The organism is Intrasporangium oryzae NRRL B-24470 (genome assembly GCF_000576595.1).
Taxonomy (GTDB): Bacteria; Actinomycetota; Actinomycetes; order Actinomycetales; family Dermatophilaceae; genus Intrasporangium_C; species Intrasporangium_C oryzae.
In genome coordinates, this window is sequence record NZ_AWSA01000023.1 from 1 (window position 1) to 55,764 (window position 55,764).

Annotated in this window: 58 protein-coding genes and 1 pseudogene (1 of these 59 only partly in view); 22 read left to right on the top strand and 37 right to left on the bottom strand. The window is 71.5% G+C overall.

What is annotated here, in order from left to right; all coding sequences use genetic code 11:
• From N865_RS11785 to xylA, 6 genes and pseudogenes are all read right to left on the bottom strand, one after another.
• Positions 1–434, bottom strand: a pseudogene (locus N865_RS11785) (hypothetical protein); the annotation flags it as partial.
• 7 nt (positions 435–441) lie between these two features.
• Positions 442–1,347: an AAA family ATPase gene (locus N865_RS11790; protein WP_034805975.1), complete on the bottom strand. Its 906-nt coding sequence runs from the start codon at positions 1,345–1,347 to the stop codon at positions 442–444.
• A gap of 96 nt (positions 1,348–1,443) precedes the next feature.
• On the bottom strand, positions 1,444–2,709 hold the full coding sequence (locus tag N865_RS11795) for an ATP-binding protein (protein WP_034805978.1): 1,266 nt from the start codon (positions 2,707–2,709) through the stop codon (positions 1,444–1,446).
• Positions 2,710–2,754: 45 nt separating this feature from the next.
• Positions 2,755–3,537, bottom strand: coding sequence for a nucleotidyltransferase family protein (locus N865_RS11800; protein WP_245603737.1), 783 nt, complete (start codon positions 3,535–3,537; stop codon positions 2,755–2,757).
• Positions 3,538–3,547: 10 nt separating this feature from the next.
• Positions 3,548–5,002 carry a xylulokinase gene (locus tag N865_RS11805; RefSeq protein ID WP_034805981.1) on the bottom strand — a complete coding sequence of 485 codons (1,455 nt, stop codon included), beginning with the start codon at positions 5,000–5,002 and terminating at the stop codon, positions 3,548–3,550.
• A 6-nt stretch (positions 5,003–5,008) separates the two neighbouring features.
• Positions 5,009–6,187 carry a xylose isomerase gene (gene xylA, locus N865_RS11810; protein ID WP_034805985.1) on the bottom strand — a complete coding sequence of 393 codons (1,179 nt, stop codon included), beginning with the start codon at positions 6,185–6,187 and terminating at the stop codon, positions 5,009–5,011.
• Between the two features lie 65 nt (positions 6,188–6,252).
• Between xylA and N865_RS11815 the strand changes: the two genes are divergently transcribed.
• Both N865_RS11815 and N865_RS11820 read left to right on the top strand, forming a co-directional pair.
• Positions 6,253–7,581, top strand: a complete 1,329-nt coding sequence (locus N865_RS11815) for an ROK family protein (RefSeq protein WP_245603738.1) — start codon at positions 6,253–6,255, stop codon at positions 7,579–7,581.
• A gap of 143 nt (positions 7,582–7,724) precedes the next feature.
• Positions 7,725–8,015, top strand: coding sequence for a DUF4287 domain-containing protein (locus tag N865_RS11820; RefSeq protein ID WP_034805991.1), 291 nt, complete (start codon positions 7,725–7,727; stop codon positions 8,013–8,015).
• 45 nt (positions 8,016–8,060) lie between these two features.
• Here the strand turns inward: N865_RS11820 and N865_RS11825 are convergent, their stop codons facing one another.
• The 7 genes from N865_RS11825 to N865_RS11855 all read right to left on the bottom strand — a co-directional run bounded on the left by N865_RS11825 (position 8,061) and on the right by N865_RS11855 (position 15,416).
• Complete coding sequence (locus N865_RS11825; protein WP_034805995.1) at positions 8,061–9,869, bottom strand: ABC transporter substrate-binding protein; 1,809 nt, start codon at positions 9,867–9,869, stop codon at positions 8,061–8,063.
• A gap of 100 nt (positions 9,870–9,969) precedes the next feature.
• The gene (locus N865_RS11830) at positions 9,970–10,374 is read right to left on the bottom strand and encodes a hypothetical protein (protein ID WP_034805999.1); all 405 of its coding nucleotides are present in this window, start codon (positions 10,372–10,374) and stop codon (positions 9,970–9,972) included.
• A 192-nt stretch (positions 10,375–10,566) separates the two neighbouring features.
• Positions 10,567–11,319 (bottom strand): glutamine amidotransferase, encoded by a 753-nt coding sequence (locus N865_RS11835; RefSeq protein WP_034806002.1) that lies wholly within the window; start codon positions 11,317–11,319, stop codon positions 10,567–10,569.
• Positions 11,316–12,041: an esterase family protein gene (locus tag N865_RS11840; protein ID WP_034806004.1), complete on the bottom strand. Its 726-nt coding sequence runs from the start codon at positions 12,039–12,041 to the stop codon at positions 11,316–11,318. The genes N865_RS11835 and N865_RS11840 overlap by 4 nt, the downstream gene beginning before the upstream one ends.
• 49 nt (positions 12,042–12,090) lie before the next feature.
• Entirely contained in the window at positions 12,091–13,239 is a 1,149-nt protein-coding gene (locus N865_RS11845) for an alpha/beta hydrolase (RefSeq protein ID WP_034806009.1), read from the bottom strand.
• Positions 13,236–14,159, bottom strand: a complete 924-nt coding sequence (locus tag N865_RS11850) for a Type 1 glutamine amidotransferase-like domain-containing protein (protein WP_034806011.1) — start codon at positions 14,157–14,159, stop codon at positions 13,236–13,238. The genes N865_RS11845 and N865_RS11850 overlap by 4 nt, the downstream gene beginning before the upstream one ends.
• A gap of 33 nt (positions 14,160–14,192) precedes the next feature.
• The gene (locus N865_RS11855; protein WP_034806013.1) at positions 14,193–15,416 is read right to left on the bottom strand and encodes an ATP-grasp domain-containing protein; all 1,224 of its coding nucleotides are present in this window, start codon (positions 15,414–15,416) and stop codon (positions 14,193–14,195) included.
• Between the two features lie 347 nt (positions 15,417–15,763).
• Here N865_RS11855 and N865_RS11860 point away from each other — a divergent pair, with 347 nt between their 5' ends.
• The 7 genes from N865_RS11860 (at position 15,764) to N865_RS11890 (ending at position 24,812) form a co-directional block, all read left to right on the top strand.
• A complete protein-coding gene (locus N865_RS11860; RefSeq protein ID WP_211244896.1) occupies positions 15,764–16,072 on the top strand; it encodes a GNAT family N-acetyltransferase in 309 nt (102 codons plus the stop codon).
• An 85-nt stretch (positions 16,073–16,157) separates the two neighbouring features.
• Positions 16,158–16,760, top strand: a complete 603-nt coding sequence (locus tag N865_RS11865) for a class I SAM-dependent methyltransferase (RefSeq protein ID WP_051510497.1) — start codon at positions 16,158–16,160, stop codon at positions 16,758–16,760.
• A 244-nt stretch (positions 16,761–17,004) separates the two neighbouring features.
• Positions 17,005–17,544 (top strand): DUF1062 domain-containing protein, encoded by a 540-nt coding sequence (locus N865_RS11870; RefSeq protein ID WP_245603739.1) that lies wholly within the window; start codon positions 17,005–17,007, stop codon positions 17,542–17,544.
• 283 nt (positions 17,545–17,827) lie between these two features.
• Complete coding sequence (locus N865_RS11875) at positions 17,828–18,292, top strand: hypothetical protein (RefSeq protein WP_034806020.1); 465 nt, start codon at positions 17,828–17,830, stop codon at positions 18,290–18,292.
• A gap of 254 nt (positions 18,293–18,546) precedes the next feature.
• Entirely contained in the window at positions 18,547–20,190 is a 1,644-nt protein-coding gene (locus tag N865_RS11880; protein WP_084328169.1) for an NAD(P)-binding protein, read from the top strand.
• A 6-nt stretch (positions 20,191–20,196) separates the two neighbouring features.
• Positions 20,197–23,775: a pyruvate:ferredoxin (flavodoxin) oxidoreductase gene (gene nifJ, locus N865_RS11885; RefSeq protein ID WP_034806024.1), complete on the top strand. Its 3,579-nt coding sequence runs from the start codon at positions 20,197–20,199 to the stop codon at positions 23,773–23,775.
• A 5-nt stretch (positions 23,776–23,780) separates the two neighbouring features.
• Complete coding sequence (locus tag N865_RS11890; protein WP_034806099.1) at positions 23,781–24,812, top strand: dihydroorotate dehydrogenase-like protein; 1,032 nt, start codon at positions 23,781–23,783, stop codon at positions 24,810–24,812.
• Between the two features lie 12 nt (positions 24,813–24,824).
• Here N865_RS11890 and N865_RS11895 read toward each other — a convergent pair whose 3' ends face one another.
• Positions 24,825–25,250 carry a YciI family protein gene (locus tag N865_RS11895; RefSeq protein ID WP_051510498.1) on the bottom strand — a complete coding sequence of 142 codons (426 nt, stop codon included), beginning with the start codon at positions 25,248–25,250 and terminating at the stop codon, positions 24,825–24,827.
• A gap of 281 nt (positions 25,251–25,531) precedes the next feature.
• Here N865_RS11895 and N865_RS11900 point away from each other — a divergent pair, with 281 nt between their 5' ends.
• Both N865_RS11900 and N865_RS11905 read left to right on the top strand, forming a co-directional pair.
• The gene (locus N865_RS11900) at positions 25,532–25,990 is read left to right on the top strand and encodes a hypothetical protein (RefSeq protein WP_157557670.1); all 459 of its coding nucleotides are present in this window, start codon (positions 25,532–25,534) and stop codon (positions 25,988–25,990) included.
• A 65-nt stretch (positions 25,991–26,055) separates the two neighbouring features.
• Positions 26,056–26,505, top strand: coding sequence for an SRPBCC family protein (locus N865_RS11905; RefSeq protein WP_034806030.1), 450 nt, complete (start codon positions 26,056–26,058; stop codon positions 26,503–26,505).
• Between the two features lie 32 nt (positions 26,506–26,537).
• On the opposite strand, the gene N865_RS11910 is transcribed toward N865_RS11905, so the two are convergent.
• A complete protein-coding gene (locus N865_RS11910) occupies positions 26,538–26,897 on the bottom strand; it encodes a DUF488 domain-containing protein (RefSeq protein WP_084328170.1) in 360 nt (119 codons plus the stop codon).
• Positions 26,898–26,968: 71 nt separating this feature from the next.
• On the opposite strand from N865_RS11910, the gene N865_RS11915 reads away from it, so the two are divergent.
• The 4 genes from N865_RS11915 (at position 26,969) to N865_RS11930 (ending at position 30,698) form a co-directional block, all read left to right on the top strand.
• On the top strand, positions 26,969–28,504 hold the full coding sequence (locus N865_RS11915) for a molybdopterin-dependent oxidoreductase (protein ID WP_034806032.1): 1,536 nt from the start codon (positions 26,969–26,971) through the stop codon (positions 28,502–28,504).
• Between the two features lie 106 nt (positions 28,505–28,610).
• Complete coding sequence (locus tag N865_RS11920) at positions 28,611–29,231, top strand: fasciclin domain-containing protein (protein ID WP_034806034.1); 621 nt, start codon at positions 28,611–28,613, stop codon at positions 29,229–29,231.
• Between the two features lie 43 nt (positions 29,232–29,274).
• Complete coding sequence (gene sigK / locus N865_RS11925) at positions 29,275–29,877, top strand: ECF RNA polymerase sigma factor SigK (RefSeq protein WP_034806037.1); 603 nt, start codon at positions 29,275–29,277, stop codon at positions 29,875–29,877.
• Entirely contained in the window at positions 29,874–30,698 is an 825-nt protein-coding gene (locus tag N865_RS11930) for an anti-sigma factor (protein ID WP_034806038.1), read from the top strand. The genes sigK and N865_RS11930 overlap by 4 nt, the downstream gene beginning before the upstream one ends.
• Positions 30,699–30,789: 91 nt before the next feature.
• Here N865_RS11930 and N865_RS11935 read toward each other — a convergent pair whose 3' ends face one another.
• From N865_RS11935 to N865_RS11955, 5 genes are all read right to left on the bottom strand, one after another.
• Positions 30,790–31,041, bottom strand: a complete 252-nt coding sequence (locus N865_RS11935) for a hypothetical protein (protein WP_034806040.1) — start codon at positions 31,039–31,041, stop codon at positions 30,790–30,792.
• A 59-nt stretch (positions 31,042–31,100) separates the two neighbouring features.
• A complete protein-coding gene (locus N865_RS11940) occupies positions 31,101–31,892 on the bottom strand; it encodes a methyltransferase family protein (protein WP_034806042.1) in 792 nt (263 codons plus the stop codon).
• A gap of 48 nt (positions 31,893–31,940) precedes the next feature.
• On the bottom strand, positions 31,941–32,972 hold the full coding sequence (locus N865_RS11945; RefSeq protein WP_245603740.1) for an alpha/beta fold hydrolase: 1,032 nt from the start codon (positions 32,970–32,972) through the stop codon (positions 31,941–31,943).
• A gap of 90 nt (positions 32,973–33,062) precedes the next feature.
• Positions 33,063–33,764 carry a hypothetical protein gene (locus tag N865_RS11950; protein ID WP_034806044.1) on the bottom strand — a complete coding sequence of 234 codons (702 nt, stop codon included), beginning with the start codon at positions 33,762–33,764 and terminating at the stop codon, positions 33,063–33,065.
• Positions 33,761–35,176, bottom strand: coding sequence for a chloride channel protein (locus N865_RS11955; RefSeq protein WP_084328172.1), 1,416 nt, complete (start codon positions 35,174–35,176; stop codon positions 33,761–33,763). Before N865_RS11955 ends, N865_RS11950 begins: the two co-directional genes overlap by 4 nt.
• A gap of 142 nt (positions 35,177–35,318) precedes the next feature.
• Here N865_RS11955 and N865_RS11960 point away from each other — a divergent pair, with 142 nt between their 5' ends.
• A complete protein-coding gene (locus N865_RS11960; protein WP_051510499.1) occupies positions 35,319–35,600 on the top strand; it encodes an ASCH domain-containing protein in 282 nt (93 codons plus the stop codon).
• A gap of 42 nt (positions 35,601–35,642) precedes the next feature.
• Here the strand turns inward: N865_RS11960 and N865_RS11965 are convergent, their stop codons facing one another.
• Positions 35,643–37,145 carry a hypothetical protein gene (locus N865_RS11965; RefSeq protein WP_034806046.1) on the bottom strand — a complete coding sequence of 501 codons (1,503 nt, stop codon included), beginning with the start codon at positions 37,143–37,145 and terminating at the stop codon, positions 35,643–35,645.
• A 266-nt stretch (positions 37,146–37,411) separates the two neighbouring features.
• Between N865_RS11965 and N865_RS11970 the strand changes: the two genes are divergently transcribed.
• Entirely contained in the window at positions 37,412–37,792 is a 381-nt protein-coding gene (locus N865_RS11970; protein ID WP_034806050.1) for a YybH family protein, read from the top strand.
• 276 nt (positions 37,793–38,068) lie between these two features.
• On the opposite strand, the gene N865_RS11975 is transcribed toward N865_RS11970, so the two are convergent.
• Complete coding sequence (locus N865_RS11975) at positions 38,069–38,752, bottom strand: hypothetical protein (protein WP_034806052.1); 684 nt, start codon at positions 38,750–38,752, stop codon at positions 38,069–38,071.
• Between the two features lie 91 nt (positions 38,753–38,843).
• Here N865_RS11975 and N865_RS11980 point away from each other — a divergent pair, with 91 nt between their 5' ends.
• Positions 38,844–39,587 (top strand): hypothetical protein, encoded by a 744-nt coding sequence (locus N865_RS11980; RefSeq protein ID WP_034806055.1) that lies wholly within the window; start codon positions 38,844–38,846, stop codon positions 39,585–39,587.
• A gap of 92 nt (positions 39,588–39,679) precedes the next feature.
• On the opposite strand, the gene N865_RS11985 is transcribed toward N865_RS11980, so the two are convergent.
• Complete coding sequence (locus N865_RS11985; RefSeq protein WP_034806058.1) at positions 39,680–39,961, bottom strand: hypothetical protein; 282 nt, start codon at positions 39,959–39,961, stop codon at positions 39,680–39,682.
• A gap of 172 nt (positions 39,962–40,133) precedes the next feature.
• On the opposite strand from N865_RS11985, the gene N865_RS11990 reads away from it, so the two are divergent.
• Positions 40,134–40,556, top strand: coding sequence for a hypothetical protein (locus tag N865_RS11990; protein WP_034806059.1), 423 nt, complete (start codon positions 40,134–40,136; stop codon positions 40,554–40,556).
• 70 nt (positions 40,557–40,626) lie between these two features.
• Complete coding sequence (locus N865_RS11995; RefSeq protein WP_034806061.1) at positions 40,627–41,280, top strand: vWA domain-containing protein; 654 nt, start codon at positions 40,627–40,629, stop codon at positions 41,278–41,280.
• On the opposite strand, the gene N865_RS12000 is transcribed toward N865_RS11995, so the two are convergent.
• From N865_RS12000 to N865_RS12035, 8 genes are all read right to left on the bottom strand, one after another.
• A complete protein-coding gene (locus N865_RS12000) occupies positions 41,187–41,849 on the bottom strand; it encodes a gluconokinase (protein WP_084328174.1) in 663 nt (220 codons plus the stop codon). The two genes, N865_RS11995 and N865_RS12000, sit on opposite strands and share 94 nt — an antisense overlap.
• A complete protein-coding gene (gene manD / locus N865_RS12005; protein ID WP_034806063.1) occupies positions 41,839–43,065 on the bottom strand; it encodes a D-mannonate dehydratase ManD in 1,227 nt (408 codons plus the stop codon). Before manD ends, N865_RS12000 begins: the two co-directional genes overlap by 11 nt.
• 102 nt (positions 43,066–43,167) lie before the next feature.
• On the bottom strand, positions 43,168–44,121 hold the full coding sequence (locus N865_RS12010) for a sugar kinase (RefSeq protein ID WP_034806065.1): 954 nt from the start codon (positions 44,119–44,121) through the stop codon (positions 43,168–43,170).
• Complete coding sequence (locus tag N865_RS12015; protein ID WP_051510507.1) at positions 44,118–44,792, bottom strand: bifunctional 4-hydroxy-2-oxoglutarate aldolase/2-dehydro-3-deoxy-phosphogluconate aldolase; 675 nt, start codon at positions 44,790–44,792, stop codon at positions 44,118–44,120. The genes N865_RS12010 and N865_RS12015 overlap by 4 nt, the downstream gene beginning before the upstream one ends.
• Before the next feature lie 8 nt (positions 44,793–44,800).
• Positions 44,801–45,949: a galactonate dehydratase gene (gene dgoD, locus N865_RS12020; RefSeq protein WP_034806066.1), complete on the bottom strand. Its 1,149-nt coding sequence runs from the start codon at positions 45,947–45,949 to the stop codon at positions 44,801–44,803.
• A 3-nt stretch (positions 45,950–45,952) separates the two neighbouring features.
• Positions 45,953–46,768 carry a carbohydrate ABC transporter permease gene (locus N865_RS12025; protein ID WP_034806068.1) on the bottom strand — a complete coding sequence of 272 codons (816 nt, stop codon included), beginning with the start codon at positions 46,766–46,768 and terminating at the stop codon, positions 45,953–45,955.
• Complete coding sequence (locus N865_RS12030; protein WP_051510500.1) at positions 46,768–47,709, bottom strand: carbohydrate ABC transporter permease; 942 nt, start codon at positions 47,707–47,709, stop codon at positions 46,768–46,770. Before N865_RS12030 ends, N865_RS12025 begins: the two co-directional genes overlap by 1 nt.
• Before the next feature lie 153 nt (positions 47,710–47,862).
• Entirely contained in the window at positions 47,863–49,113 is a 1,251-nt protein-coding gene (locus tag N865_RS12035) for an ABC transporter substrate-binding protein (RefSeq protein WP_084328177.1), read from the bottom strand.
• A gap of 249 nt (positions 49,114–49,362) precedes the next feature.
• Here N865_RS12035 and N865_RS12040 point away from each other — a divergent pair, with 249 nt between their 5' ends.
• Both N865_RS12040 and N865_RS12045 read left to right on the top strand, forming a co-directional pair.
• Positions 49,363–49,974 (top strand): hypothetical protein, encoded by a 612-nt coding sequence (locus N865_RS12040; RefSeq protein WP_157557672.1) that lies wholly within the window; start codon positions 49,363–49,365, stop codon positions 49,972–49,974.
• 29 nt (positions 49,975–50,003) lie between these two features.
• Entirely contained in the window at positions 50,004–50,927 is a 924-nt protein-coding gene (locus tag N865_RS12045) for a phosphotransferase enzyme family protein (protein WP_245603741.1), read from the top strand.
• A 60-nt stretch (positions 50,928–50,987) separates the two neighbouring features.
• Here the strand turns inward: N865_RS12045 and N865_RS12050 are convergent, their stop codons facing one another.
• The 6 genes from N865_RS12050 to N865_RS12075 all read right to left on the bottom strand — a co-directional run.
• Positions 50,988–51,404: a type II toxin-antitoxin system VapC family toxin gene (locus N865_RS12050; protein WP_034806076.1), complete on the bottom strand. Its 417-nt coding sequence runs from the start codon at positions 51,402–51,404 to the stop codon at positions 50,988–50,990.
• Positions 51,401–51,637, bottom strand: coding sequence for a type II toxin-antitoxin system Phd/YefM family antitoxin (locus N865_RS12055; protein WP_034806078.1), 237 nt, complete (start codon positions 51,635–51,637; stop codon positions 51,401–51,403). Before N865_RS12055 ends, N865_RS12050 begins: the two co-directional genes overlap by 4 nt.
• A 67-nt stretch (positions 51,638–51,704) precedes the next feature.
• Positions 51,705–52,919 (bottom strand): uroporphyrinogen-III C-methyltransferase, encoded by a 1,215-nt coding sequence (gene cobA / locus N865_RS12060; RefSeq protein WP_034806080.1) that lies wholly within the window; start codon positions 52,917–52,919, stop codon positions 51,705–51,707.
• Entirely contained in the window at positions 52,907–54,289 is a 1,383-nt protein-coding gene (locus N865_RS12065) for a sulfate adenylyltransferase subunit 1 (RefSeq protein ID WP_084328175.1), read from the bottom strand. Before N865_RS12065 ends, cobA begins: the two co-directional genes overlap by 13 nt.
• On the bottom strand, positions 54,289–55,233 hold the full coding sequence (gene cysD, locus N865_RS12070; protein ID WP_034806129.1) for a sulfate adenylyltransferase subunit CysD: 945 nt from the start codon (positions 55,231–55,233) through the stop codon (positions 54,289–54,291). Before cysD ends, N865_RS12065 begins: the two co-directional genes overlap by 1 nt.
• An 80-nt stretch (positions 55,234–55,313) precedes the next feature.
• A protein-coding gene (locus N865_RS12075; protein WP_051510502.1) for a phosphoadenylyl-sulfate reductase crosses the window boundary here: on the bottom strand, positions 55,314–55,764 show its 3' portion. The gene runs 299 nt beyond the window's last position; the window shows 451 of its 750 coding nt (coding positions 300–750); its start codon lies off the right edge, out of view; the stop codon is at positions 55,314–55,316.

Sequence of the window (55,764 nt, forward strand, 5' to 3'; positions counted from 1 at the left end):
TGGCGCAGCACCTCGTGGGCGCTCGCGCGCGCCGCGACGGCCTCCTCGTCGCCGGGCTCGGCGCCGGCGCCGGACCCCTCCTCGAGGGCGGCGCGCCGGACCGGCTGGCTGACCCGCTCCGCCGGTCGTCCCGACCGGTGCGCCTCGCCGGAGAACCAGCTCGTGAAGACCTGGTCGTAGCGCTCGATGTCCGCCGGCGACGAGGTCAGGGTCGCGCGCCCAGACCAGTAGACCGCCTTGCGCTCGCCGAGGCCCGCGACCGCGACGGCCTCGAGGAACGTGCGCTCGCGGTCTGCGGTCACGTGCAGGCCGGCGGCTCGGAGCGCCCGGGCGAAGCCGAGCAGCACGGTGTCGGCGGGGATGCCAGGGGGTGGTGGAGGCTCGGTGCCCCCAGAGGGGCCAGGAACCTCCACGACCGGTCGTTCCTCGGTCATGCGCTGCTCACGCGGTGAGGAGGGTGTCGAGCATCGAGCGCACCCGCTCGGCGTCCTCGCGGTACTTCACGGCGGTGCCGAGGGTCGCTGCGGCGACCTCCGCGTCGAGCCGGCTCGCGCCGATCGCCTCGAGGGCGCGCGCCCAGTCGAGCGTCTCGGCGACACCCGGGGGCTTGATGAGGTCGCCCGACGAGCGCAGGCGCTGGACGAGGGTCACGACCTGCTCGGCCAGGCCGGCACTGACCTCGGGGAGGCGGGTCCGGACGATCTCGAGCTCGCGGGCCAGACCCGGGTGGTCGATCCAGTGATAGAGACAGCGTCGCTTGAGCGCGTCGTGGAGCTCGCGCGTCCGGTTGGAGGTGAGCACGACGAGCGGCGGGGTCGCGGCCACGATCGGCCCGAGCTCCGGGACGGTCACCTGCCACGTCGACAGCACCTCGAGCAGGAACGCCTCGAACTCGTCGTCGGCCCGGTCGATCTCGTCGATGAGCAGGACGCACGGCGCGGACCGGAGGGCATCGAGCACCGGTCTGGCGAGGAGAAAACGCTCGTCGAAGAGCTCCGACTCGAGCGCCCTGACCTCCTGGGGCTCGGCCGACTCGCCGCCCTCGGCACGGGCGAGCGCCTCGACGGTGCGCAGGTGCAGGATCTGGCGGGGGAAGTCCCAGTCGTAGAGCGCCTGCGTCGCGTCGATGCCCTCGTAGCACTGGAGGCGGATGAGCCGGAGGTCGAGCGCTTCGGCGAGAGCCTCGGCGAGCGCCGTCTTGCCGGTGCCGGGCTCACCCTCGAGCAGGATCGGCCGGTCGAGCCGGGTCGCGAGGAAAGTCACCGTCGCGAGGGCGTCGTCGGCGAGGTATCCCGTGCGGGCGAGGGCGGCCGTGACGTCGTCGGCACTGGTGAAGACGTGCTGCATGCCCCGAGCATTGCCGACAACCCACCCGCACGGAAGGGCAACCGCGCCCCGAGCGAGGCGGATCACCCCGACCACCCGACGCTACGACGCCGTCGCTCAGTCGGATCCGGCCGGTGAACCCGGCGGGAGAGCGTTCCCCGGGCCGCGGGGCAGCTCCTGGACCGAGCCGGGGCCGAGCCAGGGCACGTCGGCCTGGGCGCGGACGAACTCGGCGAACCCGGGCATCGTGAACCGGAGCCGCCCGTGCCCCGCGGACTCGACCAGGCCCTTGTCGAGCAGCGAGTGACGGGCCGTGCTCAGCTGTGCCGTGGTCCGGCCGGTCAGGGCCACGAGGTGCCGGGTCTGGGCCACGCCGTCCATGTCGACCACCTGCGCCACCGCGACCATGAGCGCCCGCTCGGCCGGCGTCGCCTTGGCCCACCGGCCGCGGAACATGCCGTTGACGAGGCTCTCGCGGACGTCGGCGACGGCCCGCTCGGCGGTCTCGCGCGCCAGGATCGACCCGGCCTCGGGCGCCGCGAGCGTCCACGTCTCGTCGCCGAACCGCTGGATGAGATAGGGCGACCCTCCAGCCGCAGCGACGACCTCGTGCACGGCGCTCACGTCCCAGTGGACGCCGAGGGCGATGGCCGGCTCGACGAGGGCCCGCTCCGCGGCGTCGGGCTCGAGGCTCTCGAGGGTCCGGAAGTCGAAGCGCTCGGTGAACGAGGCCGCCGCGATGACCCGCTCGGGGGTGTGCGGCAGGCCGGCAGCGAAGACCGCGAGCGGCGCGTCGGCCACCATGAGGGCGTCCTGGATGGCGTTGGCGATGACGACGAGGTCGGAGTGCGGCGCCTCCTGCATCTCGTCGACGAAGATCGCGAGCCCGGTCCGCTCGTGCTCGACAGCGAGCCGGGCGCCTTCGACCATGAGGGACGCGAGCGCCTCGCGCTCGGTCGCGCTGTGGGTCTCGGCGCGCGCCGCCGGCACCTCGGACGTGACGCTGACGATGCCGGCGCTGACCTCGATCGAGAGCGCGGCCAGACGCTCCTTGACGCGGTCCCATGCCGACCGGGCCCCCGGGTGCTCGAACTCCTTGAGCGCCTCGGCGATCCGGGTGGCGAGCAGCTGCGCGTTGTCGGAGACGCTGTCGAGGGCCACCCCGGCCGTGACGAGCCCGCGCTCGTGGGCGCTGTCGCCGATGACGCCGAGGGTCACCGTCTTGCCGAGGCCTCGCGCGCCGGTCAGGACGAGCGCGGAGGGCGCCGGCGCGCCGCTGTTGGCGACCCGGGTGAGCAGCGCCTCGGCCCTCGCCAGCTGGCGCTCTCGACCGACGAGAACGGCGGGTCGAGCACCCGGCCCGGGCTTGTACGGACTGTCCATGGCCCCCCTATAGGTCTCCATAGATCGTGCCATCTATAGGGAGATCTAGGGGCCTTGCGGGGTGAGGTCCTCCGGCCGGTCTGCGTCGCGACCCGACGCGAGGTCACCGCACTCGACGAGCCCGTGCGCGTGCGCCCGGAAGTGGCTGCGCGCCCCCCGGTCGCCGACCGCTGAGGCGATCACCTCGTCCCAGTGGTCGCGGCCGATGACGACGGGGTGCCCGGGCACTCCGGCGTATGCCGCTCGGCTCAGTGTTGCTCGCCAGCGCGCCGCCTCGTCGGCCTCCTCGCCGACCGCCTGCTCCTCGGACGTCGTCTCGTGGGCCTTCCCGGGCCCGTCCGGGCGCGTTGCGAGGGCGGGCGGCCCACCGTGGACCGGACTCGGACGGGGACCCGAGGCGAGGAGCCGGGCCACGACCTCGGCTCCGACGTCGGGCAGGTCGACGAGAGTGATGAGCGCGGCGGAGACGGGGGCAGCGTGCTCGTGCGTCGCCGACGTGAGCGAGGCGAGCCCGGTCCGCAGGGTCGCGCCCATGCCCTCGTCCCACTCCGCGCACTCGACGACATCGACGTCTCGCCCGAGGTGCCGGATGACGTCCGTGACCTCGGCGGCCGCCGCACCGACGACCACGGTGACGCCCTCGCAGCCACCGTCGAGCAGGGCGGTGATGGCCTCCTCGACGAGGGTCGGGGCCCCGGCCGTCTTGCGCACGAGCGCCTTGGGTCCACCCATGCGCCGACCCGCGCCCGCCGCGAGGACGAGCCCGCGCACGTGCGGGACCCGGCCCAGCTGCATACGACGAGGGGTGGTGGGCTCTGGGGTTGTCACGGTGCGGACGTTACCCCCGGAGTCGCGCCGCGACCTCGTCCGCGGCGGCGGAGTAGCGGGCGACGACGTCGGGAGTGGGGTCGGCGTCGAAGGTCGCGACCTCGCCGATCGCCCAGTCCGGCGGGGTCGCCCCGCCCGAGAGGACCCACGCGGCCTGGCGGGCAGCACCGTCGGCGACGTACTCGCCGGGCTCGGGGACGTCGACGGTGACACCGAGGAGGGACGGCGCGATCTGACGCACCGCGTCGGAGCGCGCCGCGCCGCCGACCAGCGTCACCCGGCGCACGTCGACGCCCTGGGCAGCCAGCGCCGTGACGCACCCGGCCATGAGGCCGAGCAGCCCCTCGACGGCGGCCCGGGCGAGGTTGGGCCGCGTCATCGAGGCGAGCGTCAGGTGGTGAAGCGAACCGGTCGCCGTGGGGAGGTTCGGCGTCCGCTCGCCCTCGAGGTAGGGGACGAGGACGAGGCCATCGGCGCCCGGGGTGGCTGCGAGCGCGAGCTCGCTCAGTCCCGCGTGGTCGACCCCGAGCAGGCCGGCGGTCGCGTCGAGGACCCGGCTCGCGTTGAGGGTGCACGCGAGGGGGAGGAAGTGGCCCGTCGCGTCCGCGAACCCCGAGACCAACCCGCTGGCGTCGTGGGTCGGCGTGCTCGAGACGGACGCGACGACGCCCGACGTCCCGAGCGAGAGGCTCGTCTGGCCCGGAACGAGACCGAGGCCGAGCGCGGCGCCGGCATTGTCGCCGCAGCCCGGTCCGAGGGTGACGTGTCCCAGCCCGAGGGCGGCGTCGCCACGGCCGGCGGGCTCGTTCGGAGCCAGGACGCGCGGCAGCACGATGTCGGCGACCTCGGCGACGTGCCGGCGCAGGGCGAGCGCGAGCAGGTCATGGCGGTAGGCGCCCGTCACGGCGTCGAAGTACCCCGTGCCCGACGCGTCGGAGCGGTCGGTGACGAGGGTGTCGAGCGACGCGGCCCCCGAGAGGCGCCACGTCAACCAGTCGTGCGGCAGGGCGATGGCCGCAAGGCGCTCCGCGTGCTGCGGCTCGTGGTCGGCGAGCCACCGCAGCTTGCTCACCGTCAGGGAGGCGACGGGGACGGTGCCGACCGCGTCGGCCCAGCGCGAGGAGCCGACCGCGAGATCCCCGTCGCCGAGCTCGCGGACGAGGTCGACGGCCGCGTCGGCCGACCGGGTGTCGTTCCACAGGAGCGCAGGGCGGATCACGCGCCCCTCCGGGTCGAGACAGACGAGGCCGTGCTGCTGGCCGGCGACCGCCAGGGCTGCGACGTCGGCCAGGCCACCGGCCGCCTCGACCGCGGACCCGAGCGCCGTCCACCACGCCTCCGGGTCGACCTCCGTCCCGGGAGGGTGCGCGGCCGAGCCGCTGCGCACGAGCCTGCCGGTGTCGGCCTCCCGGATGACGACCTTGCACGACTGGGTGGACGAGTCGATGCCCGCGACGAGAGCCATGGCGCGTCAGCCGATGAGGTGCTCGACGGCGAGCTGCTGGAGCCGCACGAAGCCGTAGTCCCGCTCGGCCGCCTTCTCGACGTCGAAGCCGTCGTCGCTCGCGAGGAGGTCCTCGACCGTCTCGCCCTCGGAGAGGGTCGGCTCGGCGAGATCGAGCACACCGGCATACGCGAGCGCCTCGGTGACCCGGGCGTCGGAGCGGAAAGCGGCAGCCCTCTCGGCGAGCATGAGGTAGGTCGCCATGCACGCCTCGGCCGAGGCCCACACACCGTCCATGTACTCGGTCCGGGACGGCTTGTAGTCGAAGTGGCGCGGCCCGGTGTAGCGGGGGCCGTCGGGGTAGCCGGGGAAGCCGTTCTCGAGGAGGTCGACCGTGAAGAACGCGGAGATGAGGTCACCGTGGCCGAAGACGAGGTCTTGGTCGTACTTGAGGCCGCGCTGACCGTTGAGGTCGATGTGGAAGAGCTTGTCGCTCCACAGGGCCTGGGCGATGGCGTGGGTGTAGTTGAGGCCCGCCATCTGCTCGTGGCCCGTCTCCGGGTTGAGGCCGACGATGTCGCCGTGCTCGAGCTCGGCAATGAGGCCGAGGGCGTGGCCGACGGTCGGCAGGAAGATGTCGCCGCGCGGCTCGTTGGGCTTGGGTTCCAGGGCGATCCGCAGGTCGTAGCCCTTCGCCTTGATGTAGCCGGCGACGGTGTCGAGCCCCTCCTTGTAGCGCTCGAATGCCGCATAGACGTCCTTGGAGCCGTCGTACTCGCTCCCCTCCCGGCCGCCCCACATGACGAAGGTCGACGCACCCATCTCGGCTGCGAGGTCGACCGCCTTGAGGATCTTGCGCAGGCCGAAGCGGCGCACGCCCCGGTCGTTGGAGGTGAGGCCGCCGTCCTTGAAGACCGGGTGGGTGAACGTGTTCGTCGTGACCATCTCGATCGTGAGACCCGCGCGGTCGGTCGCGTCCTTGAGCCGGCCGCAGACCTTCGCGCGGGTGGCGTCGTCGGCGTCGAAGGGGAAGACGTCGTTGTCGTGGAAGGTGATGCCCCAGGCGCCGAGCTCGGCGAGCCGGTCGGAGTACTCCCACGGGTCGAGGGTCGGCCGGGTGGCGCTGCCGAACGGGTCGACGCCGGCCCAGCCGACGGTCCAGAGGCCGAACGAGAAGCGGTCTTCGGGGGTGGGCTGACGCACCATCGGGTCTCCTTCGACTTTTGTTGTTCAGTGCAACTTATCCATCGTTCTGAGATAGGGTCAACCCCGTGTCCGCATCCGCATCGCCGTCCCTGGGGAACGCCTCGCGGTCCACGACCGGGGGCGGAGTGCCGAGTAGACCTGGTGCGGGCGCGGTCGCCACGGCACGTCGCAGCGCCCGGCAGTCGACCCTGCGCGAGGCCAACCTCGCCCTCGTCGCCGCGACAGTCTTCGCCGCGGAGGAGCCGATCTCCCGGGCAGGCGTCTCGAGCCTGACCTCGCTCACCCGCTCCACCGTGTCGCGCCTGGTCGACGATCTCGTCGCCGGCGGCGTCCTCGACGAGATCGCCCCCGCGGCCGTGACCGGGCCCGGCCGCCCGGCGACGCCCTTGAGACCGGCGGCCGGTCGCTTCGGTGCGCTGGGGCTGCAGGTCAACGCCGGCTACCTCGCCGCGCGGCTCATGGACCTCTCCGGCCGCGTGCTCGCCGAGCGGGTCCTCGACGACGACCTCATCGGTTCTGGGCCCGCGCCGACGCTGCGGCGCCTCGGGGGGATCGCGCGGGGGGTGCTCGCCGAGCGGCCGGACCGGCTCACGCTCGTCGGCACCGGGCTCGCCCTGCCGGGCATCGTCGACGTGGCCGCGGGCCACCTGCTCAGCGCCCCCAACCTCGGGTGGTCGGACGTCGACCCGACGCCGGACCTGTTGGCCGGGCTCGGTCCCGACGGCGACTGGGCGGCCGGCGGCCGCTCAGGTGCCCCGGTCGGCGGGCTGCACGTGCGTGTCGGCAACGAGGCCGACCTCGCTGCGCGGGCCTTCGCCGAGCCCGCTCCCGGACGGCGCGGTCCGCTCAGCGACTTCGTCTTCCTCAGCGGCGAGGTCGGCATCGGCGGCGCGATCGTCCTCGACGGGGCTGCTTGGTCGGGCCGTCATGGCTGGGCCGGCGAGATCGGCCACGTGTGCGTCGACCCCGACGGGCCGCGCTGCCGGTGCGGCTCCACCGGCTGCCTCGAGCAGTATGCCGGTCGGCGGGCGATGCTCGCCGCGGCCGGACTCCCTGCCGACACGTCACCCGCCGAGCTCGCCGTGCAGGCCCGGGCCGGCCACCCGGGTGCCGTCGCCGCCATCGCCGAGGCCTCGCGCGCTCTCGGGATCGCCCTGGCCGGGGTCGTCAACGTCCTCGACATCCCGACGATCGTCCTGAGCGGTCACCTCGGTCAGGTCGGCGACCTCCTCGCGCCGGAGCTGACCCAGGTCCTCGGCGAACGTGTCCTCTCGGCGCGCTGGGTCGCCCCGGAGATCACCGTCGCTCCCGAGGATCTCGCGCCTGGCGCGACGGGCGCGGCCCTGCTCGAGTTGCACGGCGTCATCGCCGATCCCGCCCGCTACGTCGACTGACTGCGCAGGACAGACGCGTCGGGGCCGGCAGCGACATCGGGCCGAGCCACGTGGGCAGGCCCCTGTCGAGAACCGTTCGCGCGGATCGACGTCGTGATGTCAGGCATCCCACAGCCCAGTCGGGCACACACAGGAGACCGAACATGTCATTCCAGGCCTACCTCGACGCCATCGAGACCAAGACCGGCAGAACACCCCGCGAGCTGCTCGCGGAGGCAGAGAACAAGGGCTTCGACGCCGGCACCAAGGCCGCCGCCGTCATCGAGTGGCTCCGCGATGAGTACGGGCTCGGTCGCGGTCACGCGATGGCGCTGTTCCATGTCATCAAGAACGGGCCGGCGATCAGCGACAAGCACGTGGGCACGACGTTCACCCATCGGGACGCCTCGGTCGAGCTGCACCTTGACGGCGTCGCGGCCCGGGCCGCGTCGTAGGCGGCTGACGGCATACGCCGCCGGCTCCGACGCCCACTGGAGGGGTCAGCGCACGGCCGCGATGTCGAGGGCCCAGACGGGGTTGACCGCGAGCTGGCTCACGCGTGAGCCGTGGGCGTAGTGGGTCATCGGCTGGATCAGGGGCACGAAGGGCGAGCTCTCGTTCATCGCGTCCTGCCACGCCCGGTATGCCGCCGCGCGGTCGGCGCCGTAGGCCTCCTGGGCGGCGGCCGTCAGGGCGTCGAGGTCGGGGTCGATACCGCGTGGCCACCGTGCGCGTTGGGCGACGAGACCGCCGGGGGCGAAGGCGAGCTGGTTCTCCGGGTCGGGGAAGTCGGGACTCCAGCCCCAGAGACCCATGGCGTCGCCCCCGGCGCGGTAGGTCACGAGGGCACTGGCGGCCGGCGCGGGCGCGAGGATGACTCGGATCCCCACGGCGGCGAGCTGCCGCTGGAGGGCGGAGGCGATCGTTGCCGGCGGGATGCCCTGGATCGGCAGGTCCCTGGCGAAGGCGAGCGGGATCGGCTGGCCGCGGTAGCCGGAGCGTGCGAGGGCCGCGCGGGCAGCCGCGGGGTCCGGCCCCGCCGCCGGGGCTTGCGTCAGCGGCGGGGTGGGGATCCCCCCGAGCGTCGGGGCCGGGGTCCCCGTCGGCGTCGCTGCAGGGCGCGCGGTCCCAGACCCACCCGGCCCGGAGGCCGTGGTGCTCGGCGTCGGGCCGGTGGACGGGGGCGGTGCGGGGTTGACGACAGCGGGAAGAGCGCCGACGAGACCGGCCGGGATCAGACCGCGGGCCGGGAGCGCGTCGCCGGCCGCGAGCCCGAGCGCAGCACGGTCGACGCCGAGGCGCACCGCCTCGACGAAGTCGGGGTTGGCCGTCCACGCGTTGACCCTCGGGTCGCGGTTGAGGAGGAGGAAGGCGGTCGAGAACGATCGCTCGGACTGGACGGTGACGGGCGGGGTGGAGCGCTTCGCCTCAGCCGCCGACGCCTGCGCGGGCGAGAGGTCGAGGGCGACGTCTGCGGCGCCCGACTGGAGGTCGGCCAGCTGCTTGGCCGGGGCCGCGTTGCGCACGAGGACCTCCGGGAACGCGACGGCCGGACCGGTCCAGTAGGGGTTGCGTGCCAGTCGGATCGCTCCTGGCTCGACCCCGGCGATGACGTAGGGGCCCGAGCCGGCGGACGTCCGGTCGAGCCAGGGCCTGGCCGTGTCGAGAGGGCCGATCGTGCCGCCGTGCGCCTTGACCGCAGCGGAGTTGAGGATGCCGAGGGACGGGTTGGCGAGGACCGCGGGGAGCGAGAAGTTCGACCCCGGCGAGGTGAGGGTCAGGGTCCGGTCGTCGACCTTCTTCGCGTTGACCGTGCCGAGGATCGCGGCGGTCGGGCCGCCGAGACCCATCGCGCGGTCGAGGGTGAAGATGACGTCGTCGGTCGTGATGGGGGTGCCGTCGGAGAAGCGGACGCCCTTCTTGAGGCGGAGCGTCAGCCACTTGCCCTCGGGAGCCATGGTGAACTCGGCGAGACCGGCCACGGGAGTCTGCTGGTCGGCACCGTCGAAGGTCGTCAGGGTCTGGTACACCGAACGAGACACGAGCGCGCCGCTCCGCTCGAACTGACGGGTCGGGTCGAGCGTGGTGTGCTCGAACACGGTCTCGACGACGAGCGGCTCGACCGCCCCGCTCGTCGCCGAGGTGGGCTCCTGCACCGTGCCCACGCTCGTCGCGTCGTCGCCCGACCCGGTCACGGCGCTGCTCGCCCCGCTCGTCATCGAGCCGGCCGTCGTGCACGCGGTCGCGCCGACGGTGCCGACGAGCCCGAGAGCGCAGAGCACCGCGACGCGGGCAGCGGGTCGGCGCATGGGCGAGGTCCTCACGATGGGTCGCGCCGGGCAGCGGAGGCGGCGCAGAGACAGGTCGGCGGGGGCGCCACGCCCCCGGCCTTCGCGAAAGTCTATCGGCTCACCGAGGGCCGCCCGCCTGCGTGGACGCGGCCGGGGCAAGGAGCAGGTACGCCTGGGCGACGAGGACCACACCGATGGCGACCCACTTGCCGGGGGGCAGCTCGACGCCGTAGCGCCAGCGGTCGACGAGGACGAGGCCCACCTGCAGGATGACGACCCAGCCCATGGTCACGAGAGCGAGCTCGGCGTAGCGCAGGGACGAGGCGTAGACCCAGAAGAGGACGAGGAAGGCACCGGCGCCGAGGACGAGAGCGCGGACGTTGCCGTTCTCGGCCCACTCCTTGGCGAGGATCGCGCCCGCGAGGTCGAGCCCGGCGAGGAAGACCATGGCGAGCGTCGCGACGAGAGGGACCGGCCAGCCGGTCGGCGCCTTGATGAGCGGGAACACGTCGGTCGCACTCATGGGTCACACCACCTCTCCGAGCGGGCCCGCTGACGCGAGCCGTGGAGATCAGAGCCGTCCGCGAGGGCTCTGATACGCGCCCGCCTGGGACTAGCCCGTCCCGTATGCCGCTGGGCCGGCTCTCGCAGGCGGGCGGGCGCCCGCTGAGGCGGCATCACCGGAGCCCGGCGCCGGAGGGTCCGGCCGGGTCCGTCAGGCGGGGTCGGCGAACGCGACGACGAAGCGGCGCAGGACGTCGTGGGCGGCGGACACGTCGACGTCCCGGGCCCCTTCGACGAGGTCCTCGAGCTCGTCGGGGTGGAAGTAGCCGTGGCTGGCGTAGGCGCGGATGCGCTCGACGAAGGTCTCGACCTCGAGCTCGGGGTGGAACTGCGTCACGTAGGCACGACGCCCGATCCGGTAGGCCTGGACCGGGCAGGCGTCGTTCGTCGCGAGGAGGACCGCGCCGTCCGGCATACGGCGGCACGACTCCTTGTGACCGACGAAGGCTGCGAATCGCTCAGGCAGACCGCCGAACACGGGGTCGGTGGCAGCGGCCTCCGTGAGCCGGATCGTCGCCTCCCCCACGGGCTCGCCGAGCTCGCGGTCGACGACGCCGCCGAGCGCGAGGGCCGTGACGCCGATGCCGTAGCAGAGGCCGAGGTACGGGACGTCACGGGCGACGAGCTCTCGGACGAGCCCGGCCAGCTCCGCCTCGACGCGGACCTGGACCGCGGACTTCGACTCCGGAGGGTCCGTGACCGTGAAGGGACTGCCCCCGACGACGACTCCGGCGAACCGGTCGAGGTCGAGCGGGGTGAAGGGCCCCTGCTCCATGCGGACGTGCTCCACGGCGTCGCGGGGGAGGCCGCTCAGGCGCAGGAAGCTGTCGAGCTCGCGCCGGGCGAGGTGGTCGTCGGCGCGAGAGCTGAGCAGGACGAAAGGGCGTGGGGTCGTCCGGCTCACGGCAGGAGGTCGTCGAGGTAGAGCGGCAGCATCTCCCACCACGTCGGCCAGTCGTGGTCGTAGGCGGTCCCCCAGTCGTCGACACGGTTGGGAATCCCCTTGGAGCCCAAGAGGTTTCCGACTGCCCACGACTCGCCGACGTCCTCCCACCGCCCGCTCCCGGAGGCGAGAATGACCATCCGCCGACGCAGCTCGTCGAGCGCCGGGCCCTCGAGCCCGGGCAGGAAGTGCAGCGGCGACGAGTAGTAGAGGTCCTCGGTGAACCGGCCGCCGATGAACTTCTCGATGGCATAGGTCCCGCTCATGCAGACGGCCGCGTCGACGAGGTGGGGGTAGCGGCAGACCATCGCGAGCGCGTTGAAGGCGCCGATCGACGCGCCCGCCGTGACGACCCGCAGGGGCCCGCCGCAGTCGGAGTGGATCGCCGGGATGACCTCGCTGGCCACGGCGTCGTGGAAGGCGTTGAAGAGGGCCAACCGGTGCTCCGGCGTCCCGACCTGCTCGGCCATGGCCCGGCCGGCGATGCTGTCGCAGGAGTACACCTTGGCGCGGCCCGCGTCGATGAGCGGCTGGACGCAGTCGATCATCCGGCGACGTTCGGCCTCCTCGGCATCACCCCCCGCCGTGGGGAAGAGCAGGACCGGCTTGCCGTACGTGCCCCAGCGGGCGACGGTCAGCTCCTGCCCGAGCCGGTCCGAGTGCCAGCGATCGGTGACCTTCATGCCGTCCTGCCTTCCTCTGGTCTGTTCTGGTCCGTTCGACTGCTCCGACTCACTCGTAGACGAACTTCTGCGGCCCGGGGAAGAGCCACGAGAGGCCGTCGCCGAGCCGGTCGCGCCAGTTCTCCCAGTTGTGGCCGTCCCGGGCCTCGACGTAGTGGACCCGCATGCCGGCGTGCCGCAGGACCGGGACCATCGAGCGGTTGGGGGTGATGAGCGGCTCGTAGACCCCGCACGACATGAAGATCCGGTCGACGACCTGTCTCGGCCGGGCCCGGAAGGCGTTGACGAACTTCACCACGGGGTCGAACGCCGGACCGCCGCCGTGCTCGAAGCCGATGTCGGTGAAGACGAGCGAGGCCGACTGGAGCAGGAGGGAGCCGAAGAAGCCGGGATAGCGGACGGCGGTCGATAGCGACGCGACGCCCCCGAAGGACGACCCCATGAGGCACCGGGCCTCGGGGGTGTCGACGAGCGGCAGCCGCTCGTTGAGCAGCGGCACGAGCTCGCGGGCGACGAAGCGCGCGTGCGGGGCGTGGTTGGGGTACTCCTTGAGCCGGTCCTTGGGCGGGACGAAGACGGCGACGAGCGGGTCGACGTCGAGGCGGTGGATGAGGTTGTCGAGGACGGTCTTCATCGCGGCGAACTGGAGGTAGTCGGTCCCGTCGTGGACGACGAGGAGGGGGTAGTTCGTCGCCCGGTTGAACCGCGCCGGCAGGTAGATCTGGACCGGCTGGTCACGGCGCAGCGCCCTGCTCCGGACGACCTCCTCGACGAGCGTCCCGGGCCGCGCCTCGGGGTCGGGCACCACCCAGTCGGGCACGCGGTAGCCGATGGCGGCGCACACCGACGACGAGCCGAGCGGGCTGTGCGCGAGGCGCGGGTTGAGCGGGTCGTTGAACCGGTGGTACTGCTCGCCCTGCCGGGTCTCGACCTGGTATTCGACCCGGGAGCCCTCGGGCAGGACCGTCGTCACGGCCCAGAGGTCGGTGTCGCCGACCCGCTTCATCTCGAGCGGGTCGGGCAGGCCGACGACGCGGTGCCGGATCCACGCCTGGTCGACGTGGCCACGGTAGAGGAAGGTCGCCCGCTCGCCTTCGATGATCGGTGAGCCCCACCGCGCGAGGAAGCGGTCGACGGCCGGCCCGTCGACGGGCCGCTCCCGCAGGCGGTTGATGACGAGGCGCTCGGTCGGGCTCATGCCGCCCCCACGACCCGGACGTAGCCGTCGTCGTCGATCGTCCGGGCTCCTGCGGGCAGCTCGCCCGACCCGTCGGGGAAGCGGACGATCGCCCCGTCGTCGAGGAGGGTGAGCCGGTCGCCGGGGAAGCGGCGCGCCAGGGTCCGCATCTGCTCGCGGTCGTCGAGCCGCAGCCGGCGCTTCGCGTGGGGCAGGGCGATGACACCCGGGACGCGCCCGAGACCGGTGTCGTGGAGCTCGGCCGCCGTGACGCCCTGCGGTGCGAAGTCGTGGAAGAGGACGACCCGCTCGGTCATCGCCATCGCCCCGGCCGACCAGGCGACGACGGGCTTGTCCGCCGGGAGGGTCAGGTCGAAGACCCGAAGGGTGCGCAGCAGGGTCCGCACGTTGCCACCCGCGACCGCGACCGCCACGCAGTCGTCGAGGATCGCGCCGATCTCTCCGCGGTGCCACCCGATCGTCGGGCTCGCGAGGGGAGGGGCTACGTCGGTGACCGAGCGGTAGAGCTCGGCGAGCTGGCCGGCATACCACCCGTCGACGTCGCGGACGGCGGCGATCGCAGCGTCGACGGCCAAGGGGCCGATGCCGTGGATCGACGTGCGGTGCGTGACCTCGTGGACGGCGTCGACGGCCGACTGGAGGCGTATGCCGTAGAACGCGCGGAGCTCGTCCTGCCGGTCGCGGAAGTCGAGCGCGGCGGCGGCGAAGTGGTCGTCCTTCGTCAGGACGTCGAGCATCCGGTGGTAGAGGCGCAGGTTGCGAGCGCGCCCGTCGAGGATCGCGCTGAGCTCGCCGTCGTCGGACTCCCGCTCCTCCCAGCCGGAGTTGATGACGGCTATCGGTCCGTCGAGGTCGAGCGAGCGCACGGTCGCGCCCACGGTGGTCGTGAACCGTTGCGGCCCGAGGAGGATCGTGGTCATGGGACTGTCGGCGGCATCCGTCTCGGCGGTGGGTCAGCCGGCGTGGACGTGGATCGTGCGGCCGATGTCGTCGAGCATCGCGCGCGCCGTGTCGTAGTCGGGGTGGCGCAGGCGCACCCACGCGTTGGCCATGTAGCCGGCCTCGACCGGCTGGGTGCCATGGCCGACCGGCGGGAAGTGGCCGTCGAGGATCCACTCGCCGTAGCGGCCCTGGATCTCGTCGATGCCGGTGTAGCCCTTGACCACCCCGTCATGGTCAGGTCGCAGCGCGACGATGCCGGCGGCATACGTCCGTCGCATCGGCTGGTCGGGCCTGCGGTGGGTGATGACGTGCGCCCACTCGCGGTAGACGTCGACGTCGTTGGCCGCGGAGTAGAGGTCCCAGGCGCCGACGCCCGGCGGGCGGACCCCGATCTCGGAGAACTTCAGGCCCTTGGGGCCGTAGAACCATTCCATGTGCGTGGCCGACGTCTCGATGCCGAGCGCCGCGATGACGCGACGGCCGAGGTCGCGCACCTCGTCGTAGAACGGGTTGCCGTCGAGCCGGTTCGTCGTGATGAACTGCGGCGAGATCCAGCGGTGGCGCATCGCCTCGAGGACGTTGGGGTAGTAGTGCGTCGCCCAGTCGTGCACAACCCGCCCGTCGAGCGTGATCGTGTCGTAGAACCCCTCGTGGCCCTCGACGAACTCCTCGATCGCGATCGACGTGGCCCCCTCGCGGGCGAAGACCTGCAGGGCCTGCACCATCTCGTCGTCGCTGTCGACGCGGACCGTGCCCTGGGCGCCCGCGCCAGCGCGTGGCTTGAGGATGAGCGGGTAGCCGACGGCATCCGCGAACGCGTGCGCCTCCTCGGCCGACTCGACGGCCGCGCTCGCGGCCGTCGGCACGCCCGCCTGGCGCAGCGCCTCCTTCATCGACGGCTTGTCGCGGCACAGCCACGTCGTGCGGACGCTCGTCCCCGGTATGCCGCACGCCTCGCGGACCTGCGCCGCCGGCATCGTGTGCGCCTCGACGGTCGCCTCGAGGGCATCGATCCAGACCCGGTCCTGGAAGGCCCGCACGGCCTCGACCATCTGATCGACGTTGGTCACCGAGCCGACCCTCAGGTAACCGCGCATGGCGCCGAGGAGCTCCTCGCCGAGGTGCCCCTCCTCCGACTCACCGATCCCGTAGATGTTCGCGCCGACCGACGCGAGCGCGTGCACGAAGCGACGCTGGTTCGCCGGGAACGCGGGCTCCACGAAGATGATGTTCACCTCCCCGACCCTAGGGGTGGGGTCCGGGCCGCGCCACGGATTGGCTCGGCTGGGCTTCCGCGGCTTCCGCGGCTTCCGGTCGGGCGCGTATGCCGCTGGGCTGGGCTGGTGCTGCCCCTCGAAGGACCGCTCGATGGACCTTTCGCCCTGGACGGCGGGCGAAGCCTGCACCGTTCGACGGCGACGCGCAACGCGCCCAAAGTCGGATGACCTCGGCGCCGGCATCCGAGATGCTCCGTGCATGACGGCCATCGGGGAACCACGGCCACGAGACGCTCGTGCCGAGGATGTGGACCGGATCATTCCGCTCTGGGGGCTGCTCTTCGATGAGCTGCCGAACGAAACGAGTGCCTTGGCGCGACCACGCGAGGGCCTGGTTCAACCAGGTCGTCACCGACCGACACGTGGCGTGCTTCCCTGTCGTCGAGAAGGACGGCGCGATCGTCGCCTGCGCGGTCGGGACGCTGGAGCTCGGAGTGCCCAACCCCCAGTGCCCGCGCGGGCGGACCGCCCGGCGGGCGAATGTCATCACCCTCCCCGAGCACCGCGGGCAGGGGTATGCGACTGCACTGGTCGCCTTCGTCGTCGCATGGGCACGGTCGATCGAGGCCGACCGAGTCGACCTCAGCGCCACGCCGGACGGTCAACGCCTCTAGGAGAGATCCGGGTTTGTCCTCACCTCCGCGCCGCGCATGAAGCTCGCGCTCTAGCGGTGCCACATCCTTGTCTAGGATCGGCGGGATGGAGACGGGCGAGATTGAGCAGGCGTACTCCTCGCTCTCTCACCTCTACATCGACCTCTTCGGCTCGGGGCAGCACGAACACCACGACGACCTGCGATTGATCGACGATCATCTGGGGCACGTGGCGGGTCCGGTCCTGGACCTCGGCTGCGGTCCGGGGCACCTGACGCGCTATCTGCGGTCCAGGTGCCCGGACGTCACGGGGATCGATGTGGTACCTGAGTTCATTTCCCACGCGCGAGACGCCCACCCGACGGCGAGCTTCGAGCTCGGATCGATCACCAACGTGACCCGGGCGGACGGCTCTGTGGCCGGCGCGTTGGCGTGGTACTCGCTCATCCACTTCGATCCCGATCAGCTGGACGGCGCGCTCGCCGAGATCCGCCGCATCATGGCGCCTGGAGGCGTCCTGGTCGCGGGCTTCTTCGAGGGCGTTGACTGCGAGCCGTTCGAGCACAAGGTCATCACTGCCTATCGGTGGCCGGTCGACGAGTTCGCCCACCGCCTGGCCGAGGCAGGCTTCTCGGAGGTGGAGCGGCTCAAGCGGCCTCAGGACGGCGAGCGACGACCGCATGCCGCCATCGCGGCCACGGCCACATAGGCCCGATCGCCGCGCGTCGACGCTCTGCGCGCGCCCGCCGTCTCCGAAAACCTGTCGAGCCGCACTTCCGCGCGTTGTTACGGTGCTCGCGCCAACACCGCCCTGCCGAGGACCTGCCGATGTACGTCCTGTGAGACCTCTCTAGCGCTGATTCGTCGCGCGTCGCCTGTGTGCGCCGCGCTCCTTTTCGCTACGAACTTCTCACTGGAACCGGTGTATCTCTGTGCCCATTACCTGGGTCGTCGTGCCCACCCGCCTGCCCGTCATCGTCCGCCGTTGCCACGCATGTGCTTCCATGCGCTTCCGGGCCAGCGGCAAGTTCCGAGTCAACGCAAACCACAAGCTCCTCGACGCGTGGCTCCTCGCGCTGTGCACTGAGTGCGGGGACACCATCAAGCTCACCCTTTTCGAGCGGACGAACGTGCGCTCCGTGCGACCTCGGCTGCTCGACCGGCTGCACCACAATGACCCCGGCCTGGTCGCCGAGCTGCTTCAGGACCCGGTCGTGCTGCGCCGCAATCGCATCGCTCTCGACTGGGACAACGCCTGGGGCCTGGACACCGGCGGATCGGACCGGTTCGGGGAAGAGGCGATCGACGAGGCGCTCGAGATCGCGGTCCGCTTTGCGGCGCGGATCCCCGTCCGGCCGGTGCGACTGATCGCCGACGGCCTCGGCATGTCGCGGGCCGAGGTCGAGCGGCTGGTCACCGAGGGGAATCTCGTGTCGACAGTCCGCCTGAGCGGCAAGCGTTCCGGCGACTTCACCTTCATGCTCAAGCGCTGAATCCTCTGGGGGACATGGCCGAATCGGGTGCCCGTGACAAGACTCGCCCTTCGGCCTGAGTCCCTCCCAGATAACGCCTCCGGTTTCGTGACCGGGGGCGTTGTCTTGCGGCAGTCGAGAGGGTCGTCTACGGGGCCGGATGCGGCGGTTGGTCTGGATCTGGAGAGCGGCCTGCGCGTATCCCCCAGACGCCTGAGTGAAGCGCTACCGTCGGCGCCGTGGCCGACATCACCGCTGTCCTGCTGGATGGCCTCGCCCGCGCCCGCATGGATCGGCTCTGGTCGTGAGGAGTCTGTTCCTCCTGGCGGTCAACGTGCTGGGGATCCCTCTGCTTGTGTTCTTGCTCAGGCGAGCCATGGATGCGTGGCGCAACCCGGTGGCCTTCCAGCGGCAAGTCGAATCGCTGCAAAGGATCCAGCGGATCACGCCCGAGATGACACGAGCACGAGTCAGCCTCAGCTGGATGTTGATGCTGGGGTTTCTGCTCATCTTCATCGGCCAGGCTCCCGTGAGCGTCTGGAGGATCGCTACTGGGACCTCGAGTGACCAGATCCTGCGCCACGTTTTCTGGTTCACCGCGCCATTGGTGTTCAGCGGGGTAGTCATGGTCATGGCGTTTCCCTGGTGCGGGTGGTGGTACTGGCCCCGGTGGAGCGTTCCGCCTCACCAGCGGCACCAGCCCTCACCGCATCGGCAACGCAGAGCCAAGGTCCGCGCCGAACGGGAAGCTCACCGCCCCAAGCGGTGACTGCCGACGAGCCACGCTCTCCTGCGACCCCGATCTCCATCGCACGATTGGCTGTCGCGCGGGGGGTCTGACGGCACGGGCGTGCACGGCCCCGCCCGGCGGCATACGGCCGCTGTCTCCCGGGACGCGGACGACGGCTGAGCCGTTCGTCACGCTGCCCACATCCGAGCCGCACGCTCCACTACGTCTCGTAGTATTCGAGGTACTCAGCCGATTCCTCGGCGTCCCTGCCGGGGGTCACCCAGGAGACGCCGGTGTCCGGACCAGAACGCGACCTCACCCCGCTCGCCCCGCTCGGGCTGGCCCGCCTCCGCTCCGGCCCGGTGCGCACCCAGCGGCCCGTCTACGTCGACCTCCTGCCGCCCTGCAACGCCGGCTGCCCGGCCGGCGAGAACATCCAGGCCTGGCTCGCGCAGATGAAGGCCGGCGACCACGAGGCCGCATGGCGCCAGCTCACCGCCGACAACCCGCTCCCTGCGATCCACGGCCGGGTCTGCTACCACCCGTGCGAGGCGGCCTGCAACCGCGCCGAGCTCGACGGCGCGGTCTCGATCCACGGTGTCGAGCGCTTCCTCGGCGACCTCGCCATCGAGCGTGGCTGGGGCTTCGAGCGTCCCACGACCAGCAGCGGCCGGCGGGTCCTCGTCGTCGGCTCCGGGCCGAGCGGCCTCTCCGCGGCCTACCACCTGACCCGGCTCGGCCACAGCGTCACCGTCCGTGACAGCGGCGAGCAGCCCGGGGGCATGATGCGGTACGGCATCCCCGCCTACCGGCTGCCCCGCGACGTGCTCGACGCGGAGATCGGACGCCTCGCCGACCTCGGCGTGACCTTCGAGCAGGGCCACCGTGTCGAGGACCTCGACCGCGAGCGCACCGAGGGCGGTTTCGACGCGGTCTTCGTCGCGGTCGGCGCGCACCTGTCCAAGCACGTCGACATCCCCAACCAGGACGCCGGACGCGTCCTCGACGCCGTGTCGTTCCTCCGTGACGTGGAGACGGGCGAGCGGGAGGGCCTGACCGGCAGGGTCGCGGTCTACGGGGGCGGCAACACGGCAATGGACGCGGCCCGGGTCGCCCGGCGGCTCGGCGCGGAGGACACGGTCATCGTCTACCGGCGCACGCGCGAGCAGATGCCGGCCCACGAGGAGGAGGCGCGCGACGCCGAGGAGGAGGGCATCCGGATCAACTGGCTGCGGACCATCGCATCCATGGGCGAGCACGACCTCACCGTCGAGCTGCAGGAGCTCGACGAGCACGGCAAGCCGCACGGCACCGGTCGCTTCGAGACGCTCGAGGCCGACACGGTCATCCTCGCGCTCGGCCAGGCGAGCGACACGACGTTCCTGCGCGGCATACCGGGCATCGAGTTCGACGACGACACGGTCCGGGTCGACAAGGCGACCCTCATGACCGGCGCTCCCGGCGTCTTCGCCGGCGGCGACGCGGTCCCCAGCCAGCGGACGGTCACGATCGGCGTCGGACACGGCAAGCGGGCAGCTCGCACGATCGACGCGTGGCTCCGCGACACGGCGTGGGCGCCGGCGCCGAAGCACGAGCGCGCCGACTTCGACAAGCTCAACCTCTGGTACTTCGGCGAGCACGACCGCCGGGAGCAGCACGAGATCGACGCGGCCGCGCGGAGCCACACGTTCGACGAGGTGCTGACCGGCCTGACACCGGTGGAGGCCACCTACGAGGCCGGGCGGTGCCTCTCGTGCGGCAACTGCTTCGAGTGCGACGGCTGCCTCGGGGCCTGCCCGGAGGACGCCGTGATCAAGCTCGGCGTGGGTCTCCGCTACGAGTTCGACCTCGGCCGCTGCACCGGCTGCAGCGCCTGCTACCGGCAGTGTCCGGTCCACGCTATCGAGATGGTGCCCGAGCCGAGAGCGGGGGGCTGAGCTGCCATGCGCGTCACCATCGACGGCAACGAGGCGGCGGCAGACGTCGCCTACCGCCTCAACGAGCTCTGCGCGATCTACCCGATCACCCCGTCGTCGACGATGGCCGAGCTCGCCGACGAGTGGTCGAGCCACCATCGACCCAACGTCTGGGGGACGGTCCCGACGGTCATGGAGATGCAGAGTGAGGGCGGCGCCGCCGGGGCCATGCACGGCGCCCTCCAGGGCGGCGCACTGAGCACGACGTTCACGGCCTCGCAGGGGCTGCTCCTCATGATCCCCAACATGTACAAGATCGCGGGGGAGCTCACCTCCACCGTCTTCCAGGTCGCCGCGAGATCCATTGCTGCACAAGGGCTCTCGATCTTCGGTGACCACTCCGACGTGATGGCCGTGCGGCAGACCGGCTTCGCGCTGCTCTCGTCGGCATCGGTCCAGGAGGCGCACGACCTCGCCCTCGTCGCCCAGGCGGCCACACTGCGCACGCGCGTTCCCTTCGTCCACTTCTTCGACGGTTTCCGCACGTCGCACGAGCTCAACACGATCGAGCTGCTCCCCGACGACGTCCTGCGCGCCCTCGTGCCCGAGCAGCTCGTGCGCGAGCACCGCCTGCGTGCGCTCACCCCGGAACGGCCCTTCGTCCGCGGCACCGCACAGAACCCCGACGTCTACTTCCAGGCGCGCGAGACGGTCAACCCGTTCTACAGCCGCACCCCGGGTGTCGTGCAGTCGGTCATGGACGAGCTGGCCTCCCACACGGGGCGGGGCTACCGGCTGGTCGAGTATGCCGGTCACGACGCTCCCGAGGTCGTCGTCGTCTGCATGGGGTCGGGTTCGCAGACGGTCCGCGAGACCGTGGCCCACCTCGTCGCCGGGGGTGCTCGGGCCGGCGCGCTCCAGGTGCGGCTCTATCGGCCCTTCCCGGCGTCCGAGCTCGTCGCTGCGCTGCCGGCCGGGGTCCGGCGGGTCGCGGTGCTCGACCGGACCAAGGAGCCCGGTTCCAACGGCGAGCCGCTCTTCCTCGACGTCCTGACGACGCTCTCGGAGGCGCACCAGCGCGGCGACCTCATGACGATGCCGCAGGTCGTCGGCGGGCGCTACGGCCTGTCGTCCAAGGAGCTGACCCCGGGCATGGTCTGCGCGGTCTTCGACGAGCTCTGGGAGGAGCGCCCCCGGTCCCGCTTCACGATCGGGATCACCGACGACGTCGGCGGCACGAGCCTGCCCTGGGACCCCGACCTCGTCATCGAGGACCCGAAGACGCTGCGGGCCGTGTTCTACGGGATCGGCTCCGACGGGACGGTCGGCGCGAACAAGAACACGATCAAGATCCTCGGCTCCGACCCCGACGTGCACGCCCAGGCCTACTTCGTCTACGACTCGAAGAAGTCGGGCGGGCTCACCGTGTCCCACCTGCGCTTCGGCCCGCACCCGATCCGGGCGCCCTACCTCGTGTCGAAGGCGCACTTCGTCGGCTGCCACCACCTCGGCCTGCTCGAGAAGATCGACGTCCTCGCGAGCGCGGGCGAGGGGGCGACGCTCCTGCTCAACGCACCGCAGCCCGCCGCCGAGGTCTGGGACGCGCTGCCGAGGCCGGTCCAGCAGCAGGTCATCGACAAGAAGCTCACGGTCTGGGCCATCGACGCGGACACGGTCGCCCGGGAGGCCGGCCTGCCCGGTCGCACCAACACCGTCCTGCAGACCTGCTTCTTCGCGATCTCCGGCGTGCTCCCGCGCCAGTCCGCGATCGAGAAGGTCAAGGCCGCGATCCGCAAGACCTACGGCCGCCGCGGCTCGGAGGTCGTCCGGCGCAACGAGGCCGCCGTCGACGCGACCCTCGCCGCCCTCCACGAGATCCCGGGGCCGGCGGCGATCACGACCGATCGCGAGCCCGAGCCCGCGGTCCCCTCCGACGCACCGGAGTTCGTCCGGACCGTCACCGCGGCGATGATGTCCGGCCGGGGGGACGAGATCCCGGTCAGCGCCCTGCCCGTCGACGGTACGTATCCGAGTGGCACGACGGCATACGAGAAGAGGCGGATCAGCGACCTCGTCGCGACGTGGGACCCGGACATGTGCATCCAGTGCGGCAACTGCAGCTTCGTCTGCCCGCACAGCGTCCTGCGGGCGAAGTACGTCGGCGAGGACGCCCTCGCCGAGGCGCCCGGGAGCTTCGCCACGGCGCCCCTCGACGCCGTCGGGCTCCCGGACACCCGCTACACGCTGCAGGTCTACGCCGAGGACTGCACCGGCTGCGCGCTCTGCGTCGAGGCGTGCCCGGTCAGCCCGGTCGGCGAGCCGCATCGCAAGGCGATCAACCTCGAGCCGCTCGAGCCGCAGGTGGAGGCGCAGCGCGCCAACGTCGCCTTCTTCGAGTCGCTCCCGGTCAACACGCGCTCCCGGGTCGACTTCGGGACGGTGCGCGGGACACAGTTCCTCCAGCCGCTCTTCGAGTTCTCCGGCGCCTGCTCGGGCTGCGGCGAGACGCCCTACCTCAAGCTGCTCACCCAGCTCTTCGGCGAGCGTGCGACCGTCGCCAACGCGACGGGCTGCTCCTCGATCTACGGCGGCAACCTTCCGACGACGCCGTGGGCCAAGAACGCCGACGGCCGGGGCCCGGCCTGGTCGAACTCCCTCTTCGAGGACAACGCCGAGTTCGGCCTCGGCCTGCGCCTCGCCGCCGACCTGCACACGAGGCTCGCCCGCGAGCGCTTGCACGAGCTGCGGGACGTCGTCGGGGCCGAGCTCGCCGACGCGATCCTCGACGCCCGCCAGGTCCGCGAGTTCGAGCTGACGGCCCAGCGCGAGCGGGTCGCCGAGCTGCTGCGCCGCCTCGCCGACATCGGCGACCTCGGCGGACCTGCCGTCGCTGACCTGCGGAGCGTCGCCGACCACCTCCTGCGACGGAGCATCTGGATCGTGGGCGGCGACGGCTGGGCCTACGACATCGGTTCCGGCGGCCTCGACCACGTCCTCGCTTCGGGCCGCGACGTCAACGTGCTCGTCCTCGACACCGAGGTCTACTCCAACACCGGCGGGCAGTCGTCCAAGGCCACCCCTCTCGCCGCGGTGGCGAAGTTCGCCTCCGGCGGCAAGGCCACCGCCAAGAAGGACCTCGCTCTCCAGGCCATCGCCTACGGCAACGTCTATGTCGCGCGGGTGGCCATGGGCGCCGACCCGCACCAGACCCTGACCGCGTTCCGCGAGGCGGAGGCCTACGACGGGCCGAGCCTCATCATCGCCTACAGCCACTGCATCGCCCACGGCATCGAGATGAGCAAGGGTCTCGACCAGCAGTACCGCGCGGTCGCCTCGGGGCACTGGCCGCTCGTCCGCTACGACCCGACCGTGCGGGCCCGGGGGGGCAACCCGTTCCAGCTCGACTCGCCGCGGCCGCGCATCCCGCTCGGCGACTACGTCTACAACGAGCTGCGCTACCGAATGCTGCGCACCTCGGACCCCGCGGAGGCCGAGCGCCTGCTCCGGCTCGCGCAGGAGGCCGTCGACCAGCGGTGGGCGACCTACGAGGAGATGGCGACCCGACCGCCCGCCCGGTATGCCGCCGACGCCCGAAGGAGGCGGTGACCCTCGTGACCGACCTGACCAGCCACTACCTCGGGCTCGCCCTGCGCAACCCGGTCGTCGCGAGCGCCTCGCCGCTCTCCCTGCACCTCGACGGCGTCCGGGCGCTCGCGGACGCCGGTGTCGGCGCCATCGTCCTCTACTCGCTCTTCGAGGAGGAGGTGAACCGCGAGCAGCTGCACGACCTGCGGATCGTCGAGGCGCACGAGGACGCGTTCGGCGAAGCCCTCAGCTACTTCCCGCGCCAGCACCTGCCCGAGCCGGGCGCGGCCCACCACTACCTCAAGCAGATCGAGCGGGCGGTCGCCACCGTCGACGTCCCCGTCATCGCCAGCCTCAACGGCAGCACGCCGGGCGGCTGGGCCGGCTTCGCAGCGTCGATGGAGTCGGCCGGAGCGGCGGCCGTCGAGCTCAACATCTATGCCGTGCCGGGTGACCCGCACACGTCGGGCCGGGTCGTCGAGGACCGGCACGTCGAGATCCTCCACGCGGTCAAGGCGGTCGTGGACGTCCCGGTCGCCGTGAAGCTGAGTCCCCACTTCAGCTCCGTCGGCGAGCTCGCCCTCCGGCTCGACCGGACGGGGGCCGACGGGCTCGTCCTCTTCAACCGCTTCCTCCACCCCGACGTCGACCCCGAGACGCTGACCGTCGAACCGGGGGTGACGCTCTCCACGCCGCAGGAGGCTCGGCTCCCGCGGGCGTGGATCGCGATCCTCCACGGCCACGTGGCCGGTTCGCTCGCGGCGACCACCGGGGTGGAGACGGCGGAGGACGTCGCGGCCTACCTCCTCGCCGGCGCCGACGTCGTCATGACCGCCTCCGCCCTGCTGCGCCACGGCACCACGCACGCCACTGCGCTCGTCGAGGGGCTGGAGAGCTGGATGGAGCGCAAGGGGTTCGCGTCCCTCGCGGACGTGCGCGGGAGGCTCGCGGTGCCCCGGGACGCCGACCCGACGGCATACGAGCGGGCCGGGTACGTGGCCGCCCTCGAGAGAGGGCGGGCCACGTACGGCTCGTTGACCGGCGTCGTCGACCGGTGACGAGCGCTCAGGTCACTGAGGTGCGGGGTGGCCCTGCGCGACCTCGATGTCGTGGGCGGCCTGTTGGGCCTGCACGTCCTCGGGGAGGTCCTCGAACTCCATGACGCGCCGGATCTCGACCGAGACCTCGTCGAACATCGAGGCGAACCGCTCGGCGAGCTCGACCGCCTGGGCCTTGGAGTCGACGTTGATGAGGGCGAAGCCGCCGATGACCTCACGCGCTTCGGCGAACGGGCCGTCGGTCACCGAGAGGCCGCCTCCGCTGGCCTTGCGGACGATCGCGCCCTCGTCGCTCTTGTGGACGCCCTCGGCCGCGAGCAGGACGCCCTTCTCGGCGACCTCGGTCATGAACACGCCCATCGCGTCGACGAACTCGGGGCTCGGGTTCCACGCCTCGGGGTGGCTCTCGTCGAGCTTGTGGATCAGCAGGTAGCGCATGGGCGTCTCCTCGTGTCGGTTCGGTCTCGGCCGGGTGGGGTCCCAGCCTGCACCATGACGTCGAGCGACAGTCGCCCACCTCGACACGACTTCCCGTTCGATGTATCTGCGCACCCTGTGGCTCGCGCCGATACATCGACCCAGGAGGGACCGCTTGGCGCACGAACCTTGACAGCCTTGTCGGCACGCGACCAACCTTGAGGTGAACGGTGGAGCCGAACGTCCCGAGGAGCAGTCGGCGCCTCGGGCGCCTCCCGACACTCGCCACAGGGGGCGATGTGATGGCGCACCACGAAGTCAGTCGGCAGTCCCGCGCGATCAGGGTGTTCGCGGCTGTCGTGGTCGTCGTCGCCCTGACCGGGGCGCAGAAGAGCTGTCAGACGATCGCCCAGAGCAGTTCGAGCAAGGCCACCGTCAAGAGCACGGCCGAGAGCAACGGCGGCAGCAATGCAGACAGCAAGGTGCAGAGCTCCGCGGTCGTCTACACCGTGACCTCCGACGCAAGCATCAAGAGCGTCACCTTCCTCGACTCGAACGGCAAGAAGGTCACGCGGACCGACGTCGGCACGTCGTGGTCCGGGTCGGGACCCTCTGATCACGGCACGGTCCTCGTCTCGGCGACGACGAGTGACGGCAGCACGATGATCAAGTGCTCGGTGACGGTGCACGGCAAGGTCGTGCAGCGGGCGAGCGCCGTCGGCAACGGCTCGACCACCGTCGTCTGCCGCACTTCCTACTGAGGCGCCCCCGCTGGTCCGGCCGCGGCGGGCGCACGCCACGGCCGTTCAGTGGGGATGATGGACGGGTGGCCCACTTCGCCGTCCGCATCCTCTCGCCGCTCCCCGCCGACCAGGCGTGGGCACGCATCCTCGACCTCCGCGCGCACAGCGCCGTCATCCCCTTGACGACCCTGACGGGGGACATCCTGTATGCCGCTGGGCTCGTCCCCGGGTCGCGCTTCGTCGCGCGCACCGCCCTCGGTCCGATCGGCTTCGACGACAGCATGGTCGTCGACGAGGTGACGCAGCCGACCGCTGGACATGGAGCCTGGGCGCGGATCCGCAAGGAGGGCAAGGCGATCCGCGGCCTCATCGAGCTGACCATCACGCCGCAGGGCACCGGATCGCGCGTCGAGTGGTCGCAGGACATCTCCGTGCGTGGCATCCCTCGCGTCTTCGACCCGGTCGTCGCCCGAGTCGCACGAGCGGCATACGGCACGACCCTGCGCAAGCTCCTCGCTCGCACTCCCGCGTAGCCCGGCCGCGGGGCCGTCAGGCCGTGCCGCGCTCAGGCGAGCTCGGACAGGACCTTCGTCAGGACGGCGAGATGCGAGAGCTCGATCGCCGTGGTCGACGTCAGCAGCGTGAGCGGACCGCCGGGCTCGACCGCGTCGACGACGGCCCGGAGGGCGGCCTGCCCCTCGGGCGTGTCGAGCTCGGCGCGGTAACGGGCCTCGAACTCGTCGAACCGCTCGGGATCGTGCGCGTACCACTGGCGGAGCTCGTTCGAGGGGGCGACCTCCTTGGCCCACAGTGCGACGTGGGCCCGCTCCCTGGTGATGCCCCGTGGCCAGAGCCGGTCGGCGAGGACCCGCGTCCCGTCGTCCGGTGACGGCTCGTCGTAGACGCGCTTCGTGCGGAGCTCCACCTGACGACGGTACCGAACCCCCAGAGGTGGGTCGACCAATCCGGGACGGCGCTCGCGGCGAACCCCTGCGCATGAGACTCGCCCGCCACGCCCTGACCGGGATCCTCGCCGCCGTGGCGGGGATCGCGGCCGGCCATCTCGTCGCGGCAGTCGTCGACCCGGCGGCCTCGCCCGTGCTCGCGATCGGCTCGACGGTCATCGACCTGACGCCGACACCGGTCAAGGAGTGGGCGGTCGCCCGCTTCGGGACGGCCGACAAGGCGGTCCTCGAAGGCTCGGTCCTCGCCGTGACGCTCGCCGCCGCGGCGGTCGCGGGCGTCCTGTCCCGGCGGCGCCCGTGGCTCGGCGCGGCCCTCCTCGCCGCCCTCGTCGTCCTCGCGGGCGCCGCAGCGGCGTCCCGGCCCATGGCCGAGCCGATCGACCTGCTGCCGGCCGTCGTGGCCCTCCTCGTCGGCGTCGCGACCCTGCTCGGTCTCGGCCGTCTCGCTGGGCGGTCCGCCAGCGAGCCCCGAGCGCGACGCGACCCGAGTGCGGAGGCCGGCCCGGCGGCATACGCGGGACGTCGCGGTTTCGTCCTCGGGGCCGCAGGCGTCACCGTCGCAGCGGCCCTCGCCGGACTGGCCGGCCAGGTGCGGAGCGGCGCACAGAGCGCCAGGCGGCTCGCCCTCCCACGTCCCGCACAGCCTGCGCCAGCTCTACCGGCAGGGCTCGAGCGGACCGTCCCCGGCATCTCACCGCTGCAGACCCCGACCGCGCGGTTCTACCGGGTCGACACCAACCTCGTCGTTCCGCCTGTCGACGTCGACCGCTGGACGCTCAGCGTCGACGGCATGGTCGAGCGGCCCTTCTCGCTGACCTTCGCCGAGCTCGCCGCGATGCCGCTCATCGAGCGCGACATCACCCTCACGTGCGTCTCCAACGAGGTCGGCGGCGGCTACGTCGGCGCCGCCCGCTGGCTCGGCGTGCGCCTCACGGACGTGCTTGGTCGGGCCGGGGTGAGGGGCCGGCCCGACCAAGTGCTCAGCACGGCCGTCGACGGGTTCACCATCAGCACGCCGCTCGCCGCCATCCGTGACGGCCGCGACGCGATGATCGCCATCGGGATGAACGGCGCCCAGCTGACCGACGTCCACGGCTTCCCCGCCCGACTCGTGACGCCCGGGCTCTACGGGTTCGTCGGCGCCACGAAGTGGCTCACCAGGCTCACCCTCACGACGTATGCCGCTGAGCAGGCCTACTGGACGAGGCGACAGTGGGCGACCGAGGCCCCGATCAAGACGAGTGCCCGCATCGACACGCCCGCACCGCTGTCGACGATCCGGGCCGGGCGCACGGCGATCGGCGGCGTCGCGTGGGCCCAGCACCGCGGCATCGGCACGGTCGAGGTCCGCATCGACGGCGGGCCGTGGCAGCCGGCCCGGCTCGGGCCCGACATCGGCGTCGACTCCTGGCGGCAGTGGTACCTGCCGTGGGACGCGGCGCCCGGCCTGCACCGCCTCTCCGTGCGGGCCATCGACCTGCGCGGGAATCCCCAGCCGACCGAGAGGGCCACGCCCTTCCCGAACGGCTCGAGCGGCATACAGGAGGTCGTCGTCACCATCGAGTGAGACGCCACCCGGCCGGAAAGAACTCAGCCCCAGACCAATCCGATACGAGCACGGCACCGAACCCCTTCTGACACTGCCCGCCACACCCTCCCAAGGAGTGAATGACATGAAGACCCGCACCACGCTCGTCGCCCTCGCCCTCGCCCTGCCGCTCGGCCTCGCCGCCTGCAGCACCTCCACCGAAGCCGCCTCGACGCCCCCGAGCGCGACGGCCACCGGCTCGATGACGTCGAGCGACGCGATGGCCGCCCCGGCATCCCAGGTCTTCGGCGAGGCCTGCTCGGCCGTGCCGAAGGACGGCAAGGGCTCGTTCAGCGGCATGGCGACCGACCCCGTGGCCACCGCTGCGAGCAACAACCCGCTCCTGTCCACGCTCGTCACGGCGGTCAAGCAGGCCGGGCTCGTCGACACCCTCAACTCGGCCCCCGAGGTGACGGTGTTCGCGCCGACGAACGACGCCTTCGCCAAGATCCCGGCCGACACCCTCAAGAAGGTCCTCGCCGACAAGCCGACGCTGACGAAGATCCTCACGAACCACGTCGTCGCCGGCAAGATCGCCCCCGACCAGCTCGCCGGCACCCACAAGACGCTTGCCGGCACCGAGCTCACCGTGGAGGGGTCGGGCCAGATGTTCACCGTCGGCAAGGAGAAGGCCAAGGTCCTCTGCGGCAACGTGCCGACGGCGAACGCCACGGTCTACATCGTCGACACCGTCCTGCTGCCCTGAGCGGCCGGCGCCAAATCCCTCCCACTCAGCCAGAATGAGTCCCATGTCGCGTTTCTCCGTGGTCTCCTCCGGCGAGCCGTCGCCGGAGGAGACCGCCGGGCCGGCCCTGCTCGCGGCGCTGCTCAGGCGTGCGGCGGGCGGGGACGAGGCGGCCTTCGCCGAGCTCTACGACGAGGTGTCCCCGCGGCTCTACGGCCTCGTCCGCCGGGTCGTGCGTGACCCGGCCCAGTCCGAGGAGGTCGCCCAGGAAGTGTTCCTCGAGATCTGGCGTCACAGCGCACGCTTCGACCCGGCCAGGGGCAGCGCCCTCTCGTGGATGATGACGATCGCCCACCGCAGGGCCGTCGACCGGGTCCGCTCGGCCGAGGCGGCGCGCGGGCGTGACGACAGCTACGGCGCCGCCACCCACGACGTCAGCCACGACTCGACCGCCGAGGCGGTCGTCCAACGGCTCGACGCCGAGCGCGTCCACCGCGCGCTCGACACGCTCACGGAGGCCCAGCGCGGAGCGCTCGAGCTCGCCTACCTCTCCGGCTACACCCACACGGAGGTGGCGACCCTGCTCGACCTGCCACTGGGCACCGCGAAGACGCGGATCCGGGACGGACTCATCAGACTTCGGGACACGTTGGGGGTGACCTCATGAGCGACGACATCCACGCGCTCTCCGGTGCGTATGCCGTGGACGCCCTCGACGACGTCGAGCGGGCCCGGTTCGAGCGGCACCTCGCCAACTGCGAGGCATGCCGGGCCGAGGTGGACAGCCTGGCCGCCGCCGGGGCCGAGCTCTCGGCCATGACGGTGACGCCGCCGCCGCCGTCTCTCAGGGACGCGGTGCTGCGCGACATCAAGACCGTGCGTCCGCTGCCTCCGGTGTCCGGCGACGTGACCACGGTCGCCGGGGATCCGGGCGACGCCGGTCCGGGCGCGGAGGTGCCTGGTGCCGAGGTGGTCGGCGCCGAGGTGCCTGGTGCCGACTCGGTGCCGGGGCTGGCCAATCGGCCCGATCGGCGAGCGCCGCGCTGGTCGGGGCCGTGGCGCGGCCTCGTGGCAGCGGCCGCGGCGGCGGTCCTGCTCATCGGTGGGGTCACGGTCTACCGGGCCACGACCCAGGAGCCCCGCCGGACGGTCGCCGAGCAGGTTCTTGCGGCGCACGACGCGACGAGGGTGACCAAGGACTTCCCGGGCGGGGCCAACGCGATGTTCGTCCGGTCGCCGTCCCTGCACAAGGCGGTCGTCGTGACCTCGAGGATGCCGTCGCCACCGAGCGGCAAGGTCTACCAGCTCTGGCTGCAGGACCGTTCCGGCAAGCTCACCTCCGCCGGGCTCATGCCGGACCGGGCCGACCAGGTCGTCGTCCTCGACGGCGATGCTGCCGGTGCCACCGGGGCCGGGATCACGGTCGAGCCGGCCGGCGGTTCGGCCCAGCCGACGAGCCAGCCGATCGCCTTCGTCTCGTTCGCGTGATGCCTCCCGGTTCGATGTCCTCGGCGGTCAACCGTGACCGTGGAAGACATCGAACCGGGGGCACGGCGCCGATCGCCGGCTCAGCCTCGACTCATCGATGGTCTGGACCGGGGGCCTCGGGGGTCTCTCCGTTGGCGACCGCCTCGACCCAGTCGATGGCTGCATCCGAGAGGGAGAATCCGGACGGTCCCTTCTGACCGACCCACCAGGCGTCGGACGTGACATCCCCGCCCGCCCGCGCGATCTCCTCGACGACGTGGGGCGGCACGACGTCGCCGTTGTTCGCGATGAGCCACTCACGCGTCGACGGCTGCAGGGCGGGCCACCACTGCTCGATGGACATGCCACCCAGTGTGGCACCCGCGCCTGTCCGCCTGGTCCCGCTCGCGGATCGGGACGGGCTCAGCGGGGATGTTTCTGCTGCGAGCCGACGGGCGAAGCAGCTCGGGGAGCGACCGCGCGGCGCCGGAGGCGCACGCCGGGCACGAGCGCCGGGACGTGGGCGGCATACTCCTCGTAGGCCACGCCGAACTCCCGACGGAGGTCGCGCTCCTCGAAGAAGATCCCCACGGCGACGTAGCCGGTCGCCGCGAGCGCGAACAACAGATGGGCGGCGCCCATCCGCGGTGTCGCCCAGAATGCGAGGAGCAGTCCCGTCATCAACGGGTGGCGCACGACGCCGTAGAGGCCACCGACCCGCAGGGTCGTGGTCGCCTCCGTGTCCCGAGCGGCCACCCAGCCCGCCTGCCGCAGGCCGACGAGCTCGAGGTGGTCGACCGCGAACGTCGACACGATGGCGACGACCCAGCCCACCGCGCAGAGGGACCACAGCAGGGTCGCGGCCGCGCCGTCCACGCGCCAGACCTGCCCGCCCCACGGCTGCCAGAGCACCAGCAGCAGGACGAGGCAGAGGTCGGTGGCGAGGACGTATGCCGTCCGCTCGAGCTCCGCGGGGATGCGCCGGCCCAGCCACGACTTCACCCGACGACGGGCCATCACCGAGTGCTGGGCGGCGAAGAGCAGGAGGAGGAGCAGGTCGACGGCGATCGCTCGGGGGGCCGTCGTGCGGGCGGGTCCGTCGACGGTCCGGGGGACGATGACGTCAGCGAGGAAGGCCATCGTCCACAGCGTGACGGCGACGAAGCCGAACCAGCCGAGCGCTGACAGGGCGAGATGGGCGGGGCGTCTGTGCATGCCTCCATGGTCCGGAGACCCGCGTGGCGAAGCAGCCGTGGAAATACCTCACTCGTGAGGTCCGGTCGCGACGTACCAGGCGGCCACCTGGGAGCGCGACCGGAACCCGAGGCGCAACCGGATCCGTTCCACGTGCGACTCGGCCGACCGTTCGGTGATGCCCAGCCGCTCGGCCAGCTGACGGTTCGTCAGGCCCTCGGCGACGAGGGCGGCGACCTCCGTCTGGCGGGCGGTGAGCCCGGTCGGCATCGAGCTCCTGAGGCGGCGCAGCCCGAGGAAGCGACGGATCTCGGCGACCACGGACTCCGCATCGCCGATCGCGGGCAGATGTGAGCGACCCTCCAGCTCCACGAGCTCTGCGCCCGGGATCGCTGCGGCGAGGGCCCTGCCCTGACTGACCGGGGCGGCCCGGTCTGCGATCCTGTGCAGCACGACCGTCGGCGCCTGGATCCGCGGAAGGGCCGCGCGCACGTCCATGTCGTAGGCGAGGCGCAGCAGAGCGACCGCGGTCTCTGCGGAGGAGGCGGCACGCTGGTAGCCGGCGAGCCCGAGCCGCGTGCCGGCATCCGCCTCGGGGGCGAAGAGGTCGGTGAGCAGGTCCGAGCCCAGACCCCAGTGGGTCGCAAGGAGCCCGAGGATGTGCCGCCGGCTGTCCTCGTCACCGATGGCGGCGCCGGTGGCCCAACCGCCGTACAGCACCAGCCGCGAGACGGTGTCGGGGCGGTCGGCGGCCCACTGGGCGGCGACCGCCGCCCCCATGGACCAGCCCAGGACGTCGAAGCGGTCCATGCCGACCGCCTCGGTCACCGCGGCGATCGTGGCGAGCTCTAGCTCCATCGTGCGCGGGCCCTCATAGGGATCAGAGAGCCCGCAACCGGGTCGGTCGTAGCGCACCAGGGTGCGACCGGAGGACAGCGACTCGTGGAACACGCGATCGGCAGGGATGGCCCACCCGAGCTCGAGGTGGCTGAGCCATCCGGGCGCCACGAGCAGGAACGGCCCCGATCCGGTCAGGGCGTAGGCCACCCGTCCTTCATCGCCGAGACGCGCCATCCCCAGGCGCTGGGCCTCTGCCGCCACGCCACCAGTGAACCTCAGGACGGTGGCCCGCACGTGCGTGACGCGATGACCCACGCTTGACGGCTCGCCCGCCGAGCCCGAGGTCTTCGGTCAGGCGGAGGTCGCCGCAGTGGCGCTCGCGACCTCCCGACGCCAGGTCGGGAACATGAGTGCCGCGCCGACGAGGAAGCACACGGCGCCCCAGAAGGTTCCCGCGACGGCGAGGCGCGTGCTCACCAGGGCGTCGGTGGTCGGCATGACATAGCCGGCGATAGCCGAGGCCATGAAGAGCACGGAACCGAGCAGGTTGACCCAGGCGATCCGCCACGGGAACGACCGGGGCTCGAAGCTGAAGAACCGTCGTGAGACCGCGAGCACGGCGAAGACGCTCGAGACGAGGAACAGCACCGACCCGTAGAGGTCCGGGCGCCACACGTAGCGGTCGGACTCGGCGGCCGTCGCGTTGTGGGTGAGGGCGGCGATGGTGCTGACGTTGAAGAACACCGTGCCCGGGAACTGGATGGCCGCGGCAAGCCAGCTGCGGTCGTGCGGGAGCCAGCCCCACAGCCGCACCCGGGCGGGGTCGTGCTGGGTGACCTCGTCGACAGCGGTCGCGGCGGGGCTTTGCGCCTGCACAAGCTGGAGGTACGAGGCGCCCGTGAAGAAGACCGACCCGACGACATAGGTGATGCCGTCCACCCAGCCGCCCGTCGCATTCGCGTATGCCGGCACCGAGCCGATCACGAAGCACGCCGAGCCGATCATGAAGAGCCAGGCGATGGTCGCGTTCAGGCGGTGCGGTCTCGCCCTCATCCGGCCGGCTCCCGCTGGGCAGCCGGCTGGTCCGGACCGGGTGTGGGCAGCACGGCAGTGACGACGAACGACACGACCACGGCCACGACCACCTGGGGCGTGATCTTGAGGCCGTCGGTGCCCATCAACAGGGTGGCGAGCAGCACCGAGGTGAGGGGCAGCCGGAGCATCGCGCAGCACGTGGCGCCGATCCCCATGCCGATGGCGGGAGCGAGGTCCATGCCGGGCAGCCCGCTCACGGCGATGCCCAGTACGGCCCCGATGAACATGGCGGGAAACACCGGGCCACCGCGGAAGGCGCTCAGCGACAGACCGTAGGCGAGGGCCTTGAACAGCCCGAGGAGCAACAGCACGCCGAGCGAGTAGTTGGCGGCATTCGCGACAAGCCCGGGCAGGGCGCTCTGCCCGGAGAAGAGGACCTGGCTGAACTCGCGCCCGGTGGTGACGGCATACGCCGTGGCGCACAGGCCGATGAGCAGCCCCAGTCCCACAGTCACGGGGACCCGGTTGCGGTGGACGAGGGGCCGAACCGTGAGAGCGAGCCACCGGATCGCCCAGCCGAGCAGTGCGCCGAGAAGACCCACGGGGAGCGCCCACAGGATGGAGGCGATCGTGGGCTCGACTCCGGGCGGCACGGTGGTGAGTGCGAGCGAGAAGCTGCCGAGCCCCGTCCAGGAGTTCATCCCGACGAACACGAGGGCGCCGATGCCGGAGGCGAGCAGGCCCGGGAGCGCGACGAGGCTGAGGGTCGCCCCGGCGATGCCGGCGGCCTCCATGATGAGGAAGGCACCGAGCAGGGGCGAGCCGAGCAGCGTGCTGACGGCCGCGAAGCTCCCGGCCGAGGCCATGATGGTCACCGCCATCGGCGGAGCGTCCTTCTTCACCAGGCGCACCGTGAGGGCCGCGAGGCCGCCACCGATCGCGATGAGAGGCGCCTCCGGGCCGAGGACCGCCCCGAGGCTGAGCGTGGCGAGCGACGCGAGCACGATGCCGGCGAGGTCCCGACTCGCTGCCGGGCCCGACCCCGTCGTGAAACCCAGGGCTGGAGAGTGGCCCGCGGTGCCGGGAAGGTGGCGGATCGTGAGAGACACCAGCAGTCCGCAGAGCATGAGCCAGGGGACCGGCCACCAGGCCGGGGTGCCACCACTGAACAGGTCGGCCGGGAGGGTGACGAAGAGGTAGGTCTGGATCTCGCCCACGAGCGCGAGGAAGCCGTAGGCGATGGCCGAGATCGGGATGCCGAGCAGGGCAGCGAGCACCAGCGCGGACAGGTAGGCCCTGGACCGGACGATGCTCGCCGGGTCGAGGCTGGTCGGTGCGCCGGGTGGCGCCTTCGCGTCAGTCAGCTCGATCCGCCTCCTCGGGCGAGGGTCTCGCGCTCGTTTCTGGACATGCGTTCGTCCGGCCAACATAATCCGGCTCCACCGTCCGGCGCTGACGATCCGCCAAAGACCGTGCCGTGCGGCTCGTCTGCCGCGGGGAGCCGGTCGTGGCCGTATGGCGGACGCGCTGCCGCGACATGCGCCGGCCGCGCCGACGTAGCGTGGTGCGGTGATGTTCAGTCGGGAGCTCCGCGACGCCGTGGCGCGAGGCGAGATCACGGTCTCGATCCGCCTGTGGAGCCGCCCGCAGGTCAAGGTCGGTGGCCGCTACCCGACCGCAGGCGTGCTGATCGAGGTCGACTCACTCGACGTCCTGCCGTTCTCCGCGGTGACCGAGGACGACGTGCGCGCCTCCGGCGAGACCGACCGCGAGACCCTGCGCGAGCGAGCGGCTCACTCGGGCCCGATCGACGACGCCACCCTGGTCTACCGGGTCGAGTTCCACGTCGTCTGAGCCGAGGGCCAGGCGCCGATGTATCTCCTGGGGTGCGCTGCCTCAGAGCCAGCCGGGCGGCGTGGGCACGATGATGCCGACGATGGCATGGCCTGATGCGGCGGTGCCGAGGTGGACGACCGAGTCGGACTGCGGGTGAGCGGCCAGCTCGCGGCACTCAAGGCCCTTGCACCACCGCGGCAGGATGCCGCCCTGCTCCTGGCGCACTGCCATGAACATGGTGCTGGCCATGAGCCGGCCGTCACGGGTGTTGCGGACCCGCGGGTCCTGGTAGACGACGACCGTCGGCGGCGCCATCCCCATCGTGCGCGCGGTCGCGGCCTCCGCGATCGCGGCATACTGCATCCGCGTTGCCTGGTGCTGGCCGATGTCGGCGCGCCACGACAGCACCCCGCCGACGGCGAGCACCGCCAGCAGGAGGGTGGCCGTGCGCTCGACCCACGAGCCACGCGTGCTCGGCGCGTCGACCCGGGGTCGCCTTTCGACCAACAGGAGGGAGACGGGCAGCACCGCGAAGAGCCACGTCCAGAGCTGGCCCCTGGCCTCCGTGACGATGCCGGTCGCGAGCGTCTGCGCGGCGTCGAGTCCACAGGCGACACCGAAGGCCACGAGAAGGCGCTGCAGACGAGGACGGACCGTCGCGTCCCGCCAGCCGAGGGCGATGGCGACGAGACCCACGAGCGCGACCCACCACTGGGTGGTCCAGAGGGACCCGGCGGCATCGAGCCAGCGACCCGTGTTGACCAGAAGGGCGTCGAGCGAGGTCAGCGGGTTGGGTTGGCGCCAAGAAGCAACCTTGAGCCCGAAGTGCTGGTTGACGATCCAGTTCAAGGTGTAGGCGACGCCGACCCCGAGGCCGAAGGCCGCCACCCAGGTTCCGACCACCGCGAGCAGACGGCGCCACGGGACGTCGCCCAGGAACACGATGGCGAACGCCAGCAGGACGACACCGACCGGGGGGTAGGTGAGCACGGCGGCGACCCCGACAGCGAGGAGCCACAGTCTCAGCCTCGCGCCCGAGCGAGCCGCCCAGGGCAGCACCCAGATCGCCGTGGCAGCCACGATGATCGACGGCGTGAGCGCGCCCGGCCAGTAGACCAGCTGGACCCAGACCGCCGAGGCGAAGAGCGCGATCCCGAGGAGGACGTCGACGACCGGCCCGGGGCGGACCCCGGAGAGGTGGAGCACGCGCCACATGCCCGCTACGAGAACGGCGTAGCCGACGGCATACGTGAGCGCCGCGGTCGTCGGGGTGCCGTGCTGCCCGATGACGAACCACCACGCGGTGTCGAGCCAGCGGCCTTCGCTGATGTTGTAGTAGGACGGCGGGGCCACGCCACGCGTCCGGTCGGGCAGCAGGAACGTCCAGTCGTCCTGCCGGATGAACGGGGTGACCGCCTGTGCGAACCCCTGGGTCAGCAAGGAGGCGACCGCGAGGGTCAACGGGACGAGGACGAGGCGCCGGGGCCGGGGGTCGAGGAGCCGCGTCCGCCGGACGGTATCGGCGGGGGCAAGAGTCTGCGTCGCCATGGTCGAGTCGCTCACGTGGTCGGGAGGTCACGGACGGTCAGCCCGTGATCGTTCGACTGTAACGATCCCAGACCGGCCCAGATCCTCCCAAGGCGGTCTCAGAACCGCAACGGGCCGCCGAGGACATCGGCCAGGACGCGCTCCCCGGAGCGGAGGGCGATGGTCGAGAACCGCCCAAGGCAGATGGGTCTGTGCCTTCGGCCGGTCCGACCACCACAATGGTCGTGACGGCCACACGGTCGGACTGCCGACAGGGCTCCGGCCCGGCAAGGGTGAGTGACATGGAGCCTCGGTCGACGTTCGAGGAGCTGGACATCCGAGCTGCAGAGCGTCGGTTGGAGCGTGCCCTCGAAGCGGACGACCCCACCGCCTGGGTCCTCGAGTACACCGAGGACGCGGTGTTCGACGGGGGTGGCGAACACGCCGTGGTGGGCCGCGAATCGCTGCTCGCGATGGCCAGTTCCATGCGGCCGTTGCGGATGGTGTCGATCCGACCGCTGCGCACCGAGGGTCACGGCGACCTCGCGGTGGTATGGGCGCAGGCGTCCTGGGTCAGCGGGGATCCCGGGAGCGAGCCGACGACGGTGAACGTGCGGGGACTCATCGTCTGGAGGAGAGACGCCGACGGCACCTGGCGCGTGGCGATGGAGCACATCAGCTGACCATGAGGTCATGGAGTCACGCAGTCGCCACCTCGGTCATGCGCTCGTGTGACGCAGGTCCGAGCCACGCAACGCTCGGCAATGGCGGCCCATTCGGCATCGATCACCAGGCCTTCGCCTGCCTCGATGACCCGTCGCGCGAAGGAGTCGACAAGGGCCGATTCCAGCGGAAGCCCCTCCAGCCCCGACGGCACGAGGTGGGCGTAGCGATGGGCGACCCGGTCGTAGGACTCGCGCGCCTCTGCGACCCATGACCCGTGCGGCACGGAATGCACCCTATCCAGGACGGGGAGCCCTTCCCGGTCGGGCTGATGCGGGCGTTCTGGCGAATGATGGGAGCCGCCTGACCATGACTGCCCCCAAGACCATCCATTCGAGTCCGATGATCAGGGTCGGCAGCTCGAAGAGCCGCTCGTTGATGTCCTTCATCAGCGCGCTCGACGCGATCAACGGGATGATTGAGATGGCAACGGACATCGGGAAGTTCTTCCACCCGCCGGGCAGGGAGGCCGTCCGTCGAACCACGATTCCGACAAGGAGGAGTCCGAGGATCGAGCCAAGAGCCGACAGCGTGATGAACGGGGTGAGCACGGTGACGGTGTCTCCCGTCGGGGTCCATTCGGCTGGACCCAGGAACAGCCCGAGCACGGACACGAGGGCGCACAGCTCCGCAATGCCTGCAGACGTCAATCCGGAACGGGCCAACCTTGAGCGGTTGCCGTCGAGCGATCCGTACAACCCGATGACGGCGATCGGAAAGAACACCGGGGCGACCTCGTAGACGACTGGCGGCTGAAACCTCGCAATCATGAGACAGGCGGCCTTGAGGGCCCAGAACAGCCCACCGACCATCGCCGCCAGACCTCCAGCAAACGCCAACCGTGTGGATCCATTCACGACAAACACCCCCGCCTGCCCGTCTGAATCGAAGACCCGCTCTGTGTCGCCGACGACGACCACGGGCTGCTGTGCGACCCGCGTATTTCGTTTTGCCGGAACTCATCCGTGCCGGAGACTCGATAGCGTCCTTCGATGCTAAGGGGAGGCACCCATGCCGAGGTACCGCCAGATCATCATCGCGACCCTGTTCCTCAGCGTGACCGCTTGCGCCGGGCCCCCGACCTCTCCCGAGGTGTCAAGAACGCCGTCTCATGCGAGCTCGAGTGCGAGCAAGGCGGCGTCCTGCTCCAACCCGGGCGGTGGAGACTGCCTCGGGGACCTTGCCGCCGGCACGTACGGCACGAGGCAGTTTCGCCCTGGCTTCTCGTACACCGTGCCCCCCGGATGGCGCAATGACGAGGATCTCCCAGGCAACTTCTTCCTGTATCGCAGTAATGACCCGCAGAGCGGTGTCGTGGGCGGCAGCTACCTCGGGATCTACCAGAATGTCCGGGCAGCCGCGATCGACTGCTCCGAGGCCGCCCAGCCCGGCGTAGGGATCACGCCAGGGCAACTCATCGTCTGGTACCAAACCATTCCTGGCCTGGTCGTGTCGTCTCCCAAGTCGGTGACCGTGGGGGGTCTATCCGGTTTCCAGATCGACCTGGCGCTCAAGCCCGGCACCAGAGCCTGCTCCTTCGAAGGGCATCCGGGCATCCCGCTCGTCATCGGAAACGGGGTGTCCGAACTGCACCATGTCATTCTGCACGAGCTCGACGTCCGCCTGATCATTCTCGATTGGAAGAATGGGAATGTGGTCCTCGAGATCACGAGTGTCAAGGACCGGGTTTCAAGCGAGGAGTATCGCGCCACAGTCCAGCCGATCGTCGACTCCCTGCAGTTCGAGGTGACGTAGGGACCCACCGACTTCGAGCGGGCCAGCCAAGCCCCCAGACGTGGCGGACCCGACCGAAGCGGTGTGTGAGCCTCCGGGCTGAACCTCCGTCCTTATCGGTGCGAGACCTGGAAGCAGGCCACGTCGTACTGCGAGGACTCGCTGTAGTGCTGGCCGCCGATCCCGCCGGCCACCGAGTTGATGCCCGGCTCGTTGAACGGCGACCCCGGCGACGAGCTGGCGTGGCCCGGGGTGGTGCCACCCGCGGCCTCGATGTCCTGACAGGACTGGCTCGGCGGTCCGGTGCCGCTGGGGTTGGCGGCCGCTGAGGCCTGCGCGGCCCCCGCGAAGAAGATCGCTCCGAGGGACAGCAGGGCGACGATGACAGTGCGCATGATGACTCCTTTGTCGGAACCCCCTGCCTCTGGGAAGACGAGCCGGGGCGGCTCGGGGTTCACCTCCTGAGACCCCCGGCACGCCCCGACCTCGGCCCCAACCCCGACGCCGGCTCTAGCAAGCAGCGCCTCGAGTATTGCGGTGCCGCAGTTACTGCGCCTATGGTGAGGAATGGCCACCACCCGACGACCCGTTCCCGGCAGCCCGGGCGACCCCGTCGCAGCAGCCCTGCGTGCCACGACCTCCGCGCTCTCCGGCGTCGACCCGAGCCGCCCGAGCGAGGCCCTCCCGCTCATGCGCGCCGCCCAGGAGCACCTGACCCGGGCGATCGACGAGGCGATGGCCGCCGTCCTCCTCTCCGAGGGGGGCACGATCCGCACGGCCGGGCAGCTCGCGGGCCTGTCCGAGAACGCCGTGGGACCGCGCCTCGCGCGCACGACCCAGCTCGCGGCATACGGCTCGGAGTCCGGACGCGTGACCGCGGCGGGCGTGGAACGAGCCCGCTACGACCTCGAGGAGGGCAGGCATCGGGACGCCTCCGCCCTCGGCGAGGCGCCCCGGCCGCTGCGCTTCCGCGCGCGACGCCCCACCTGAACACCACGAGACCACCGCAGACCCAGCACCACCCGGCACGACCCTCGCGCCGGCCACCGAAGGGGGAGACATGACCAACCCGAACCTGACGCACCTCTACTTCCTGCTCGACCGGAGCGGGTCGATGGAGTCGATCAAGGACGACACCGAGGGCGGTTTCAACGCGTTCGTCGCCGAGCAGCGCGCCACCGCGGGCGAGTGCCGCGTCACCCTCGCACAGTTCGACAACGAGTACGAGGAGGTCTACCGCGACCGGCCGATCGCCGACGTGCCGCGGCTCGAGCTGCGCCCCCGCGGCATGACCGCCCTGCTCGACTCCATCGGACGCCTCGTCTCCGAGGCCGGCGCGCGCCTCGCGGCGCTCCCGGAGGACGAGCGGCCCGGCAGCGTCGTCGTCGGCATCATGACCGACGGCCACGAGAATGCCTCACGCGAGCTGACCCACGCCACCGTCAAGGCGATGATCGAGCGCCAGACGAAGGAGTACGGCTGGCAGTTCCTCTACATGGGGGCCGACCAGGACGCGATCGAGGTCGGGGCGAGCATCGGCGTCGCGCCGGAGCACTCGATGACCTACAGCCGCGGCAAGGTCGCCGCGATGATGGCGGCGGCGTCCGGCAACATCGGGCGCTACCGGACCGCGCGCGCGGCCGGCCTGTCCGCCTCGGAGGCGGGCGAGCTCATGACGTTCAGCGAGGAGCAGCGGCACGCGTCGTCGGACTGAGGGGGAGCGCCCCGGCGGAGTCCGAGCCCCTCGACGGCTCGGTCGACGAGCTCGGACGGCGAGAGCGCCACGTCGAGCACGAGACCCGACTCGTCGGCGCCGAGCGGCTCGAGCGTCGCGACCTGCGAGTCGAGCAGGCTCGTCGGCATGTAGTGCCCCGCCCGTGAGGACATCCGCCCGCGGATCACGTCGGCCGAGCCGTCGAGGTGGACGAACTCGACGATCGGCAGCCCCTCGGCGAGGACCGTGCGATACGCCCGCTTGAGGGCCGAGCAGGAGATGACGGTCGAGCGCCCTTCCGCCGCTCGGGCTCCCATCCAGCCCGCGAGGTCGCGCAGCCACGGCCACCGGTCCTCGTCGTCCAGGGGTATGCCGGCCCGCATCTTCTCGACGTTGGCCGGCGGGTGGAACTCGTCCCCCTCGGCCATGACGAACCCGGTGGCGGCGGCGACACCCCGCGCCACGGTCGTCTTGCCGCACCCGGACACACCCATCACGACGACGTGCCGCGTCCGCAGCGGCTCACACGTCGGCTCACACGTCGGCTCAACCGTCGCCTCACCAGTCATGGACGGTCCCGTCCTTGAGACGGTTGAACGGCAGGTATGCCGGCTGGTACGGGAAGCGGGCCGCTGCCTCGACGTCGATGTCGACGCCGAGACCCGGCTCGTCGCCCGGGTGCAGGTAGCCGTTCTCGAAAGTGAACGACTGGCTGAACACCTCGTTCGTCAGCGGCCCGTGCTGCATGTACTCCTGGATCCCGAAGTTGTGGATCGCAAGGTCGAGGTGGAGCGCTGCGGCCATGCCGACCGGCGAGATGTCCGTCGGGCCGTGGATGCCGGACTTGATCTGGTACTGCGCTGCGAAGTCGAGCAGCTTGCGCATCGCCGTGATGCCGCCGGTGTGCGTCACCGCCGAGCGGACGTCGATGAGCTGCTCGCGGATGAGGGTCTGGTAGTCCCAGACCGTGTTGAAGATCTCGCCGATCGCGAGCGGCGTCGTCGTGTGCTGGCGGACGAGGCGCAGCGCCTCCTGGTTCTCGGCCGGGGTGCAGTCCTCGAGCCAGAAGAGGTCGTAGGGCTCGAGGTCCTTGCCGAGGCGGGCGGCCTGGATCGGGGTCATCCGGTGATGGCCGTCGTGCAGGAGCGGCAGCTCGGGACCGAACTCGTTCCGGACCGCCTCGAACACCGTGGGGAGGTGGCGGAGGTAGGCGCGGGTGTCCCAGTCCTCCTCGGCCGGAAGAGGGGTGCGGCGGGCCGGCTCGTAGTCGTAACGGCCGCCGTAGGCCTCGGCCTGGGCCGCGACACCGTAGACGGCGTTGATGCCGGGGACCGACGTCTGGACGCGGATGGACCGGTAGCCGAGCTCGAGGTGCTTGCGGATCGAGTCGAAGAGCTCCTGCGTGTCCCGGCCGGACGCGTGCCCGTACGCCATGATCCCGGTGCGGGAGGCTCCACCGAGGAGCTGGTAGAGCGGCATACCGGCGGCCTTGGCCTTGATGTCCCACAGGGCGACGTCGACGGCGGCGATCGCGGCCATCGTCACGGGCCCGCGCCGCCAGTAGGCCGACCGGTAGAGGAACTGCCAGGTGTCCTCGATCCGGTGTGGGTCGCGGCCGATGAGGAGCGGGACGACGTGGTCGGCGAGGTAGGAGGCGACCGCGAGCTCCCGGCCGTTGAGCGTGCCGTCGCCGACGCCGGTCAGCCCCTCGTCGGTCGTGATCCGCAGGGTGACGAAGTTGCGGTCGGGGCTGGAGACGATGACGTCGGCGGTGACGATCTTCACGCTGGGCCTTTCTGGGTGGTCGTGCGGTGGTCGTGCGGTAGTCGTGCGGTGGTGAGCTTCGGCGGGTCCGCCGGTCGGGCGGTGGTGCGGGGTCGTGCGCGGTCAGCGCACGGTGGCTCCCGGCCGGTGGCCGTGCAGGAGGGCGAGGTCGGCACGCGTCGGGGCGCCCTCCCAGTCCCCCTTCGCGGACACGGCGAACGCGCCCGCCTCGGCGCCGCGCCGCAGGCACTCGCCGGGGTCGAGCCCGTCGAGGACCCCCGAGAGGAAGCCGGCGGTGAACGCGTCGCCGGCACCGATGGGATCGACCGCGGTGACCGGGACGGCGTCCACGTCGACGCGACCGGCGACCGTGTGGACGCTCGCTCCGCGGGGCCCCCGCTTCACGGCCACCTGGACGACACCGTGCGCGAGCAGGCTCGCGACCGCCTCCTCCTCGGTCCCGTCCGCGACGAGGTCGAGCTCGTCGTCCGAGGCGATGACGTATGCCGCTCGGCGGGCGATCGGGGTCAGCGCCTCCTTCGCCTGCTCCCGGGTCCACAGACGGTTGCGGTGGTTCACGTCGAGCGAGACGAGAACGCCTGCAGCAGAGGCGGACTCGGCCACGGAGGTGACGCACTCGAGGGCCGACGCCGAGAGGGCCGGGGTGATGCCCGTCAGGTGGAGCAGCCGTGGCCGGGTCCTGGCGACCGCCGCGCCCACATCGGCTGGGTCGAGGGCCGAGCCGGCCGACCCGGTCCGGCGGTACTCCACCAGGGTGAGGTCGGCCGTCCGCTGCTCGACGAACATGAGCCCGGTCGGGCGCTCGACGTCGACGACGGCATACGTCGTGTCGACGCCCTCGGCACGCAGCTCACGCAGGACGAGCCGGCCGAACGGGTCGGCACCGACCCGGCCCGCCCAGGCGACGGAGTGGCCGAGGCGGGCGAGCCCGATGGCGACGTTGGACTCTGCCCCGGCCACCCGAGTCGTCTGGAGTCCTCCCTGGACGAGGGGTCCGTCGGACCGGAAGGCGACCATCGACTCACCGAAGGTGAGGACGTCGATCCCGGCGCTCATGATGAGATCCGTTGTGCGACAGCGATATACGAGCGGGCCCGCCGTCGGAGCGCCGCGAGGTCCCCGCCTGAGGCGGCATCACCCACGAGCGGACCGCCGACGCCGACGCCGATGGCACCGACGCCCAGGTACGCCGCGACGTCGTCAAGGCCGACGCCACCGACCGCGAGGAACGGGATGTCGGGGAACGGGTCGCGGACGGCCTTGAGGTAGGCAGGTCCGCCGACGGACGACGGGAAGAGCTTGACGGCCGACGCGCCCTGCTGCATCGCCGTCCACGCCTCCGTCGGGGTCAGCGCCCCAGCGGCGACGGGCAGTCCGCGGGCACTGGCCTCCGCGATCGACGGGGTGACGGCCGGGGTGACGACGAACTGCGCCCCGGCAGCCTCGACGTCGACGACGTCACCGGCCGTGAGGACCGTGCCGGCGCCGATGCTCGCCCCCGCGGGGACGTGCGGCCGGATCGCCTCGATCGCCCGAAGCGCGCCGGGTGTCGTCAGGGCGACCTCGACGAACCGGACCCCCTCCTCGAAGAGGGTCACGGCCGCCCCCACCGCAGCTGCTGTGTCCGTCCCGCGGATGATCGCCATGACCCGCGACGCCGTGAGGTCGGCGACGAACGAGCCGTGCTGCGCGTCCCCCGGTGGGCCCGCAGGTGTGCGTGCACCCATGACGCTGCTCACCACTCGGCGAACGAGCCGTCGGGGTGGCGCCACACCGGGCCGCGCCACGCGTGACCGCGCTGGTCCGCCGCGCGCACGGCCTGCTCGTCGACCTCGATGCCGAGGCCGGGGCCGGTGAGCCGCTCGATGTGGCCGTCCACGAACTGCAGGGGCGCGGTGTCGGCGACGTAGTCGAGGACCTCGGCGCCCTGGTTGTAGTGGATGCCGATGCTCTGCTCCTGGATGAGGAAGTTCGGCGTCGCGAACCCGACCTGGAGGCACGCGGCGAGGGCCAGCGGTCCGAGCGGGCAGTGCGGAGCGAGCTGGACGTCATACACCTCGGCGAGGGAGGCGATCTTGCGCGTCTCGGTGATCCCGCCGGCGTGCGAGAGGTCCGGCTGCGCGACGGCGATTCCCGCCTGGAGGACCGGGAGGAACTCCTGGCGGCTGTAGAGCCGCTCGCCGGTCGACACGGGCGTCGACGTCGACCGGACGACCTCGCCGATGAGGTGCGAGCTCTCCGGGACGACCGGCTCCTCGAGGAAGAAGGGTCGGTAGGGCTCGAGGAGCGGCGCGACCCGGCGGGCGTCGGCGAGGGTGAACCGGCCGTGGAGGTCGACGGCCACGTCACGGTGGTCCCCGAGGACCTCACGCGCGGCGGCGACCCGCTCGACGACCCCGTCGATCTCGGCCACCGTGGCGATCCGGCTCATCCGGCCCGAGGCGTTCATCTTGACCGCGGTCAGGCCCGCCTCGACCTGCTCACTGATGTGGTCGGCCACCTCGGAGGGCTCGTCGCCCCCGACCCAGCCGTAGACCCGGATCCGGTCGCGCACGGGACCACCGAGCAGCTGGTGCACCGGCGCGCCGAAGTGCTTGCCGGCGATGTCCCACAGCGCCTGGTCGAGGCCGGACACCGCGCTCGCCAGGATGGGGCCGCCCCGGTAGAAGGACCCCTTCGTCATGACCTGCCAGTGGTCCTCGATCCGGAGCGCGTCCTGCCCGACGAGCACCTCGGCGAGCTGGTCGACGGCGGTCCGCACCGTCTCCGAGCGGCCCTCGCACGTCGCCTCGCCCCAGCCGACGATCCCGCTCTCGGTCTCGACGCGGACGAAGAGCCAGCGAGGGGCGACGAGGAAGGTCTCGACCCTCGTGATCCGTTCCATCGCTCAGCCCTTCGTCGCGCCGGCGGTGAGCCCGGAGACGACGTACTTCTGGGCGAAGAGGGCGATGACCATGATCGGGACGGTCACCACGGTCGAGGCGGCCATGAGGCCACCCCAGTCGATGCTCGCGTAGCCGACGAAGTCGAAGATCGCCACGGGGAGCGTCTTGGTGTCGGCGCCGGAGAGGACCAGGGCGAACATGAAGTTGTTCCACGAGAAGATGAACGACAGGATCCCCGCGGTCGCGATGCCCGGCGTCGACAGGGGCAGGGTGATCCGCCGGAAGGCCCCGATCGGGGTCAGGCCGTCGACGAGCGCCGACTCCTCGAGCTCGAGGGGCAGCCCGTCGAAGTAGCCCATCATGATGTAGACGATGAGCGGCAGGGCCACGAACATGTGGCTGAGGATGAGGACCGAGAAGCCCCCGACCATCTTGAGGTTCGAGAAGACGTAGTACCAGGGGACGAGCAGCGACACGGCGGGGATGACCCTGGCCATGAGCACGACGAGGGCCGAGCGCCGCATCGCGAACCGGCTCATCGAGTAGGCCGCCGGGACCCCGATGAGCAGCGAGAGGACGGTCGAGGCGAAGGCGATCCAGAGGCTGTTGACGATGAAGTCGACGTAGTTCGCCTGCTGGAGGACCTTCGTGTAGTTCTCGAGCGTCGGGGTGAACGCGAGGGCCTTGCCCGGGTCGTAGATGTCGACGTTCGTCTTGAGCGACGCCGCGACCATCCAGACGAGCGGGGCGATGAGCGTGAGGACGACGACGGTCAGCGCGACGACGCGGAAGACGGTGAACGGGGTACGGGCGCGCATCAGGCCGCCTCCTTCTTCCGCGAGGTGAGGACCCACATGGAGCCGACGATGATGAGGAAGAAGATGATGAGGACGGTCGAGGAGATGCCGTACTCGTTGTAGTCGAAGCTGAGGCCGTAGGCGTAGACGTTGAGCGTCTCGACCTCGTGGAACGAGCCGCCGCCCTTGCCCTTCGTCGCGTAGAGGATGTCGAAGGTCTTGAGGGCGTCGATGCCGCGCAGCAGGATCGCGACGATGACGGTGGGCATCATGAGCGGCAGGATGATGTGCCGGAAGCGCTGCCAGGCGCCGGCCCCGTCGATGAGCGCGGCCTCCAGCGGCTCGTCGGACAGGGAGGTCAGCCCGGCGAGGAGGATGAGCACGACCATCGGCGTCCACTGCCAGATGTCGATGAGCATCGTCGTCGGCAGGGCGCTCTGCTCGCCGGCGAGCCACGGCTGCGGCCCGATGCCGAACCAGCCGAGGACCGTGTTGGCCAGGCCGATGTTCGGGTCGAAGATGAGCCGCCACATCATGCCGACCGCGACGGGTGTCGCGACGAGCGGGAGCAGGATGGCGACGCGCACCCACTTCTCGCATCGGAAGGGCCGCCAGAGGAGCAGGGCGATCGCCATGCCGAGCACGACCTCGACGACGAGGACGCCGCCGGTGAACTCGAGCGTCCGCAGCACGGCGGGCCAGAACCGGGTCGTGTCGGTGAGGACCGTCAGGTAGTTGCCGAGGCCGATGAAGGAGTGCTCGGCGCGGACCGAACCCTCGGCGTCGGTGAGGCTGAGCCAGACCGTCCAGGCCACCGGGAACACGATGAGGACGGCGACGAAGGCCATGGCCGGGGCGGCGAAGAGCCACTTGCGGTGGTCGTTGGCCCAGCGGGACCAGGTCGGGGTGGCCCGCGCGGGTGCGAGGGGTCTGGCTGACGACTCGATGGTGCTGGCTGACATGGGGTGCTCCAGGTGCGGGCGTGCGGGAGGGGTATGCCGGGTGGCCGGGCGAGGTGGCCGAGGCGCGGTGGTCGGGACGAGGGCGGTCACGCCCGCCCAGGGCGCCGCGGCACCCGGCCACCCGGCATTCGGGCTCTCAGGCCTCTGCTCGGGTCACTTCTCCGAGTCGAGGAAGGTCTGGAAGGCCGTGTTCGCCGCGTCCGCGGAGGCGGCGGCGTCCTTGCCTGTGATCGCGTCGACGATCGGCTGGCCGACGATCTCGCGGGCCGCGGCGACCTTCACGACGAGCGGACGGTCGTGGCCCACGCCGGTCGGCGTGCTCGCCGCGATGGCGTCCGCAAGGTCCTTCGGGTACGTCGAGGTGCCGGCCGGGTCGGCCCAGACGGAGGTGCGAGCGCCGGGGACACCTGCCTTCTGGTTCGCGAGCGTCTGCGTCTTGCTCGTCGCCCACTCGATGAACTTCCAGGCGTTGTCCTGGTTCTCCGAGGCGGCGTTGACGCCGAGGGCCCACGACGGGACGTTGTAGGCCTTGGAGCCCGCGGGGCCGGCGGGGAAGGGAGCGAAGCCCACCGAGTCGGCGACCTTCGACTTGGCCGGGTCGGTGGCGTTCTTGTAGAGCGAGTCGGCCTCGGTGTAGAAGGCCGCCTTACCCTGGGTGAAGATCGCCATCGCCTCGGGCCAGCCCATGTCGGTGCTGACGTTCTTCGGGCCGAGGTCCTTGATGAGGCCGCCGTAGAAGGCGTAGGCCTGCTTCGCCGCGGGGCTGTTGACGGTCGCCTTGCCGTTCGCGTCGACGAAGTCGCCGCCGAAGCTGTAGAGGAAGCTCGAGAACTGCGTGACCGCGGCGGTCTTGCCGGTGCGGGCGACGAAGCCTGCGACGCCGGGGTTGGCGGCGGAGACCTTGGCCGCGGCGGCCTTGAGCTCGTCGAGCGTCTTCGGCGGTGCCGTGATCCCGGCCTTCTGGAGGAGGTCCTTGCGGTAGTAGAGGACCTCCTGCTCGGTGATGATCGGGACCCCGACCACCTTGTCCTTGTACGTGGTCGCGGCGACGGGGCCGGCCTGGAAGTCGCTCCACGCCCAGTCGGCGTTGCTCTTCGTCTTCGCGGTGAGGTCGGCGAGGTAGCCGTTCTTGGCGAAGAGCTTCCCCTCCTGCAGGGGCCGGTACATCATCACGTCGATGTCGCCCGAGCCGGCGTTGAGCTTGACGTTGTACTGGTCGGAGAGCTGGTCCTCACCGAGCTGGGTCAGCTCGACCTTGAGGCCGGTCTGATTCTCGAACTCGGGAAGCGCCTTCTTGATGTTGTCCGTCCACACGTGGTTCGCGAGGGTGACGCGCAGGGTCTTCGACCCGGCTTCCTGGTCCTCGCCTCCACCGCAGGCGGACAGGCCGAGGGCTGCCGCCACGGCCAGAGAGGTTCCGATCACAAACTGACGACGCAACACGTCGGTCTCCGTTTCCTGTCCCTGGCGCCCCGCCGTTGGGACGCCTCGCGGCGGCTACATCCGCCTAATCGGGGGATGTTAGAGACATTAATCTGCTTTTTGCAACCCTCTTGTGGCGCTGCGTATGACTTGTTATCTTCCCGACCCGCCGCCGCCCCGTCCGGGCCCGTCCCGCACCGTTGCGTCGGTCCACGGGGGTACCTTGTCGCCATGGACCCCGCCCCCGGGAGTGCTCCGGACCCGACGACGCACGCCCGTCGGTCCTCGGAAGAGATGTTCACCGTCCCGGTGCCACGCTGGGACGACGAGGCGGCTGCTGCGCCGGAAGCGCCCGGTCCCGCTGTCACCCAGGCGATCCCGGCCGGCTCGCCCTCTCGCGAGCCGCTCGCGACCGTGCCCCTGCCGACCTTCGTGCCGTATGCCGCCGAGCCGCCTCCCACGGACACGCCGACTCCCGCTGTCGTGCCCGCTCCCGCGCTCAGCCGGGGCACCGGGGCCGGGACCGTCCCGGCAGAGGCCGAGGTCGACCCGCTCCTGGGGGCCGTCGGGGTCGCCCTCTTCTGGATGACGGTCGGCTGGTGGGTCTTCGTCCTCGTCCGGGTCCTCGGACGGGTCGCCCGGGTGGGCGGCAGCGACCGGCTCCTCATCGACACAGTCGACCGCTACGTCGAAGAGACGATCATCGCGGCGATCCTCTCCGTCCTCGCCGCGCTCCTCCTGCTCCTCAGCCGTGGACGGTCCGGGCGCGACGCGCTCGGGTGGAGCGCCCTCGCGCTCGCTGTCGTGACGGTCGGCGTCGCCGTCTGGCGGGTCCTGCCCTGACCATGCTCAGACCCGAGGACGCGGGCGCGGTGGCCACCGCTTTCGGCCTGCACCACGAGGCGCGCCTCGAAGGTCCTGTCGCACGAGGTCAGCTCGGCCAGGTCTGGCGGCTGAGCCTCGACGGGTCCGAGGTCGACGATGTCGCCGTCAAGGAGTGGTTCGCCGGGCCGGGCGTCGACGCCATCGAGCGCGACGCCGCCTTCGCCGAATCCGTCCGTGCCGCAGGCGTGCTCACTCCCAAGGTCATTCGGACGCCCGACGGGGAGGCGAGCGTGCACGTCCGCGGGACGCTCGTCCGGGCTTGGGAGTGGGTCGACCTCCGGCCGCGTGACCGGGGCCTCGACCCCGAGAAGGTCGGGGTTCTTGCCGCCGCGCTCCACCGGGCCGGACGGCCGTCCACCGACGGCGTGCCAGCCTGGTTCGCGACCGGCGTCGGCGAGCGGTCGTGGAGACAGCTGCACGCCCGGGTCGTCGCCGCCGGTGCGCCCTTCGCCGGCGAGCTGGGGGCCCTCCTCAGCGACCTCGTCGCGGTCGAGTCGGTCGTCGAGCCGCACGAGTCGCCGATCACGGCCCACCGCGACCTCTGGGCCGACAACGTCCTCGCGACCACCGACGGCCGGGTCTGCGTCATCGACTTCGAGAACATGGGGCCCGCCGACCCGAGCCAGGAGCTCGCGATGCTCCTCTTCGAGTTCGGCCTCGACGACCCGGCGCGGGCGCGGAGGCTGCACACGGCATACATCGAGGCGGGCGGTCCCGGGAGAGTGACGCGCAGGGGTCACTTCACGATGCTCGTGGCCCAGCAGGCCCACATCGCCCAGCTCGCGTGCTCGCGCTGGATCGGCACCGACGACGAGGCCGAGCGCCGCCGGCTCGCCTCGTGGTTTCTCGAGACCCCCGACGACCCGGTGACCCTGGCCCGCATCGACCGCATCCTCGCCGCCGTCACCTGACCCCGCGCCGGCCAGCGGTGCGGGCAGCCCGACACCAGTCCTCTCGGTCGACCCGCGAGCTCAGCCGTGGAGGCGGGGCACCGGGACCACGACGAGCTCGTCGATCCCCGCGAAGTCTGCTGGGTTGCACGTGTAGATCGGCAGGGCGGTCGCGATGGCGATGGCTGCGATCATCCCGTCGTACGAGCGGGCAGAGGCCTTACGTCCCGACCGCCGCACGGAGGCCGCGACTCGGCCGAAGGCCCGCGCGGCCGCTGCGTCGAAGGGCAAGGGGGAGAAGTCCGCCTCGGCCTGCTGGAGATGGGCCTGCCTTGCGCTCCGCTCGTGCTCGTCGACGGCGACCAGTGGACCCACACTCAGCTCGGCGAGTGTGATCGTGGTGATGAACGGCTGCTCCGGCAGGTGCCGCGGGTCGATCGTCGAGAGATCGATCAGCGTGGAGGTGTCGAGGATGCCGTGTCGATGACGGGTGCTCACAGGCCGGCGTCCATCACGCCCTCGAGATCGGCGCGCAGGGCGCTCGCATCGACGCGCGGCAGGTGCCGACGATGCTCGATGAGCACCTCGACCGTCAGACCCGGTTGCCGGTGCTTCACCAGGTCGACGACGGGCGTGCCGGAGCGCGTGACCGTGATGTGCTCGCCAGCGAGAACGCGATCAAGCACCTCGCCCCCGTGGTTGCGCAGGTCGCGGACAGACACCTCACCCATGAGGCGAAGGTATCACGCGTGATACGGGGCCGTGAGCGCTGCTTCTCCCCTCGGTGACGGCCGGCGGTCAGGGCCAGTCGGGGCCGAGGCGGACGACGTCGCCCACGACGACGACGGCCGGCGACTCGACGCCGCGCTCGACGGCGAGGTCGGCGATGTTCGCGACGGTGCCGGTCGTGACGCGCTGGTCGGGAGCGAAGCCGCGCTCGATGATCGCCACCGGGCAGTCCGGGCTGCGTCCGTGCTCGACGAGCAGCTTCGCCGTCCAGCGCAGACCGTTGACGGCCATGAGCAGCAGCAGCGTGTGGTCTCCGCCGGTCGGCAGCACGGGAATCTCCTCGTGCCCCGTGACGACGGAGAAGCCGCGGGCCACGCCGCGGTGGGTGACCGGGATGCCGGCGGCGGCGGGGACGGCGACCGCGCTCGTGACGCCGGGCACGACCTCGACCCGCACACCGTTGGCCTCGCACGCCTCTCGCTCCTCGCCCCCGCGGCCGAGGACGTAGGGGTCGCCGCCCTTGAGCCGGACGACCCCGAGGCCGCGCGACGCCTCCTCGACGAGGATCTCGTTGATCCGCCACTGGGGCACGGGGTGGTTTCCGGGCGTCTTGCCGACGTCGATGACCCGCACCGACGCCGGGAGGCGGTCGACGACCGCTCGGGGCGCGAGGCGGTCGACGACGACGACGTCGGCCGCCATGAGCAGCTCATGCCCGCGCACGGTGAGCAGGCCGTCGGCACCGGGACCACCGCCGACGAGGGCCACCCAGCCCTCCCCCCGGGGCCGGGTGCGGCGCAGGTCGAGCTCACCGGAGACGAGCGCCCGCTCGACCCCGTCGCGAAGGGCCACGGACAGGCCGGGGTCCTGAGCGGCATACGTCGAGATGGTGACGCGGCCGTCTGCGGTGATGACGTCGGCGCGAGGGGGGACGGCGGCGGGGCTGCCGTCGGGGTCGGCCTCGTCGATGCACCACGTGCGAGCCGCCTCCGAGTCGGCCCGGACGCGGGCGTCGACGCGGGCGTCGCCGGTCGCCGTGTGGACCAGCCAGGCGCCGTCGAGGTCGGCCGGGCCGGCGTAGTCACGGGCGCGCCACTCGACGAGCCCCTCGACCGCGAGGTCGAGCAGGTCCTCACAGAGCCACGGCGAGACCACCCGGACGACAGCGCCCTCGTCGACGAAGGCGCTGACCCGGCCGGCCGAGACTGGACCGCCGCCCACGACGACGACGAGCCTGCCGCTCAGGTCCAGGACGACAGGGAGCGCGGAGGTCAGATGTCCCATTCCTCGTCGCCCTCCGGTCGCGTCGGCGCCGGGTCGAGCGTCCGCAGCGACGCGCCGACCATGCCGGCCGCGACCGTGCGTCCGTCGTGCCCGTCGATGAGCAGGAACGCGCCGCCGCGGCGCGAGACGGCGTAGTCCTCGACCGGGACCGGAGCCGCAAGACGCAGTGTGACTCGGCCGATGTCGTTGAGGGACAAGGAGTCCGCGGGCACAGCGCCGAGGTCGTCGAGGTCGAGGACTCCGTCGATCGTCCGGGCGAAGGCCTGGACGGTCTTCGCGCCGTGCTTGAGCAGGAGGCGCTGGCCGGGCCGCAGGGGTGCGTCCCCGAGCCAGCAGACGACGGCCTCGATGTCCTGCGTCGGCGCGGGCGCGTCGGCGGCCGCAGCGATGACGTCCCCGCGCGAGATGTCGATCTCGTCGGCGAGGCGCAGCGTCACCGACTGCGGCGCGAACGCCTCCTCCAACGTGCGCTCGCCGAGGTCGATGCCGACGACCGTCGTGCGCCGGCCCGAGGGGAGCGCCACGACCTCGTCTCCGACGCGGACGACGCCCGAGGCCACCTGGCCGGCATACCCCCGGTAGTCGACGTGGCTCGGGTCGAGCGCAGCCCCCTGCGGGCGGATGACGAGCTGGACCGGCATCCGGAAGGCCTCGTGGGCCGGGTCCTCCGACGACGGGATCGACTCGAGGAGCTCGAGCAGGCTCGGCCCGGCGTACCACGGCGTCCGGTCCGACCGCTCGGCGATGTTGTCGCCGTCGAGGGCCGACACGGGGATCGCGATCGCGTCCTCGACACCGAGGTCGCGGGCGACCGCCTGGACCTCCGCCTCGACCCGGTCGAAGACCTCCTGCGAGAAGTCGACGAGGTCGATCTTGTTGACGGCGACGACGACGTGCGGCACGCGGAGGAGCGCCGTCACCGCGAGGTGGCGGCGCGTCTGCTCGAGGACGCCCTTGCGCGCGTCGACGAGGAGGACGACAACGTCGGCCGTGGACGACCCGGTCACGGTGTTGCGGGTGTACTGCACGTGCCCGGGGCAGTCCGCGAGGACGAACGAGCGCGTCGCCGTCGCGAAGTACCGGTAGGCGACGTCGATCGTGATGCCCTGCTCGCGCTCCGCGCGCAGGCCGTCGGTGAGCAGGGCGAGGTCGGCGCCAGTCAGTCCCCGGTCGCGGCTGACCCGCTCGACGGCGGCGATCTGGTCGGACATGACGGACTTCGTGTCGTGGAGGAGCCGTCCGACGAGCGTCGACTTGCCGTCGTCGACCGAGCCGGCCGTCGCCAGCCGGAGCAGCGTGGGCTGGACCGGCGCGGTGGTGGCGCCGGGTGCAGCGGCAGTGAGTGTGGTGGCGGTGATTGTGGTGGCCATCAGAAGTAGCCCTCCTTCTTGCGGTCCTCCATGGCGGCCTCCGAGATCCGGTCGTCTGCCCGGGTCGCGCCGCGCTCGGTCAGCGTCGACGCCGCCACCTCGAGGACGATCTCGGCGTTGGTGGACGCGGACGACTCGACCGCACCGGTGCACGACATGTCGCCGACGGTCCGGTAGCGAACGAGGCGCGTCTCGACCGTCTCGTCGTCGCGCGGCTGGGAGTACGGCCCGACCGCGAGCCACATGCCGTCGCGCCGGAAGACCTCGCGCTCGTGGGCGTAGTAGAGCGGCGCGAGCGGGATGTCCTCCCGCTCGATGTAGCGCCACACGTCGAGCTCGGTCCAGTTGCTGATCGGGAAGACGCGCACGTGCTCGCCGGGACGGTGCCGCGGGTTGAAGAGGTTCCACAGCTCGGGGCGCTGGTTCTTCGGGTCCCACTGGCCGAACTCGTCCCGCAGGCTGACGATGCGTTCCTTCGCGCGCGCCTTCTCCTCATCGCGGCGGCCACCGCCGAAGACACCGTCGAACCGGTGCTCGGCGATGGCGTCGAGGAGGGGCTGGGTCTGCAGCGGGTTGCGCGTGCCGTCCGCCCGCTCGCGCAGGCGACCGTCGTCGATGTAGTCCTGGACGCTCGCGACCTCGAGCCGCAGCCCGAGCCGCTCGACCGTCTCGTCGCGGTAGGCGAGCACCTCGGGGAAGTTGTGTCCGGTGTCGACGTGCAGGACGGGGAAGGGGATCGGCGCCGGCCAGAAGGCCTTGGCCGCGAGGTGGAGCATCACGACGGAGTCCTTGCCGCCGCTGAAGAGGAGCACCGGCCGCTCCAGCTCGGCCGCGATCTCCCGGATGACGAGGATCGACTCCGCCTCGAGCGCATCGAGCTGGCTCAGCCGGCGCTCTCCCATCGCCGGGGTTGCTGACTGCGGGTATGCCGCCGGGCTCGTCATGAGGTCGCCCTCCGTCGTCGAGATGGCCTGGTCCAGAACGGGGTTCACCGGCTGCTTCGTCGGTTGACTCGTTGTCGTCGTCACGTGTGGAGCCCGCACTCGGTCTTGGCGAAGCCTGCCCACCGTCCGGCGCGAGGGTCCTCGCCCGGCTCGACCCGCCGCGTGCAGGGCTCGCAGCCGATCGAGAGGAACCCGTCCGAGAGGAGGGAGTTGACCTCGACGCTGTGCTCGGCGGCATACGTCTGGAGCTCGTCGAAGGTCCACGCGGCGAGCGGGTTGATCTTGACGAGGCCGTTCTTCTCGTCCCACGTGACGAGGGGAGTGTTCGTGCGGGTCGCGGCCTCGTCGCGACGGACGCCGGTCACCCAGGCCTCGTACGTCGGTAGCGTGCGCGCGAGCGGCTCGACCTTGCGCATCTGGCAGCAGAGCGCAGGGTCGCGCTCGTAGAGCCGGGCGCCGTACTTCTCGTCCTGCTCGGCGACGGTCAGCTCGGGCGTCACGTTGACGAGCGTGATCGGGAGGTCCTCGGCG

Coding starts and splice junctions, on each gene's coding strand:
- N865_RS11840 (WP_034806004.1), bottom strand. CDS start 12,041: ATGAAGGTCACCGATCGCTGGCACTCGGACCGGCTCGGGCAGGAGCTG.
- N865_RS12030 (WP_051510500.1), bottom strand. CDS start 47,709: ATGTCAGCCAGCACCATCGAGTCGTCAGCCAGACCCCTCGCACCCGCG.
- xylA (WP_034805985.1), bottom strand. CDS start 6,187: ATGGTGCGTCAGCCCACCCCCGAAGACCGCTTCTCGTTCGGCCTCTGG.
- N865_RS11955 (WP_084328172.1), bottom strand. CDS start 35,176: ATGTTGGCCGGACGAACGCATGTCCAGAAACGAGCGCGAGACCCTCGC.
- nifJ (WP_034806024.1), top strand. CDS start 20,197: ATGCGCGTCACCATCGACGGCAACGAGGCGGCGGCAGACGTCGCCTAC.
- N865_RS11865 (WP_051510497.1), top strand. CDS start 16,158: ATGGAGACGGGCGAGATTGAGCAGGCGTACTCCTCGCTCTCTCACCTC.
- N865_RS11805 (WP_034805981.1), bottom strand. CDS start 5,002: ATGGCTCTCGTCGCGGGCATCGACTCGTCCACCCAGTCGTGCAAGGTC.
- N865_RS11825 (WP_034805995.1), bottom strand. CDS start 9,869: ATGCGCCGACCCGCTGCCCGCGTCGCGGTGCTCTGCGCTCTCGGGCTC.
- N865_RS11980 (WP_034806055.1), top strand. CDS start 38,844: ATGCCGAGGTACCGCCAGATCATCATCGCGACCCTGTTCCTCAGCGTG.
- N865_RS12065 (WP_084328175.1), bottom strand. CDS start 54,289: ATGGCCACCACAATCACCGCCACCACACTCACTGCCGCTGCACCCGGC.
- cysD (WP_034806129.1), bottom strand. CDS start 55,233: ATGACGAGCCCGGCGGCATACCCGCAGTCAGCAACCCCGGCGATGGGA.
- cobA (WP_034806080.1), bottom strand. CDS start 52,919: ATGGGACATCTGACCTCCGCGCTCCCTGTCGTCCTGGACCTGAGCGGC.
- N865_RS11895 (WP_051510498.1), bottom strand. CDS start 25,250: ATGCGCTACCTGCTGATCCACAAGCTCGACGAGAGCCACCCCGAGGCG.
- N865_RS11960 (WP_051510499.1), top strand. CDS start 35,319: ATGTTCAGTCGGGAGCTCCGCGACGCCGTGGCGCGAGGCGAGATCACG.
- N865_RS11950 (WP_034806044.1), bottom strand. CDS start 33,764: ATGAGGGCGAGACCGCACCGCCTGAACGCGACCATCGCCTGGCTCTTC.
- N865_RS11850 (WP_034806011.1), bottom strand. CDS start 14,159: ATGACCACGATCCTCCTCGGGCCGCAACGGTTCACGACCACCGTGGGC.
- N865_RS11940 (WP_034806042.1), bottom strand. CDS start 31,892: ATGCACAGACGCCCCGCCCATCTCGCCCTGTCAGCGCTCGGCTGGTTC.
- N865_RS11900 (WP_157557670.1), top strand. CDS start 25,532: ATGGCGCACCACGAAGTCAGTCGGCAGTCCCGCGCGATCAGGGTGTTC.
- N865_RS11915 (WP_034806032.1), top strand. CDS start 26,969: ATGAGACTCGCCCGCCACGCCCTGACCGGGATCCTCGCCGCCGTGGCG.
- N865_RS11970 (WP_034806050.1), top strand. CDS start 37,412: ATGGAGCCTCGGTCGACGTTCGAGGAGCTGGACATCCGAGCTGCAGAG.
- sigK (WP_034806037.1), top strand. CDS start 29,275: ATGTCGCGTTTCTCCGTGGTCTCCTCCGGCGAGCCGTCGCCGGAGGAG.
- N865_RS12000 (WP_084328174.1), bottom strand. CDS start 41,849: ATGACTGGTGAGGCGACGGTTGAGCCGACGTGTGAGCCGACGTGTGAG.
- N865_RS11820 (WP_034805991.1), top strand. CDS start 7,725: ATGTCATTCCAGGCCTACCTCGACGCCATCGAGACCAAGACCGGCAGA.
- N865_RS11845 (WP_034806009.1), bottom strand. CDS start 13,239: ATGAGCCCGACCGAGCGCCTCGTCATCAACCGCCTGCGGGAGCGGCCC.
- N865_RS12025 (WP_034806068.1), bottom strand. CDS start 46,768: ATGCGCGCCCGTACCCCGTTCACCGTCTTCCGCGTCGTCGCGCTGACC.
- N865_RS12010 (WP_034806065.1), bottom strand. CDS start 44,121: ATGAGCGCCGGGATCGACGTCCTCACCTTCGGTGAGTCGATGGTCGCC.
- N865_RS12055 (WP_034806078.1), bottom strand. CDS start 51,637: ATGGGTGAGGTGTCTGTCCGCGACCTGCGCAACCACGGGGGCGAGGTG.
- N865_RS11790 (WP_034805975.1), bottom strand. CDS start 1,347: ATGCAGCACGTCTTCACCAGTGCCGACGACGTCACGGCCGCCCTCGCC.
- N865_RS11985 (WP_034806058.1), bottom strand. CDS start 39,961: ATGCGCACTGTCATCGTCGCCCTGCTGTCCCTCGGAGCGATCTTCTTC.
- N865_RS11830 (WP_034805999.1), bottom strand. CDS start 10,374: ATGAGTGCGACCGACGTGTTCCCGCTCATCAAGGCGCCGACCGGCTGG.
- N865_RS11795 (WP_034805978.1), bottom strand. CDS start 2,709: ATGGACAGTCCGTACAAGCCCGGGCCGGGTGCTCGACCCGCCGTTCTC.
- N865_RS11920 (WP_034806034.1), top strand. CDS start 28,611: ATGAAGACCCGCACCACGCTCGTCGCCCTCGCCCTCGCCCTGCCGCTC.
- N865_RS12040 (WP_157557672.1), top strand. CDS start 49,363: ATGGACCCCGCCCCCGGGAGTGCTCCGGACCCGACGACGCACGCCCGT.
- N865_RS11990 (WP_034806059.1), top strand. CDS start 40,134: ATGGCCACCACCCGACGACCCGTTCCCGGCAGCCCGGGCGACCCCGTC.
- N865_RS11930 (WP_034806038.1), top strand. CDS start 29,874: ATGAGCGACGACATCCACGCGCTCTCCGGTGCGTATGCCGTGGACGCC.
- dgoD (WP_034806066.1), bottom strand. CDS start 45,949: ATGGAACGGATCACGAGGGTCGAGACCTTCCTCGTCGCCCCTCGCTGG.
- N865_RS11935 (WP_034806040.1), bottom strand. CDS start 31,041: ATGTCCATCGAGCAGTGGTGGCCCGCCCTGCAGCCGTCGACGCGTGAG.
- N865_RS12015 (WP_051510507.1), bottom strand. CDS start 44,792: ATGGGTGCACGCACACCTGCGGGCCCACCGGGGGACGCGCAGCACGGC.
- N865_RS11995 (WP_034806061.1), top strand. CDS start 40,627: ATGACCAACCCGAACCTGACGCACCTCTACTTCCTGCTCGACCGGAGC.